This window comes from Phocaeicola plebeius (assembly GCF_003437535.1).
Classification (GTDB): Bacteria; Bacteroidota; Bacteroidia; order Bacteroidales; family Bacteroidaceae; genus Phocaeicola; species Phocaeicola plebeius_A.
On the sequence record NZ_QSQT01000013.1, the window covers coordinates 1 to 57,671 of the forward strand.

General features: G+C 44.3%; 48 protein-coding genes and 1 tRNA gene (1 of these 49 running past the window's edge). 18 read left to right on the forward strand and 31 right to left on the reverse strand.

Translation table 11 applies throughout. The annotated features are described in order from the left end of the window. Positions 1-40 precede the first annotated feature (40 nt). The 11 genes from DXD04_RS08075 to DXD04_RS08125 form a co-directional block, all read right to left on the reverse strand. A complete protein-coding gene (locus tag DXD04_RS08075) occupies positions 41-1,390 on the reverse strand; it encodes an MATE family efflux transporter (protein WP_117672469.1) in 1,350 nt (449 codons plus the stop codon). A 48-nt stretch (positions 1,391-1,438) separates the two neighbouring features. After that, positions 1,439-2,344 carry a restriction endonuclease gene (locus DXD04_RS08080; protein ID WP_117672470.1) on the reverse strand — a complete coding sequence of 302 codons (906 nt, stop codon included), beginning with the start codon at positions 2,342-2,344 and terminating at the stop codon, positions 1,439-1,441. A 287-nt stretch (positions 2,345-2,631) separates the two neighbouring features. Continuing rightward, positions 2,632-2,713 (reverse strand) — tRNA-Leu (locus DXD04_RS08085). A gap of 73 nt (positions 2,714-2,786) precedes the next feature. Beyond that, complete coding sequence (locus DXD04_RS08090; RefSeq protein WP_117672472.1) at positions 2,787-3,812, reverse strand: S41 family peptidase; 1,026 nt, start codon at positions 3,810-3,812, stop codon at positions 2,787-2,789. 1 nt (position 3,813) lies between these two features. Then, positions 3,814-4,662, reverse strand: coding sequence for a DUF3316 domain-containing protein (locus tag DXD04_RS08095; RefSeq protein ID WP_117672474.1), 849 nt, complete (start codon positions 4,660-4,662; stop codon positions 3,814-3,816). 6 nt (positions 4,663-4,668) lie between these two features. Beyond that, on the reverse strand, positions 4,669-7,314 hold the full coding sequence (locus DXD04_RS08100; RefSeq protein ID WP_117672476.1) for a DNA gyrase/topoisomerase IV subunit A: 2,646 nt from the start codon (positions 7,312-7,314) through the stop codon (positions 4,669-4,671). A 238-nt stretch (positions 7,315-7,552) separates the two neighbouring features. Next, a complete protein-coding gene (locus tag DXD04_RS08105) occupies positions 7,553-8,611 on the reverse strand; it encodes an ABC transporter permease (RefSeq protein ID WP_181977138.1) in 1,059 nt (352 codons plus the stop codon). 15 nt (positions 8,612-8,626) lie between these two features. Further along, positions 8,627-9,748, reverse strand: a complete 1,122-nt coding sequence (locus DXD04_RS08110; RefSeq protein ID WP_117672480.1) for an ABC transporter permease — start codon at positions 9,746-9,748, stop codon at positions 8,627-8,629. Further along, positions 9,745-11,235, reverse strand: a complete 1,491-nt coding sequence (locus DXD04_RS08115) for an ATP-binding cassette domain-containing protein (RefSeq protein WP_117672482.1) — start codon at positions 11,233-11,235, stop codon at positions 9,745-9,747. The genes DXD04_RS08110 and DXD04_RS08115 overlap by 4 nt, the downstream gene beginning before the upstream one ends. Before the next feature lie 14 nt (positions 11,236-11,249). Continuing rightward, entirely contained in the window at positions 11,250-12,140 is an 891-nt protein-coding gene (locus DXD04_RS08120) for an HlyD family secretion protein (RefSeq protein ID WP_117672484.1), read from the reverse strand. Between the two features lie 28 nt (positions 12,141-12,168). Continuing rightward, positions 12,169-13,419 (reverse strand): TolC family protein, encoded by a 1,251-nt coding sequence (locus tag DXD04_RS08125; RefSeq protein ID WP_181977137.1) that lies wholly within the window; start codon positions 13,417-13,419, stop codon positions 12,169-12,171. A gap of 163 nt (positions 13,420-13,582) precedes the next feature. On the opposite strand from DXD04_RS08125, the gene DXD04_RS08130 reads away from it, so the two are divergent. After that, positions 13,583-14,491: a helix-turn-helix domain-containing protein gene (locus DXD04_RS08130; RefSeq protein ID WP_117672488.1), complete on the forward strand. Its 909-nt coding sequence runs from the start codon at positions 13,583-13,585 to the stop codon at positions 14,489-14,491. A 15-nt stretch (positions 14,492-14,506) separates the two neighbouring features. Here the strand turns inward: DXD04_RS08130 and DXD04_RS08135 are convergent, their stop codons facing one another. Further along, the gene (locus DXD04_RS08135; RefSeq protein ID WP_229035304.1) at positions 14,507-15,871 is read right to left on the reverse strand and encodes an MATE family efflux transporter; all 1,365 of its coding nucleotides are present in this window, start codon (positions 15,869-15,871) and stop codon (positions 14,507-14,509) included. 120 nt (positions 15,872-15,991) lie between these two features. After that, positions 15,992-18,610 carry an alanine--tRNA ligase gene (gene alaS, locus DXD04_RS08140; protein WP_117672490.1) on the reverse strand — a complete coding sequence of 873 codons (2,619 nt, stop codon included), beginning with the start codon at positions 18,608-18,610 and terminating at the stop codon, positions 15,992-15,994. Positions 18,611-18,743: 133 nt separating this feature from the next. Between alaS and DXD04_RS08145 the strand changes: the two genes are divergently transcribed. Next, positions 18,744-19,709, forward strand: a complete 966-nt coding sequence (locus DXD04_RS08145; protein WP_022052635.1) for a M23 family metallopeptidase — start codon at positions 18,744-18,746, stop codon at positions 19,707-19,709. A gap of 15 nt (positions 19,710-19,724) precedes the next feature. After that, positions 19,725-20,072 carry a MerR family transcriptional regulator gene (locus tag DXD04_RS08150; RefSeq protein WP_007563336.1) on the forward strand — a complete coding sequence of 116 codons (348 nt, stop codon included), beginning with the start codon at positions 19,725-19,727 and terminating at the stop codon, positions 20,070-20,072. 210 nt (positions 20,073-20,282) lie between these two features. Here the strand turns inward: DXD04_RS08150 and nth are convergent, their stop codons facing one another. From nth to DXD04_RS08170, 4 genes are read right to left on the reverse strand one after another with little or no spacing between them, the layout of a single operon-like run. Next, complete coding sequence (nth, locus tag DXD04_RS08155) at positions 20,283-20,930, reverse strand: endonuclease III (RefSeq protein ID WP_117672492.1); 648 nt, start codon at positions 20,928-20,930, stop codon at positions 20,283-20,285. Positions 20,931-20,964: 34 nt separating this feature from the next. Continuing rightward, positions 20,965-22,005, reverse strand: a complete 1,041-nt coding sequence (corA, locus tag DXD04_RS08160; protein ID WP_117672494.1) for a magnesium/cobalt transporter CorA — start codon at positions 22,003-22,005, stop codon at positions 20,965-20,967. A 12-nt stretch (positions 22,006-22,017) separates the two neighbouring features. After that, positions 22,018-22,875, reverse strand: a complete 858-nt coding sequence (locus DXD04_RS08165) for a nitroreductase family protein (protein ID WP_117672496.1) — start codon at positions 22,873-22,875, stop codon at positions 22,018-22,020. Between the two features lie 31 nt (positions 22,876-22,906). Continuing rightward, entirely contained in the window at positions 22,907-23,554 is a 648-nt protein-coding gene (locus DXD04_RS08170) for a hypothetical protein (protein ID WP_147330755.1), read from the reverse strand. Between the two features lie 708 nt (positions 23,555-24,262). Between DXD04_RS08170 and DXD04_RS08175 the strand changes: the two genes are divergently transcribed. The 4 genes from DXD04_RS08175 (at position 24,263) to queF (ending at position 27,572) form a co-directional block, all read left to right on the forward strand. Then, on the forward strand, positions 24,263-25,624 hold the full coding sequence (locus tag DXD04_RS08175) for a hypothetical protein (protein ID WP_147330756.1): 1,362 nt from the start codon (positions 24,263-24,265) through the stop codon (positions 25,622-25,624). A gap of 129 nt (positions 25,625-25,753) precedes the next feature. Beyond that, positions 25,754-26,440: a queuosine precursor transporter gene (locus DXD04_RS08180; RefSeq protein ID WP_117672502.1), complete on the forward strand. Its 687-nt coding sequence runs from the start codon at positions 25,754-25,756 to the stop codon at positions 26,438-26,440. A 5-nt stretch (positions 26,441-26,445) separates the two neighbouring features. Next, positions 26,446-27,111 (forward strand): 7-cyano-7-deazaguanine synthase QueC, encoded by a 666-nt coding sequence (gene queC, locus DXD04_RS08185; RefSeq protein ID WP_007563321.1) that lies wholly within the window; start codon positions 26,446-26,448, stop codon positions 27,109-27,111. A gap of 2 nt (positions 27,112-27,113) precedes the next feature. Beyond that, positions 27,114-27,572: a preQ(1) synthase gene (gene queF / locus DXD04_RS08190; protein WP_007563319.1), complete on the forward strand. Its 459-nt coding sequence runs from the start codon at positions 27,114-27,116 to the stop codon at positions 27,570-27,572. Positions 27,573-27,662: 90 nt separating this feature from the next. On the opposite strand, the gene DXD04_RS08195 is transcribed toward queF, so the two are convergent. Beyond that, entirely contained in the window at positions 27,663-29,501 is a 1,839-nt protein-coding gene (locus DXD04_RS08195) for a DNA polymerase III subunit gamma/tau (protein WP_117672591.1), read from the reverse strand. Between the two features lie 120 nt (positions 29,502-29,621). Between DXD04_RS08195 and DXD04_RS08200 the strand changes: the two genes are divergently transcribed. From DXD04_RS08200 to DXD04_RS08210, 3 genes are read left to right on the forward strand one after another with little or no spacing between them, the layout of a single operon-like run. After that, complete coding sequence (locus tag DXD04_RS08200) at positions 29,622-29,924, forward strand: FtsB family cell division protein (RefSeq protein ID WP_007563314.1); 303 nt, start codon at positions 29,622-29,624, stop codon at positions 29,922-29,924. Beyond that, positions 29,924-30,265 carry a hypothetical protein gene (locus DXD04_RS08205; RefSeq protein WP_022052643.1) on the forward strand — a complete coding sequence of 114 codons (342 nt, stop codon included), beginning with the start codon at positions 29,924-29,926 and terminating at the stop codon, positions 30,263-30,265. The genes DXD04_RS08200 and DXD04_RS08205 overlap by 1 nt, the downstream gene beginning before the upstream one ends. Before the next feature lie 24 nt (positions 30,266-30,289). Then, positions 30,290-31,306 carry an AI-2E family transporter gene (locus DXD04_RS08210; RefSeq protein ID WP_117672504.1) on the forward strand — a complete coding sequence of 339 codons (1,017 nt, stop codon included), beginning with the start codon at positions 30,290-30,292 and terminating at the stop codon, positions 31,304-31,306. Here the strand turns inward: DXD04_RS08210 and miaA are convergent. The 10 genes from miaA to DXD04_RS08260 form a co-directional block, all read right to left on the reverse strand. Beyond that, on the reverse strand, positions 31,293-32,204 hold the full coding sequence (gene miaA / locus DXD04_RS08215; protein ID WP_117672506.1) for a tRNA (adenosine(37)-N6)-dimethylallyltransferase MiaA: 912 nt from the start codon (positions 32,202-32,204) through the stop codon (positions 31,293-31,295). The genes DXD04_RS08210 and miaA overlap by 14 nt on opposite strands. A gap of 111 nt (positions 32,205-32,315) precedes the next feature. After that, on the reverse strand, positions 32,316-32,873 hold the full coding sequence (locus DXD04_RS08220) for an IS1096 element passenger TnpR family protein (protein ID WP_007563307.1): 558 nt from the start codon (positions 32,871-32,873) through the stop codon (positions 32,316-32,318). Positions 32,874-32,919: 46 nt separating this feature from the next. Next, on the reverse strand, positions 32,920-33,687 hold the full coding sequence (gene lpxA, locus DXD04_RS08225) for an acyl-ACP--UDP-N-acetylglucosamine O-acyltransferase (protein ID WP_117672508.1): 768 nt from the start codon (positions 33,685-33,687) through the stop codon (positions 32,920-32,922). 1 nt (position 33,688) lies between these two features. Next, positions 33,689-35,074 (reverse strand): bifunctional UDP-3-O-[3-hydroxymyristoyl] N-acetylglucosamine deacetylase/3-hydroxyacyl-ACP dehydratase, encoded by a 1,386-nt coding sequence (locus tag DXD04_RS08230; protein WP_022052647.1) that lies wholly within the window; start codon positions 35,072-35,074, stop codon positions 33,689-33,691. Between the two features lie 4 nt (positions 35,075-35,078). After that, positions 35,079-36,119, reverse strand: coding sequence for a UDP-3-O-(3-hydroxymyristoyl)glucosamine N-acyltransferase (gene lpxD, locus DXD04_RS08235; RefSeq protein WP_117672510.1), 1,041 nt, complete (start codon positions 36,117-36,119; stop codon positions 35,079-35,081). Positions 36,120-36,390: 271 nt separating this feature from the next. Further along, the gene (pyrF, locus tag DXD04_RS08240; protein WP_117672513.1) at positions 36,391-37,215 is read right to left on the reverse strand and encodes an orotidine-5'-phosphate decarboxylase; all 825 of its coding nucleotides are present in this window, start codon (positions 37,213-37,215) and stop codon (positions 36,391-36,393) included. A gap of 71 nt (positions 37,216-37,286) precedes the next feature. Continuing rightward, positions 37,287-38,396 carry a peptide chain release factor 1 gene (gene prfA, locus DXD04_RS08245; RefSeq protein ID WP_117672515.1) on the reverse strand — a complete coding sequence of 370 codons (1,110 nt, stop codon included), beginning with the start codon at positions 38,394-38,396 and terminating at the stop codon, positions 37,287-37,289. Between the two features lie 244 nt (positions 38,397-38,640). Next, positions 38,641-39,144: a hypothetical protein gene (locus DXD04_RS08250; protein WP_117672517.1), complete on the reverse strand. Its 504-nt coding sequence runs from the start codon at positions 39,142-39,144 to the stop codon at positions 38,641-38,643. A 74-nt stretch (positions 39,145-39,218) separates the two neighbouring features. Further along, a complete protein-coding gene (locus DXD04_RS08255; protein WP_117672519.1) occupies positions 39,219-40,388 on the reverse strand; it encodes an AIR synthase-related protein in 1,170 nt (389 codons plus the stop codon). An 82-nt stretch (positions 40,389-40,470) separates the two neighbouring features. Next, positions 40,471-42,129: a glycoside hydrolase family 10-like protein gene (locus DXD04_RS08260; RefSeq protein ID WP_117672521.1), complete on the reverse strand. Its 1,659-nt coding sequence runs from the start codon at positions 42,127-42,129 to the stop codon at positions 40,471-40,473. A 178-nt stretch (positions 42,130-42,307) separates the two neighbouring features. Here DXD04_RS08260 and DXD04_RS08265 point away from each other — a divergent pair, with 178 nt between their 5' ends. After that, entirely contained in the window at positions 42,308-43,738 is a 1,431-nt protein-coding gene (locus DXD04_RS08265) for a carbon starvation CstA family protein (protein WP_117672523.1), read from the forward strand. 67 nt (positions 43,739-43,805) lie between these two features. Further along, the gene (locus DXD04_RS08270) at positions 43,806-45,047 is read left to right on the forward strand and encodes a hypothetical protein (RefSeq protein WP_117672526.1); all 1,242 of its coding nucleotides are present in this window, start codon (positions 43,806-43,808) and stop codon (positions 45,045-45,047) included. A 68-nt stretch (positions 45,048-45,115) separates the two neighbouring features. Here DXD04_RS08270 and DXD04_RS08275 read toward each other — a convergent pair whose 3' ends face one another. Beyond that, positions 45,116-46,501, reverse strand: a complete 1,386-nt coding sequence (locus DXD04_RS08275; protein ID WP_117672593.1) for an alpha-d-galacturonidase — start codon at positions 46,499-46,501, stop codon at positions 45,116-45,118. A gap of 231 nt (positions 46,502-46,732) precedes the next feature. Between DXD04_RS08275 and DXD04_RS08280 the strand changes: the two genes are divergently transcribed. The 5 genes from DXD04_RS08280 to DXD04_RS08300 all read left to right on the forward strand — a co-directional run bounded on the left by DXD04_RS08280 (position 46,733) and on the right by DXD04_RS08300 (position 55,275). Continuing rightward, positions 46,733-48,010 carry a rhamnogalacturonan acetylesterase gene (locus DXD04_RS08280; protein ID WP_117672595.1) on the forward strand — a complete coding sequence of 426 codons (1,278 nt, stop codon included), beginning with the start codon at positions 46,733-46,735 and terminating at the stop codon, positions 48,008-48,010. 212 nt (positions 48,011-48,222) lie between these two features. After that, complete coding sequence (locus DXD04_RS08285) at positions 48,223-49,869, forward strand: rhamnogalacturonan acetylesterase (protein ID WP_181977468.1); 1,647 nt, start codon at positions 48,223-48,225, stop codon at positions 49,867-49,869. 11 nt (positions 49,870-49,880) lie between these two features. Then, positions 49,881-50,195, forward strand: a complete 315-nt coding sequence (rhaM, locus tag DXD04_RS08290) for an L-rhamnose mutarotase (RefSeq protein WP_040313315.1) — start codon at positions 49,881-49,883, stop codon at positions 50,193-50,195. 98 nt (positions 50,196-50,293) lie between these two features. After that, on the forward strand, positions 50,294-54,604 hold the full coding sequence (locus tag DXD04_RS08295) for a hybrid sensor histidine kinase/response regulator transcription factor (RefSeq protein WP_117672528.1): 4,311 nt from the start codon (positions 50,294-50,296) through the stop codon (positions 54,602-54,604). A gap of 191 nt (positions 54,605-54,795) precedes the next feature. Next, positions 54,796-55,275 carry an Lrp/AsnC family transcriptional regulator gene (locus DXD04_RS08300; RefSeq protein WP_007563271.1) on the forward strand — a complete coding sequence of 160 codons (480 nt, stop codon included), beginning with the start codon at positions 54,796-54,798 and terminating at the stop codon, positions 55,273-55,275. 11 nt (positions 55,276-55,286) lie between these two features. On the opposite strand, the gene DXD04_RS08305 is transcribed toward DXD04_RS08300, so the two are convergent. Beyond that, positions 55,287-55,781, reverse strand: a complete 495-nt coding sequence (locus tag DXD04_RS08305) for a dihydrofolate reductase (RefSeq protein ID WP_117672530.1) — start codon at positions 55,779-55,781, stop codon at positions 55,287-55,289. Between the two features lie 18 nt (positions 55,782-55,799). Next, the gene (locus tag DXD04_RS08310; RefSeq protein WP_007563267.1) at positions 55,800-56,594 is read right to left on the reverse strand and encodes a thymidylate synthase; all 795 of its coding nucleotides are present in this window, start codon (positions 56,592-56,594) and stop codon (positions 55,800-55,802) included. A 74-nt stretch (positions 56,595-56,668) separates the two neighbouring features. On the opposite strand from DXD04_RS08310, the gene DXD04_RS08315 reads away from it, so the two are divergent. Then, a protein-coding gene (locus DXD04_RS08315) for a methyltransferase RsmF C-terminal domain-like protein (protein WP_117672532.1) crosses the window boundary here: on the forward strand, positions 56,669-57,671 show its 5' portion. The gene runs 410 nt beyond the window's last position; 1,003 of the gene's 1,413 nt are visible here — the first part of the coding sequence; it begins with the start codon at positions 56,669-56,671; its stop codon lies beyond the right edge, outside the window.

Sequence of the window (57,671 nt, forward strand, 5' to 3'; positions counted from 1 at the left end):
CGGCAAAGATATAAATTTATCGGATTTACCCCTCAGATTATTACGTTGACCCAATTTCTTTATTCTTTCTCCAGTAATATATCCAGCCATATATATCGGCTAATGCCCATCCGATAGGGATTGACCACCAGATGCCGTGTACACCAATGGAAGGGATGGCGGCCAGTGTATAGGCTAATACTACTCGGGTTCCTAAAGAGAGAATCGTTAAAATAATGGACATTTCTGGTTTGCAGACGGCTCTGTAGAATCCGTACCATAAAAATAAATATCCAATACCGAGGTAAAAACTGCCTTCTATCCGCAAGTATTCAGTACCTATACGGATAATTTCCGTTTCTTCTGGAGAAATGAAGATTTGCATCAGTTGTGGTGCAAACAGGAAGATGGCCAGTGAGAGAAGCAGGCAGAAGAGAGTGGTTATTCCAAATGCACTTTTTATACCTTTCAGAATGCGGGCATTTTTGCCGGCTCCGTAGTTTTGTGCAGTGAAAGTAGAGAAGGCGTTCCCGAAATCTTGTACAGGCATATAGGCGAACGAATCAATCTTTACGGCAGCTGTAAAAGCGGCCATGACGGCTGTACCGAAGCTGTTGACCAGACCTTGAACCATGAGGATTCCAAAATTCATGACAGATTGCTGTACGCAAGTCAGTGAGGCGTATGAGAAGACTTGTTTCATGAGCTGCCTGCTGACCTTGAAATCCTTTCTGGAGAGTCTGGTTTCTGGAACCTTTTTCCAGCAATAGAAGCATAAGCCAATGGCCGAAACTGCTTGGGAAATGATGGTCGCAGCCGCAGCTCCTTCTATTCCGTAATGAAGTTTTACAATAAACCATATATCCAGCATAATGTTTAATACCACGGAAATGGCTAAATAAATAAGAGGAGTCAGTGAATTACCCAATGCACGTAAGAGATACGCGTAGTAATTATAAAGATAAACAAACCAGATTCCCATAAAAATGATTTTCAGGTAGTCGTAGGTCATATCCTGCAACTCCTGTGGAGTTTGCATGAGGGTGATAATATCTTGTATATAGTAGCAGGAGAAGGCGAATATAATCAGTGTGGAACTTCCTGTAATCAGCAGGGAAGCAGCTTGTGTACGTCGCAGGCTTTCGTAATCTTTTGCTCCGTAACGCATGGAGAACAATGCGCTGCATCCCATGCATAATCCGATGAAGATGGAGGTGATAAAGACCATGAGTGTGTATGAAGAACCCACAGCAGCTAAGGCTTTTGCGCCCAATGTCTTTCCGATGATGAATGTATCGGCAATATTGTATCCTTGCTGGAGCAAGTTTCCTAAAATAAGTGGATAGGCAAGGTTGAGCATGCTTTGTGTGATACTTCCTGAAGTAAGGTCCTGCGTGCGACTGGTCTGCATAATTTAAGCATACAATTTAAAAGTGTGTTTGTGTTGGCACCTAAATAGTTATTCTTCAAAATAATCCGTATCGATTTTTTTAAGTTCATATAGTACCTTAGTAGAAACTCCTAAATTATAGGTTATCATTAAATCTGCTAATTTTTTACCGTCAATTTTGGCTATTTTTACGTTAGATGGATTATATTCTAAAGCCTCACGAGTAAAAGAAGAGGTGGTTATAAAAACTCCTTTTCTTCCACTTTGACCAGCTAATGCTCCAACAAAACTTTGGAGTTCTCTTCTGCCAACATTATTGCCAATTTGCCATCTTTTTGCTTGAATGTGAATAACATCTAATCCCAATTTATCTTCGTCAATGATTCCGTCAATTCCACCGTCTCCAGTTCTTCCAGTGATTTTACCAGCTCCATATCCCATTTTTACAAGTAAATCTACAACCAGTCTTTCAAAAAATTGAGGGGATTGTTGAAGTACTTTCTCTAATATTTCTTCAGATAAATTTGATTGGAGTTGTTTATATGTCGAATCAAGGATTTCTTCAGGAGTTTGTTCTGTGAATGATGGCTGTAAGCTTTTTATATTGTTATTATCATTATTTCCTTTTGTGGAACCTTGTTTCATAAACTCAAGAAATTGATCATAACGATATAAAATATCATTATTAATAATCGTAGGATGTTCTGCTAGTAAATTAACTCCTTCTTGGGTAATTTGATACTTACCACGAGAGATAACTTTAACTAGTCCAGCTTTCTCTAGATAAAATCTTGCCCAAGATACCCTATTAGAAATAATTGTTTGTTTACCACTCGGTAATAATTCTGATTTTTCTTCTTCAGTTAGCTCTAATGTAACTGATAATTTTTCTACGCACTCTTTAGATGTGTGAACTTGATTATCGCTAAGTAACTGCAGAAGAGGCAGCATACATTCTTGATAGTTGGGTATCATTGTGTTATTTTATTGTTGTTTTAATTTAATTTCAGCTTCTAATAATAGAACTTTTCTTGTTCTTTTTTGATTATTCTATTATTAGGTGTATTGAATATTTTTATGGAAGGCTTTATTCAATGTTTTAGTACAAAATTAATTTGTTTGTTATAAATATCAAACAGATAACATCATGTTTTACCTTTCTGAAAATAGTATTTTGAGCAGGTTTTTAATAAATGAATTGTTGAAAAAAATAGAGGAATTAGCCTTAAACTTTAAATTAAATGGCTAATTCCTCTATTTTGTGCGCCTGATAGGACTCGAACCTACACGTCTCACGACACCAGATCCTAAGTCTGGCGCGGCTACCAATTACGCCACAGGCGCATGCAGAAATATGTATTTCTGTTTTGCGAGGGCAAAGATAGGAAGAATTTTCATATTCTCCAAATACTGCACCTTAATTCTTTAACTTTTTGATGGCGGTTTCGATGATAGTATCTTTTCCTTGCTGCATGTCTTCGCTGGTCATATCTACTTTTACATCCGGTTCGATACCGAATTCCAGCTGGTTCATGTCGGGGTCGAACATCGGGCTGGCAGAGAAACGGATAGACCATCCGTTGGGAATTTCTGAGCTGAAGGGGAGACCTGAGCCTCCTCCGGTGGTATCTCCCATAGTCGTTACATTGGGGAATTGACGCATGGTGTTCACAAAGTCGTTTGTGGCACTGTAAGAACGGCGATTGGTTAATACCACTGCCTTCTTCTGCCAGCGGATACTGTTGGACGGTTCCTGATATACAGGTTCAGGGTCCGAGAAATCATTATGGCCTGGACCTGTTTTATGACGGATGTAGCCGACCAGTACTTTCTCATTTGTAAACCGTGCGGCCAGTTTCTGTGCTGTAGTCAGGTTGCCTCCTCCGTTATTGCGTACATCGATAATCAGTCCGTCGCAAATCTCCAGTTTCTTCAGCATCTGGTCCAGGTTTCCGTCGCCGATACCGTCGGAGAAACTTTCACAATAGATGTAACCGATGTTATTTTCCAGAATCTGGTAGGTCAGTCCGGAGGTAATGATGTAATCCTTTTTCAGGTAGTTGCTCTGGATGCTGTCGCTGAAATTCCGTGGATAAGCATCGAACCATTCCCGGTATTGCGATGTACCCAGTGAACTGCTCAGGTTGACGTGTCCGTCTCTTAATTCATTGATCATTTCCGACAAGACTTCGAAAAGTGACTCCCAGCTCATGGAGGAAGAAATACGTTTGGCATAGCGGGCATGCACTTCATCCCAGTCCAGTCCATACGTCTCGTGCTTATAGTCCAAAAAGCAATATTGCTCATCGATGATTTTCCAGAGCGATTCAAAGTTGGCTTCCGGAGAATTGCCCTGAATGTCTTCCCGTATGCAGGAAGAGAACATGCAGCAGAACAGTGTCAGCAGAAGGCTATATAAGTAGCAATGATAAATCCGTTTCATATCAATAAGGCGTAACGTTTGAAGGCATGGAAATACGGTTCTTCCCTTTCAGCAGGTAGAAGTTTTTCACGATGCCAATCATGAAATCGTGTGAATAAGTATGGTATTTCAGGTGGTTGACTTTCGCTTGCTGGAGGTCGCAGATGTATCCTACGCGCATGGTGACTTTTCGGATAGGGAAATCAAGTGTCAGCATCTGTCGGAGCGACGGGTTGTTATGAAGCGAAGTGAACAGCACGTTCTTTCCTTTGTGTCCCAAGGAAAACATTTCGTAGTATGACTGTCCGAATTCCGGAGAGAACATGGCTCCCAACAGCGGAAGATTGGCCTGATAGCGTGCTACCAGCGGATAGTTTCCGATACGGAACTTGTAGATGGCCATTCCGGATATACCTACACTTCCGTATGCCTTTGCCTGTGCCGGGTTGTTGGAATTGCGTGTGTTGTACACGAATCCCCCGTTCAGGTCAATCATCGGGCCTACCAGCAGTTTCAGTTGTTCGTTCAGGCGAAACTGATAGTGCAGTGCATAGGTCCAGTTTACAAGTCCGGCATACATATTGGCGGTCTGGCTTGGATTATGTGTATACGATACATTGGCCTGCAACAGATTCTGGGCCGAAACGTTTCCGTTCATTAACCGGGTCATACGCATGTTTTCGCGCAGGATACGAATCTCCGGTCCTTTGTATTCCAAGGGGGAAAGGTATGTATCGAGCACGTTGCTCATTCCCGCTCCATAGAGTACGGAGCGCATTACGTAACGTGTGGCACGCAGGCTGTCTTCTTGTGCGTGAAGCGAAAAAGCAGCCCAGCATGCGCAAAGTATAAGGTAAATTCGTAGTTTCATACGGCTTTAAAAGAGTTTCATTTGTCCGTCGTCTTCCTGGCTTTCATCTTCCTCCATGCCGTCTTCTTCCTTTTCTGGCTCTTCCGGCTCCGATTCCGGCATGCGGGTTGGTTCCAGTTCCGTAATTTGGCCGACGGTATAAGTTGTCAGTCGCTTACCCTTTGCCTTGAAGCTCTTCACGCCTACAAAGTCACTTGCCTCCAGGATAAGTGCCTCGCGGAAGCTGTCGTGTCCGCCAAAGTCCACCTGGATACGCGGGTATACCTGACAGGTCAGCAGGATAAGTTGCGTATGCTTGTTGTCTCCCAGGAAATTCTGCTTTTTGGTTGTCGCTTCGAAGGTGAAGCGTTTCAGGTACGGATAATTCTGCTGGTCGGCATCATAGAGCACAGCTGTCCATACCTTGTCAGGATTGAACTTCTCGATGCAGAGAATTTCCGGATCGTAATGGTTGCTCAAATCGAAGTTGGTAGTATAGAATTCTCCGTTCTTGTGTACCACTAAGATGCTGTCCTCGCTTTGGAATTCTCCCAGGTATTGTCCTCTTCCATCGTAATTGAGTCGGAGCACATCGTGGTCGAACCACACCTTTCTGCCTCCGAGCGTAGAGCCGCCTCGCTGTTTCAAAGAAATCTTGTGTACCTCAGCTTTGGTCAGCAAGTTACCCATGGATTGTTTCCCCTTGATGTTGATGGTACTGAAATCTCTTTCAAACGTAGGCTTCTTGATGCGGGGCGTAGGACGCAGCACTACACGGATGACTTCAGCCTCTCCATTCGGATTGGCGGTGAAGTACACGATTTTAGAACCCGGAGTACCTTGCGTTACGTCGTATTCCCTGTCACGAATGATGGAAGTGACATTGAAACGTTTGATATAATAATAACCTTCCTTTCCGTCACGGTAGATGACGTTATAGATGGTACGCTTGTCGTTTTTCTTGAATACGTTGACGTACAAGATGTTCTTTCCGACGAACAATTTGTCGGACACGCGAACAATCTTGTATTTACCGTCTTTGTAGAAGATGATTACATCGTCGATGTCGGAACAGTTGCATACATATTCGTCTTTCTTCAGTCCGGTACCGATGAAACCTTCTTCACGGTTGATATACAGTTTTTCGTTGGCTTCGGCCACCTTGGTAGCTACGATAGTATCGAAGTTGCGTATTTCCGTGCGGCGCGGGAAGTTCTTACCATACTTCTCTTTCAGGCATTGATACCAATCGATGGTATATTCCGTGATGTGCGCCAGGTGATTGTCTATCTCTTCCAGTTCCGCTTTCAGGCGTGCGATGAACTCATCCGCCTTGTCTTTGTTGAACTTCAGGATACGCGCCATCTTGATTTCCATCAGGCGGAGAATGTCTTCCTTGGTCACTTCGCGTACGAACTGCGGATAGTAAGGCGTCAGGCGTTCGTCGATGTGCTCGCAAGCCGCATCCATGGAGTCAGCCCGTTCGAACTGCTTGTCTTTATAGATACCTTCCTCGATGAAGATTTTTTCCAGCGAAGCAAAGTGCAAGGTTTCCAGTGTTTCGTCCCGTTGTATCTCCAGTTCCTTGCGTAACAGTGCCAGCGTATTGTCGACCGACTTCTTCAGCACCTTGCTCACTGAAAGGAAATGAGGCTTCTTGTTGTCGATGACGCAGCAGTTGGGTGAGATGTTCACCTCGCAGTCTGTAAAGGCATACAAGGCATCCAGTGTCTTGTCGGACGATACACCAGGAGTAAGGTGTACTAAGATTTCTACCTTTCCGGCCGTGTTGTCGTCCACCTTTCTTACCTTGATTTTTCCCTTCTCGATGGCTTTCAGGATGGAGTCAATCAACGAAGACGTAGTCTTTCCGTAGGGGATTTCACTGATACAAAGTGTCTTGTTGTCAATCTTGGAGATTTTGGCACGTACGCGTACTACGCCCCCTCGCTCGCCGTCGTTGTAGCGTGACACATCAATCGAACCACCCGTCTGAAAATCCGGATAAAGCTGGAACTCTTCTCCGTGCAGGTAGGCGATGGCTGCATCGCACAGTTCATTGAAGTTATGTGGAAGAATCTTGGAGGAAAGTCCCACGGCAATACCTTCTACCCCCTGGGCCAGCAGCAGCGGGAATTTGACCGGCAGTGTGACCGGCTCTCGGTTTCTGCCGTCATAGGAAGCCTGCCATTCAGTCGTTTTCGGGTTGAACACCACATCCAGCGCAAACTTGGAAAGCCGGGCTTCGATGTAACGGGGAGCAGCTGCACTGTCGCCCGTCAGGATGTTACCCCAGTTTCCCTGGCAGTCAATGAGTAAGTCCTTTTGTCCCAATTGTACAAGGGCATCCCCGATAGAAGCATCTCCGTGAGGGTGGAACTGCATGGTGTGTCCCACAATGTTGGCCACCTTGTTGTAGCGTCCGTCGTCCAGCCGTTTCATGGAGTGGAGAATACGTCGCTGCACCGGTTTCAATCCGTCGTTGATATGGGGTACGGCACGTTCCAGGATAACGTACGAAGCATAGTCCAGAAACCAGTTCTGGTACATGCCACTCAACTGGTGCTTTACTGCCTCGTCAGTGGTCGATACCGGTTTGTAGTCAGAGTGTTCTTCTTTCTCGGGCAAGTTTGCCATTTCCTTTTCGTCCTTGTCAAAAGTATCTTCGCTCATATTAAAATGGTTCCTATGTAAAGAGATTCGGGCAAAGTTACTGAATAATTCTGTGTGGCGGAAATAATTGACTTACAATTCTTACCTATGAAAAGGGCATTTTTGAAGAAATTTCTTGGTGTAAATACCTCGACACGTACGTGACGAGATGTTGACACGAAGGTGACGAGACCTTGACACGAACGTGATGAGGGCTTCGCACGTACGTGTCGAGGTAAGATGGCAAGCACGTTTGGGCTTATTGCTGCTTGCGGTAGCTGCGTATGGCCCATGCATAGAGCAGAAGGGCAAAGGACGAAAGTACGGAAAGCTGGAAACCGATGTCACAGATGCCGCTTCCCTTCAGGTAGACCATGCGCATGATTTCCATAAAGTAGCGCAACGGATTGAAGTAGGTGATGCCTTGTGCCCACTCCGGCATGCTGCTGATGGGGGTAAACAGTCCGCTCATCAGGATGAAAATCAGCATGCAGAACCACATGACGAACATGGCCTGCTGCATGGTGGAAGAGTAATTGGATATGACCAGCCCCAGTCCCGACATGACCAGTGCGAAAATCAGGGTGGCCAGGTAAATGGTCAGTACGTTTCCTGCCGGAGTTAATCCGTACACCAGCCAGGCCAACAGCATGCACAGGTTCAGTACCACAAACCCGATGGCCCAATAAGGCAACAGTTTGGCAAGGGTGAAGGTAAAGCGGCTGACCGGACTCACGTTGATTTGTTCGATGGTACCCGCTTCCTTTTCACTTACTACGTTCAGGGCAGGCAGAAAGCCACAGAGCAGGACCAGTATCATGGTCATCAGTGCAGGAACCATGAATACTTTATAGTTCAGGTAAGGATTGAAACGGTAGCGGACAGAATCTTGCGAAGAAGACGGATTGAGTATCTGTTGCAGGTAAGCGCTGCCCAGTCCGCCCTTTGTACCGTTGACGGTATTGACTGCAATGAGTGCCGCTGGACTTTGTCCGTTGGCTTGCGCTTTCTCAAAGCCGCGTGGAATTTCCAGCAGCATGTCGGCCTGGTCTTTCTCGATGGCTTGCAGGCCTTGTGCGTAGGACGGAGGAAGTGCCGTCAGTTGAAAATAACGGGAAGCTTCGATACGGTGTACTAGCCTTTCGGAAGAAGGACTGCGGTCGTTATCGATGACGGCAATGCGCAGGTTCTCTATTTCCAGTGTGGCGGCCCAGGGCATAACCAGCATCATCATGCAGGGGAAAAGCAGGATGAGGCGGGGCAGGAAACTGTTGCGTTTCAACTGCTTGAATTCTTTTTCTATCAGGTAACGTAACATCATAGGCTTGGCGGTTTATTCCAGTCGGTTCTTAAACTTGCGGGCAGTAGCCGTAATCAGTACCACTGCCATGAGACACATCACTACCACTTCTTTCCATACATATACCAGTGGTACACCCTCAATCATCAGCCGGCGGACGGTTTCTACGTACCAGCGTGCGGGAATAAGGCAGGAGAGGACCTGCAGAATGCCTGGCATACTTTCTATCGGGAAGATAATGCCCGACAGGATAATGGTGGGTATCATCAGTACCATGGCCGACACTAACAGGGCAGCTACTTGCGTATGAGTGATGCAGGAGATAAGCAGTCCCAATGCCAGGGATACGAAAATGAACAATAGGGATACTCCCAACAGGGCAGGCAGGCTTCCGGCTATCGGTACGTCGAGCACAAAGACGGAGAGCAGCAGGATGGTCGTCAGGTTCAGCAGGGAAAGCACGAAATAGGGAACTGCCTTCGACAGAATGATGAACAGCGGGTTGACGGGAGAGACCAGCAGGACTTCCATCGTGCCTGTTTCCTTTTCGCGTACGATGGAGATGGAGGTCATCATGGCACAAATCAGCATCAGAATCAATCCCATGACTCCCGGTACAAAGTTATAGGCGCTCTTCATCTGCGGGTTATAGAGCAGTTTATTGTACACCATGACAGGCTGCTTATCCGGTTGTGAATAGGCTGGGGTGGTTGTAGCTTGCCGGATGGTTTGTAGGGCTTGTCTCAGAATTGTCTGGGCATACGTACTCCGTGTGACGGCCAGGTTCGGGTCGGTGGCATCGGCTAAAATCTGTATCTCTTCCGAATCGAAACGCAGGCGATGCAGGTCGGAGGGAAAGACTACAGCCAGTTCTATGAGGTTGCGTCGGAACAGCCGTTCGATTTCGTCGGGAGACTGGACGACATATTTCACCGTGAAATACTCGCTGGCATCCAGTTGTTCCATCACTTTCCGTACATCCGTCTGGAGGGAAGGTGTAAGGATGGCAGTCTGTACATTGCGCACTTCGGTCGAGATGGCAAAGCCGAAAAGGATAATCTGTACAATCGGCATGCCTATCAGTATCAGCATGGTACGCCGGTCGCGCAGGATATGGTGAAATTCTTTTCTGACAAAAGCGATAAACTGTTTCATGGCTGTTCTGTTTGCGTGTGAGTAAAGGCATGTTCTCCTCGTTGGGCTTCACGTGCTAATTTTTGGAAGACTTCGTCCATGTCTCGGGCATTAAAACGGTATTTCAGTCCGTCGGGAGTATCCAGTGCCCGAATATGTCCGTCCACCATCATGGAGATACGGTCGCAATATTCAGCTTCGTCCATGTAGTGCGTCGTGACAAAAATGGTAATCCCCTGGTCGGCGGCCTGATAAATCAGCTCCCAGAACTGACGGCGGGTAGCCGGGTCGACTCCTCCGGTCGGTTCGTCCAGAAAAACCAGTTCTGGACGGTGGAAGATGGCTACCGAAAAGGCCAGTCGTTGCTTCCATCCTAAAGGCAGCGAACGGACCAGGGTATGCTGCTCTTCGTAAAGCCCGATGCGCTGTAAGGTTTCTTCCGTACGCTTGCTGATTTCCTTGGCATTGACGCCATAGATACCTCCGAACAGACGAAGATTTTCGCGTACGGTCAGGTCTTCATAAAGTGAAAATTTCTGGCTCATGTAGCCGATTCGTTTTTTGATTTCCTCACTTTGTGTCCGTACGTCAAACCCCATCACTTCCGCCTTTCCTTCGGAGGGGAGACTGAGCCCGCACAAGATGCGCATGGCGGTAGTCTTTCCGGCCCCGTTGGCCCCTAGGAAGCCGAAGATTTCTCCCCGTTGTACAGAAAATGAAATGTGGTCGACAGCCGTGAACGAGCCGAACCGTTTGACGAGGTTGTCCACCTGGATAATGGGCGGAGTATGTTTATCGACGGCTTTTCGTTGCAGGCCGGGAGGGCATAGAATCTCGCTGAACTGCTTCAGTATGGCTTCCGGACGGTCGATGCCTTTAATTTCTCCCTCGTAAAGAAACGCCACCCGGTCGCATCGCAAGGCTTCGTCCATGAAAGGAGTGGATACGACAAGGGTAATGCCTTCCTGCCGGAGGTAGGCTAACATCTCCCAGAACTCCCGGCGTGAAACGGGGTCTACGCCGGTGGTCGGTTCGTCCAGAAAGAGGACTTTCGGAGCGTGAACCAGTGCACAACACAAAGCCAGCTTCTGCTTCATTCCTCCCGACAATGCACCTGCCCGACGCTGCTTGAAGGGGGCAATCTGTTCATAAATGACGCGTATCCGTTCGTAGTTTTCTTCAACGGTCGTATGAAATACGGTGGCAAAGAAACGCAGGTTTTCTTCTACCGTGAGGTCCTGATACAGAGAGAAGCGCCCCGGCATGTAACCTACGCTCTGCCGTATCGTACGGAAGTCGACCCGTACATCCGCATCCAGTACCCGGGCACTTCCCTGGTCCGGTAGCAGCAAGGTGGTTAGGATGCGGAACAGGGTACTTTTCCCTGCTCCGTCCGGACCGATGAGGCCGAACAGTTCTCCTTGCTTTACGCTGAAGGATACATCGCGCAGGGCTTGTACCTTTCCGTAGCTTTTGCTTACATGACTGACTTCTATGAGGTTTTTCATGTCACTCTCGGTTTTCAGAATTTGACTTTCCCGTACATGCCTAGTTTGATGTGTCCGTCGTTTTCGACGGCTATTTTGACGGCATATACCTGGTTGGCCCGTTCATCGTTGGTCAGGATGGTTTTGGGCGTAAATTCCGCTTCCTCGGAAATCCAGACTATCTTGCCGGGATAATTCCTGAGTTGCGCATTGCCGAAATCGGCAAAAACGGTGACTTCGTTACCTAATTTCACCAACTCCAACTGTGAAGAGGTGAGGTATGCCCGCAGGAAGATGTGCTCCATATCGGCTATCTTGAACAGCGATTTTCCTACTGTAGCCAGTTCACTGGGTTCGGCATACTTTGCTAAGATGGTTCCGTTGATGGGAACGGTGATATGGCATTTTTTTAATTGGTCTTCCACTTGTGCCACCTGGATGGCGACAGATGAACTTTGTTCCGTCAGGCTGGCAGTGGTATTGCCCAACGAAGAAAGTTGCGCTTCCAGTTGCCGGTTGAGTACCGCCAACTGTGAATCCCAGTCATCCAGTTGTTTGCGGTTGGCAGCCTGTGCTTTAAGCAGATTCTCCACCCGGTCGCGTTCCCGCTGTGCTGTAGCAATTTGTGCTTTTGTGGCAGCTATTTGCCGGTGGATGTCGGGGCGCTGGCTCTCCACCGATTTCATCTGTGCCTCCAGTTGTCGTTTCTTCAAATAAAGCTGCACCGTATCAATCAGTCCTACTTCGGTTCCTTGCGTAAAGTGCATACCTTCTTCCGCATTCAGGTAAAAAAGTTTCCCGGTAGCTTCGGAAGATACCACGATTTCTGTTGCTTCGAAGGTGCCGGTAGCATCAAATTCGTCTTTGGAACCGCAGGCAGTCAGGCATATCAGTAGCAGAGCTTGAAATACATATCTTTTTTTCATACGCTTGAGTATTTTAGGGTGAAACGGGTTAGTTGGTCAGGTGTTTTCTTTGGTGTAGATGCATGAGCAATTGCACTTCATGTACGGCTTTGGCTTGACGTGCCAGATTCTCGGCTGTAATTTCTTTCAGCATGTCACTGACGCTCATCGTGCCGTTGGCTACTTTGGCTTGGGCAGACCGTCGGATGTTTTCCCGTAATCGGATAATCTCCTCGTCTTCTTTCATTTGCTGGCGAAGACTTTGGATGGTGCCGTCTTCTTCTGCCAGTTGTAAGTGTGTGTTGAATAAGAATAAGTCGCGTTCGTTTCTAATTTGCTGGATGCGGTTGTCTAGGTTTTTCCGGTCGTTCTTCAGGGTGTACAGGCTTCCGAAATTCCAGGTAAACCGTGCCCCGACTAAGTAGTAGGTTCTGAACTTGTCTTTCAATATATCCAGTCCCGGATTGCCGTAGGCTCCTTGTGCAAAAAGACTAAAAGCAGGAAGGTAACCCGTCTGTAACCCCTTTCGTTGTACAGCGACAGTCTGTTCTTGTGCCTCATACCACCGGAGTTCAGGACGGTTGAATTCAGATGCATTCGTTGCCACAGGATCTGGACGTACTAACAGGGTTTGTGCCGGAAGTTCCTTTCCTGTAAGTAAGGACAGCATGCGCAGATAGGCCATACGGTTGTTTTCTAACTGGATACGCTGCTGCTTGGTTTGAAGAATCTCTACCTTTACCGCGTCTACGTCTGCATCATTGGCTGTGCCGTTTATCCGGTAAGCCTCTACCGTTTTCTGGTTGCGTGCGAGTTCTTCTTCCAGTAATACATTTTGTGCCAGCTGCTCGTCCAGTAACAGGATACCGAAGAACACCTGATTCACCCTTTCTTCCAGTGTATACAGGCTCGTATCAAGCTGTCGCTCGTGTTCTTCGGCTTCGGCTTTGATCTGAGCTTTCTGGTTGCGGATTTTCCCTCCGTCCCATATATTCTGTTTGATTTCAATCAATGCCTGATACTGGTCTTTGGGTAGTCCTTTCATACCCAATCCCGGAATCTCGAAAGGGAAGGTAGTGGCTTCACTTTGATAAGATATTTTTCCACTTATGCTGATTTGGGGCAGATTGCCTTTCGCTACATTTGAGAGCGTATATTGTTCGGACAGTTGGATCAAGTCGTATTGTCGTACCAGCGGATAGTTTTCACGGGCCTGCTGCTTGCAACTTTCCAAGGTGATTTGTGCCTGACTTATCGCATTCAGGCTCCATGCACACAAAAGGAGAAATATTCGTATCATAGGCATTGGGTCTTTATTAAAAGGTTGTATGACAAAGATAGAGGGTTTTGTGTAATCTTTCGGTCCTATATGTGTGACGGAATGTTCTTTTTGTTCGATAAATGTTTGTTTATGTCGTAAAAAAGGCCTGAAATATTATCTTTGTAGGAAAACAGGGTATCAAATGAAATCGAATCATCTGTTGTTGCTGGCATTGAAGAAAGTGCGTGAACATGTGGGGGAAGGGACGAACACTTTCCGCTTTCTTACTTCCGAATTGGGATTGCTTCGTTCCATTCAGGGAATAGCCGACGTAATTCATTTTATCCCGATGGAAGGGCAGCCCTATCGGTTGACCGAGGGGCGAGTGGTGTTTTTTCGTGCGGGGACGCTTCGGCTGCGTATCAATCTTTGTGAAGTAGAATTTAAGGCCGGTGATTTGCTGGCGGTGTCTCCCGGCACGGTGTTTGAGTTTCTTTATGTATCTCCCGATTTAGATTTGGCTATGCTGGCCTTTTCAAACAGTTTGATGGAGAATTGGCAGAAAGAGGATTTGTTGCAGACCTATTTGCAGGGTCGATTGTTTTTGCATCTGTCTTTAACTGCGAAGGAAGTGCAGCGCATGGAGCAGTTGTTTGCCTTACTGTGGGAAGTCGTACACGATCGGCCTTTTCCGAGAGCTTCCGTGCAGAGTCTGATTTCTCTGTGCTTTCATCAACTGGATTTTGTCAGGAAAAGCAGTCAATCTACTGAAAGGCAGCAACACACGCGGCAGGAGGAAGTTTTCAATCGTTTCTTAGAGTTGGTCAATAAATATGCGGCTCGTGAGCGGAGCATTACGTTTTATGCCGACCGGCTTTTTCTGACACCGCGTTATTTGAGTACACTGGTTCGTCAGGCCAGCGGACGCACGGTGATGGATTGGGTAAATGAGGCGGTAATGCAGGAGGCCAAGCTGATGTTGCGCCACACGGATAAGCTGGTGTATCAGATTGCCGATGAATTGAACTTTCCCAATGCGTCATTTTTCAGCAAGTATTTTCGGCGAATGGCTGGAATGACTCCTAATGATTATCGAAGAAAAGACGAATAAGGAGTTTCGTGTTTATCAGGCATTTTCTTCTTTCATGGGAGTTCTGTCTATGCGCAGTGACTTCAATACTGGAATAGTAAGAGGAAGCGCTAACAGGAAAGAACATAAATCGGCTGCGGCCTGACACATTTCCACACCCTGTAACTGCAGAAAGTACGGCAGAATCAGTATCAAAGGGATGAAGAACAAACCTTGGCGGGAGGAGGAAAGAATGACGGCCCGGCGAGGCTGGCGGATAGTTTGTAGCAACATGTTACATAGTATCACCCAGGCTCCTAATGGGAGTGTAATGAGCTGCCAGCGCAAGGCTTCGGCTCCTACGGCGATAACTTGCGGGTCTTCTTTTCGGAACCAGGAGACTACTTCCGGGGCATAAATGTAGCCGATGAGGGAGCAGATGGCTAAGAAGATAACGCCTACTTTCACACAGTACCAGAATCCCTGTCGGACACGGCGGTTTAATCCTGCTCCGTAGTTGAATCCGCATACCGGCTGAAATCCCTGTCCGAAACCGATGACAAAGGAATTGATGAACATACAGATGCGGGTTACAATGGACATTCCGGCAATGGCAGCATCTCCAAAGTTTCCGGCTGCTACATTCAATAGGATAGTCGAGACACTGGCCAGTCCCTGACGGCAGAGAGAAGGACTTCCTCCGTATACGATTTCTTTCAGATAGGCTGGAGTGGGAGTAAAATGCCGGTAATGAATGCGGATGTTTTCTCCTTTTCGGTCCATGAAAAGCAGGATGGTGAAGCTGCATACCTGACTGATGAAGGTCGACCAGGCGGCTCCTGCAATTCCCATGTCAAATACGAATATCAATAGCGGATCAAGTCCGATGTTGAGTACGGCCCCCACAATGATACCAATCATGGCATAAACGGCGTTCCCTTGGAATCGCATCTGGTTATTGAGCACCAGAGAGGAGGCCATAAAAGGGGCTCCCAACAGGATAATTCCTAAATAGGTCTTGGCGTATGGAAGAATGGTGGGGGTAGAACCCAATGCCCGGCAGATAGGGTCCAGGAAAAGCAGACCGACAAGCGCGATGGCACAACCGATGAGGAATGCACTAAAGAAGCCCGTAGCCGCCATCTTTTCCGCACTGCGGTAGTCGCGTGCACCTAATCTTCTGGAAATAAAATTGCCCGAACCGTGTCCGCAGAAAAAACCGAATGCTTGAATGATGGCCATGATGGAAAAAGAAATACCTACAGCCGCAGTAGACTGGGTATTGATTTTTCCGACAAAATAGGTGTCGGCCATGACATAGAAAGAAGTGACCAGCATACTGATGATGGTCGGAACGGCCAGTCCTCGGATAAGGCGAGGTACCGGTGCCGTGGTCATAAGCGTATATTTATCTTGGGGCATAGGTTGTCTGCTTGTAGAATGTGGGCAAAAGTACGAAAAAAATCCCCCTTATTTTCCTAAAAATGGGCAAATAAGGGGGATGAAATGTAAAAAATAAGTACTGATATAGTCTGCTGAAAATTAGAATCCAGCCAGTTCAACCACTTTGTCAACTGCGGCATTCAATCCGTCAGGGTTCTTACCACCGGCAGTAGCGAAATGAGGCTGACCACCGCCACCGCCCTGAATCAGCTTAGCAGCTTCACGTACCAGCTGACCAGCATTCAGTCCAGCTTTCACCTGGTCTTCGCTCATGGTTACAGTCAGCAACGGTTTGTTTTCGAATACACTACCGATAACTACAAACAGATTTTCTGTGAACTGTCCCTTCAACTGGAAAGCAATGTTCTTCACTGCATCTGCCGGCATCGGAAGTACAGCTTTGATAACTTTCACGCCATTGATTTCTTTAGCACCTTCAATCAGCTTGTTCTTAACAGCGGCTTCTTTTTCCTTCATGAATTCTTCCATCTGTTTCTTCAAGCCGGCGTTTTCTTCGATGTACTTGGAGATAGCAGCCTTCAGGTCGGGTGCATTGTTGAATAATGCTTTCAAGTCGTTGATGGTATCTTGTACGGTATCGAACATTTCTTCTACTTTCGCACCGGTAACTGCTTCAATACGGCGTACACCTGCAGCTACAGAGCTTTCAGAAATGATTTTTACCATACCGATTTTTCCGGTAGCCGATACATGTGTACCTCCACAGAATTCGATAGATGAACCGAACTGTACGACACGCACTTCGTCACCGTATTTTTCGCCGAACAGGGCGATAGCACCCAGTTCCTTAGCCTTTTCAATCGGCAGGTTGCGGTATTCAGTCAAAGGTACGTTTTCACGAATCTTGGCATTTACCAGGTGTTCTACTTCACGAATCTGTTCCGGAGTCACTTTTTGGAAGTGAGAGAAGTCGAAACGCAGTGAATCAGGGGTTACCAAAGAACCCTTCTGTTCCACATGAGTACCTAATACCTGACGCAAAGCTTCGTCCAGCAAGTGCGTACAAGAGTGGTTGGCAGCACAAGCAGCACGCTTGTCTGTATCTACACATGCCATCATCGGCGCTTCCAGGTGTTCCGGAAGTTTTTTGGCAATGTGAATCGGAAGGTTGTTTTCCTTCTTTGTATCAATGATGTCGATAGTTTCAAATTCGCTTACCAATACGCCGGTATCACCTACCTGACCACCACTTTCTGCATAGAACGGAGTCTCGCTCAATACAATCTGGTAGAGAGTCTGGTTCTTTTGTTTGATCTGGCGGTAGCGCAGGATGCTGGTTTCATATTCTGTATAATCGTAACCAACGAAAGTTGTTTCACCTTCTTTCAGTGTAACCCAGTCGCCGGTTTCTACTGCAGCGGCATTGCGGGCACGTTCTTTCTGTTTCTGCATTTCAGCTTCGAAGCCTTTCACGTCGGCAGTCAAACCGTTTTCACGCAAAATCAGTTCAGTCAAGTCGAATGGGAATCCGAATGTATCATACAATGTAAATGCATCCACTCCACTGATTTCTGTCTTGCCGGCAGCTTTGGTTTCGTTCATGGTCTTTTCGAGCAGACGGATACCTGTTTCCAGTGTACGGAGGAATGATTCTTCTTCTTCCTTCATCACTTTTTCAATCAAAGCCTGCTGAGCTTTCAGTTCAGGGTAAGCACCACCCATGTTTTCAATCAGCACCGGAACCAGCTTGTACATGAATGCCTGTTTCTGTCCGAGGAATGTATAAGCGTAACGAACAGCACGACGCAGGATACGGCGGATGACATAACCAGCCTTTGCATTTGAAGGCAACTGACCGTCAGTGATAGAGAAAGCGATGGTACGGATGTGGTCAGCAACTACACGCATAGCCACGTCTGTCTTTTCATCGTCTCCGTATTTCTTACCGGACAAATCACCAATCACTTTGATGATAGGCTGGAATACGTCAGTATCATAGTTGGATGTTTTTCCTTGCAGTGTACGTACCAGACGTTCAAATCCCATACCGGTATCAATTACTTTCGCAGGAAGCGGTTCCAGAGTTCCGTCTGCCTTGCGGTTGTATTGCATGAACACCAGGTTCCAGATTTCGATAACCTGCGGATGATCCTTGTTTACCAGTTCGCGTCCCGGAATAGCTGCTTTTTCTTCTGCAGAACGAGAGTCGATGTGGATTTCAGAGCACGGACCACAAGGACCTGTATCGCCCATTTCCCAGAAATTGTCATGCTTGTTTCCGTTGATGATGTGGTCTTCAGGGAAGAACTGTCCCCAGTAGCCGGCAGCTTCATCGTCACGGGCAAGACCTTCTTCAGGACTTCCTTCAAATACGGTGACATACAAGTCTTTCGGGTCCAGTTTCAATACTTCTACCAAGTATTCGTATGCCCAGCCAATCACTTCTTTCTTGAAGTAGTCGCCGAATGACCAGTTACCCAACATTTCGAACATGGTGTGGTGATAGGTATCGTGGCCTACTTCTTCCAAGTCATTATGTTTTCCGCTCACACGAAGACATTTCTGTGAGTCGGTTACGCGTTTGTATTTAGCAGGGTGGTTTCCAAGTATGATATCCTTGAACTGGTTCATACCGGCATTAGTGAACATCAGGGTAGGGTCATCTTTGATAACCATTGGTGCAGAAGGCACAATCTGATGTCCTTTTGACTCAAAGAATTTGACGAATGAGTCGCGGATTTCATTTGCTGTCAACATAATCGTTATATTGTCTTGTAGTTAATATTCTCAAAATTGATTTGCAAAGATAATTGGTTTTATTATTTTTGTCTGTATGTTTGGTGCAAAAACTTGATGTTTTGTTGCTTAAAAATTTCCAAAATCGAACCACATGCGTAAAGTCTATTATATCTACAATCCGAAAACTCGTACTTACGACCGTATTTATCCCACCGTACGCCAGCGGGCTTTGAGTTACCTGCGTCAACTCTTTGTCGGTATGGGACTGGGGGCAGGCAGTTTTATCCTGCTGTTGTGGATTTTCGGTTCTCCTTCGGAAAAAGACCTTCGTACGGAAAACTCCCGACTTTTGTCACAATATGCCATTCTTTCCTCTCGTCTGGATGAGGCGGAAGGAGTGATGCAACGTCTGCAGCAACGTGACGACAACATCTACCGCGTAATGATGCAGGCCGACCCGTTACCGGATGAGCAGCGTTCGGCTACTGCAAATAATGCACGTTATAATGAACTGATGGACATGGCCAACAGCCGTCTGGTTATCCATACACTACAGAAAATGGATGATTTGGAGAAGAAGATTTATGCCCAGTCCAAATCTTTCGACGAAGTGGTGGGGCTCTGTAAACAGCATGACAAGATGCTGGCCTGCATTCCCGCCATCCAGCCGGTTTCAAACAAGAATCTGAAACAGACTGCCTCGGGGTACGGCATGCGTGTTGACCCGATATATAAAACCGTGAAGTTTCATGCAGGGATGGACTTCTCTGCCAATATCGGTACGCCGGTATATGCTACAGGAAACGGTAGGGTAAAGCAAGCCGGATGGGATGGACTGTATGGGAATTGTATCATCATTGACCATGGGTTTGGTTATGTGACCCGTTACGCTCATTTGAATAAGATTGAAGTGAAAGTGGGTCAGAATGTGGCACGTGGAGAAGTGATTGGTCAGGTAGGCTCTACCGGAAAGAGTACTGGTCCGCATTTACATTATGAAGTGCGTGTAAAGGGAAAGATTGTCAATCCGGTGAACTATTATTTCATGGACTTGAATGCTGATGATTACGAAAAGATGATTGAATTGGCTGCCAACCACGGTCGTGTATTTGATTAAAAAGAATTGCTTGTTATGGCTTTGAAAACAGATAAAGAATTGAAACTCTATTATTCCATCAGCGAAGTGGCAAAAATGTTTGATGTGAATGAATCATTGCTGCGCTATTGGGAAAAAGAGTTTCCGATGATTTCTCCTAAGAAAACAGGGGGGAATGTGCGTCAGTACCGAAAAGAAGACATAGAGAACATTCGTCTGGTATATCATCTGGTGAAAGAAAAAGGGATGACGCTGGCCGGTGCCAAGCAACGGTTACGGCAGAACAGGGAAGGAACCATGCAAACGGCTAATGTGGTGGAACGCTTGAAGCGTATTCGCGAGGAGCTGGTGAGCATGCGGAATGAGCTGGATTACTTGACGTGAGTCTTTAATATTATAGTATGAAAAAGAGGCTGTCTCAAAATAGAAAAATTGGACAGATATACTTATAATTTATAAGTTATAGTATAAAAATCTCCTGCTTTTAGCCATATCATTAGAGTAAACTAAGGCTGAAACAGGAGATTTTTTATTTCTAAGTTTCAATCTGTAATATTTTTACTTTTGCAATTCTATTTTGAGACAGCCTCTTCTTTATTTTTGAAAACTTTTCAAAGACTCTTTACAAATTCCGTTCAGTCCACAACTCTCACATTTAGGAGCACGTGCCGTACAAACGTAACGTCCGTGGAGAATCAGCCAGTGGTGTGCGGTCGGGATAAGTGCTTCAGGGATGTATTTTACCAGTTGTTTTTCAGTAGCCAGCGGAGTGGTACACGTGCGGGGAACCAGTCCGATGCGATGACTTACGCGGAACACGTGTGTATCGACTGCCATGGCAGCCTTATTGAATACCACGCTCTGGATGACATTCGCCGTTTTGCGTCCTACACCGGGTAATTTAATCAGCTCCTCCAGCGTGTCGGGCACGGTACTTTGGAAATCGCGTACCAGCATCTGCGCCATTCCTACCAGATGCTTGGCTTTGTTGTTGGGATAGCTCACGCTGCGGATGTATTCGAACACTACTTCCGGAGTGGTGGCAGCCAAAGCTTCGGGAGTAGGAAAATCCCTGAATAGGGGAGGAGTAATCATGTTGACCCGCTTGTCGGTACATTGTGCGCTGAGGATGACAGCTATCAGCAGTTCAAACGGGTTGCTATAGTGCAGTTCCGTTTCGGCTACGGGCATGGCCGTCTGAAAATATTCAATGACTTTCTGATAAAGTTCTTTTTTTCGCATGTTGTGTAGAATAATTTAGGTGAATAGTTTGTGATTAATACCATTTCTTACGTTTGAAAAACAGGTATACTCCGATGCCGGTAACCAGCATCAGTCCCCAAGCCATCAGGTAACCGTATTTCCATCCCAATTCGGGCATCCATTCGAAATTCATTCCCCAGATACCTGCCAGGAATGTCAGCGGAATGAAGATAGTCGATACGATGGTGAGCTGCTTCATGATGTTGTTCATCCGCTGGTCATTGTTCGACAAGTAAAGGTCTACCAGGGCCGAAATCATGTCGCGGCAGCCGTCGAGAGTCTGTAGTACGAATTGCAGATGGTCGTTTACGTCGTTAAAGAACGGACGGTTGGCTTTATGAAGTAGTACGTTGTCGGCATGAAACAACTTGCTCATCTGCTCTTTAAGCGGAAGGATACATTTCTTGATGAGGCGGGCGTCCTTTCGATAGGGTTGTATATCCTCTAATGTCAGTCCGCTTCTGGTTTCCGGTGACAGCAATGATTCCTCCATGTCTTCCAGTTGGTCTTCCATTCGGGATATGATAGACATAAAGCTGGCCATGACACTGTTTAGCATGACGCTCAGCAGAAAATCTGACTGGCGGTTCCGGATTTTCAGGGTATTGTTTTTCAGTGCCGTGTGAATCTCATTGAAGAAATCGCTGTCGTGTTCCATGAAGGTAAGTACGAAATTACTTCCCTGCACAATGCAAAGCTGTTGGGGAGTGTACGTGTTTTCTTCGTCTACCGACAACTGTTTCAGAATGACCACATTGTAGGTGTCATGCTCTTCAATTTTTGTCAGATGCTCCGCATTGAGAATATCTTGTGTGGTAAGAAAATCGATGTGGAAAAAATCGCAGACTTCCTGCACGATTTCTGTATTCTGCAATCCGTGAATCTGTACCCAGTTGATGGCATCCGGCCGGATGAAAGGAGAAAACTCTTTGATGGAAGCTCCCTGATGGTATTCCAGAATTTCTGTGTTGTATGTACAGAAATGCAGGTGAGTCGGCGTATGGCTGGCTCCCGTATAATTCAGCTTTTCGCTTAGCAGGTTGTTTCTTGTCATGGCACTTTCGGTTTAATCAATACGTTTCAATACCACCTCTTTTTTGTCGATGTATTTATCGAAGCGGAAAGACGGCATGCCTAATGCAATACCGGCATGAACGGTTCCTTCAATACCTAATAGCTTTTGCAACTTTCTTTTCCGGTCCATTCCTGCTGCACTGCATACGAATCCGGTGTAGAACTGTGAGACCCCTGCTGCTTCTGCCATGAGTGAAGCATTCTGGTAGGCAAGGTTGCAGTCCTGACATCCGAAACGTTCTTTTTTGTCGGTATAGAAAAAGATGGCAGCTGTGGCCCCTCTTAAAATACCGTCGTTACCTCGTTCAAATTCCTCATGCAGTCTTTTGAACACCGGCACGTAGCGATAGCCCGAAGGCATAAGCGGCTTCAGTATCAATTTCAACAACGGATTTTCCACCAGATTTACTATCGACATAAAAGTGCCGATGGTGATACGGCTGACCTCCTTCAAGGTTTCCGGACGGGTGACCAATACCATTTTGACTTCTTGTGCATTGGTTGCCGTCGGGGCCCGATGGGCAGCCTCTATGATGCGCTGTAGCAACTCTTCCGAGACTTTTTCTTTGGAGAACGCACGGTTCGAGCGGCGGGAACGGATGAGCAGTTCCATTTGGTCGGCAGTGGGAAGTTGGCTGCGGTCGATGGTATGAACCTTCTCGGGTGGAAAATCAGCATGCTCAATGGAGTTGGTCGGGCAAACGGCCACGCAGTGTCCGCAACTGATGCAGTCGTCGGCATTCACTTCAATACCTTTATCTTCCTGAAGGGTAAACAGAGCGGAGGGGCATATTCTGACGCATTTCTTACAGCGTATGCATGTATTCTGATTGATATGTATTTGAGCCATGATATGGAATGAAATTAATTAAACATTATATTTACTTAAAATACATTCTTCCGTTTTCCATCGTTAATGTTTTTAAAATTGGCTGATTGACGGGGGTAGAAGAATTGACATATTCGAGAGTGTTTTTTCGTAAAATAAAATCAATCTTATTACCTTGTTTTTTGATTTCATTGATGTAACAACGCTTGTTGAACACCAACGTTGTTTTACCTGATTTTAAAACAATCATACTGATATATGGAGGCAAACTTTGAATGTAGATTCCTACAAAAATCAAGACTTTCGTATTTTTATCCAGGTCAATACTATAATAGAATTTGGTCTTGGTTATTCCTCCATCCGGCTCTTCGTTTATATACTTCCATCCTTCGTCATTATTTAATTTAAAAACCTCTTTCCCTTGGTGTAAAACTTGAATTACATGTATATCTCCTGGATCATTCCCCCAATTTCGATATTTGAGACAGTTTATTGTATAGGAATCACCATTCTGTAAAGATTCATTTGTAGTTTGTTTTAAAATATAAGGTGTTATATTAGTATAAACATCATTCTGGAATTGGTCTATGAATTTGCTTTTGGTCACAATTTCTCCTGCTGTTGTTTCAAAAATAAATTCTTGCGCTTTTGTCGTTTGAGCCAAAAACATCATCAATAAAATAGTTACAATTGTTCTCATGTTTATTTTATATTTATAGAATTCAACATTGGTTTATTTTATCATCTCCATCACAAGGAGTATGAAATATTGTATATAATACTTCTGTTCTTTGTCTTATTTACTGGAGCGAGATGCTTTTGCAGACATATTTTTTTCAAAGATTTCTTTGGTTTCGTTTACAGGAAGCTCTTTACCTCTCCTTTAATAATATCTTCATTTCTTGAATATAGTGTAAAGATAATTTATATTTTCCATATTCTTATGATGCAAAGTTGATTTTGTGTGTCAACGAATCCTTTTCTTTTCATTGTTTTTTGAAAATCATATTCCTGTTTTCTGTGTCTGATTCTAATTTTTGTAACGCTTTCATTCTTTAGTTTTTCATTTTGTGAATTGGCCTTGTGAAGTTTTTCAGATATTGTTATTCTTTTTATGTTTCCTTGACGTAAAACTTACGGTTCCCGGTGCGGAAATGTAGGTTTTGCGTAAGGAGAACGTAGGTTTTTGCACCGAGAGACATAAACTTTGAGGAAGGATTTGTTTTTGTTTCCTTCATGTTTTAGAAAAACAATTGCCTATGTAAAAAAGGTAAATCTATTTGGTTGTCTATAAATTGTTTTATATATTTGTTTCGTTAACTATTGCTTTGATTTTGTGGATGTTCTGATTGTAAAGAATCCTTAGATCGGAAGTCTGCCGTTCGTATCTATATTAAAATTTTATCGTATGAATAGAGTCCTCAAAATTTGCTGTCTTTTGTATGTATGTGTACTGTCTTTCAGTACTGGGGTGGCTCAGGTGGTAGATACTGCAAGATGGGATTTGAATCGTATCTCGTCTTGGATGTTGACGCAGATTCAGTATCCGGAAGATGCTTATAAATATCATACGGCGGGAATAGAGCAATTGTGTCTTAGCGTGGCATGGGATGGAAGAGTGTTTGTTTCCAGCCGTTTCAGTACGTTGAATCCGGCATTTGAAAGGGAGATTGAAAGGGTCGTTAGGAGGGCTCCACGGTGTAATACTCCGTTGTTGGATATAGAAGACGCCAATAAATACATGTGGATTGACTTTTATGAATTTCTTCCGGAGGAAAAGCGTCGGGAGGTGGAACGGATTTCTTTATATATGCCACCTCGTTTTGCTTCAGAAGGGCAGGTGTTGCGTCCTTTTAATGGAAGGGAGAATTTTATGGAATGGATATGTGCTCGGATGTCTGCATCGGGAGTTGTGACGGAAGATACGCTTTCCATTGAGTATACGGTGAATGAAAAAGGATGTGTGTGTGATGTGGAAGTCGCAGGCGGAGATGCTGTAATGGTTGGTAAGGTAAAGCAAATTATGGAAGAATCTCCTCGTTGGAGACCCGCCAAAACGGTAGATAAGCGTGATATTGCAGTTACATGGCATGATTGTCTGATTGCAAGGAGTAGAGGAGCGAAAGGAGAGAAAAGTGTTTATATACCCTATTTGAAGGATGTGTATGCCAACACTCATACCTCTCCGTCTGATGTTGAAAAGGTAATTTTAAATCCGGAGATACCACCTGTTTATCAGGGGGAGAGATCTTTCCTGGGAGATTTAGCCACTCCTTTCAAGGATTTGTTGCAGCAGAAGAAAATCAATGAGGATTATAGTGTGGCAGGTTCGTTTGTGATAGAAAAGAACGGAAAGGCAAGCAATATTCATTTTGATTCGTTGCCTGATTTCGAAGGTCTCAATGCGGACAGTATTTTGAGAACCTCTATCGGTTGTATGGATTGGGTTGCCGCACATCAGGGAGGGAGCCCGGTACGCACGAAATATTCTTTTGCTTTTGTGGGACACAAGAAGTCTGTTCGTGTGCTAGTGGAGCCGGATTATAAAGTCTATGGTAAACATTTTATTCATCTTCAGGCTAATCCGGCTAAAATGCCGTATGGTTATATATTAAATAATGGGGATATATATGCTTATCCGTTTACAACATCTGGTATGTTTGATTATCGGAGCTATTATAAAGGCTTGTTTTATTATCATCAGATGCAAGGGAAGGGAAATCTGTCGGATAAGTATCTGCAACAGGTTTATCGCAGGTATGTAAGATAATTAGATTAGAAAGATGCTTAGTCCCGAAAATTCTTTGTATCTTTGCGCCCGATTAAAAAGAGAACATTTACATGCGATGCCGTGAATAGCGGTCGTGTATTCTAGAACACCACGTAAAAAACAGGAGCGATGAAAAAAGAAAATCTCGTATCAGTGCCTTTTATGGTTTTGGGCATTGTGTTTTGTGTCTGCCTGGTGGCAGCCAATCTGTTAGAAACCAAAGTCGTACAGCTGGGTCCGATTTCTGTAACTGCCGGACTCATTGTTTTCCCGATTTCTTACATTATTAATGACTGTATTGCCGAAGTATGGGGCTTCCGTAAGGCGCGTCTGATTATTTGGATGGGCTTCCTCATGAATTTCATGGTAGTGGCCATGGGACAGTTGGCAGTGGCTCTTCCCGCTGCTCCATTCTGGGAGGGAGAAGAAAGCTTCAATTTCGTATTCGGCATGGCACCTCGTATTGCGGTAGCTAGTCTGACAGCCTTTCTGGTAGGTTCGTTTATCAATGCGTATGTGATGAGCCGCATGAAAGTGGCTTCACACGGAAAGAATTTCTCTGCCCGTGCCGTATTGTCGACCATAGCCGGAGAGGGAGCCGACTCGCTGATTTTCTTCCCGCTGGCTTTTGGCGGACTGATGCCGGTGAGTGAGCTGGGCAAGATGATGCTGGTGCAGGTGGTACTCAAGACTTTGTATGAAGTAATTGTACTGCCGGTAACCGTTCGTGTGGTGAAGTACATCAAGCGAGTGGATGATACAGATGTATATGACGAGCATATCTCATATAATATATTAAGAATCAAGGAAATCTAAGAAATATGGTAAATAATAAGGAGGCCCTCGTCGTTTTTAGTGGCGGGCAGGATTCTACGACCTGTCTTTTCTGGGCAAAAAAGCATTTTGAGAAAGTATATGCACTGAGCTTTCTGTACGGACAGAAGCATGAAAAGGAAGTGGAACTGGCGCGTGAAATTGCACGGAAAGCCGGGGTGGAGTTTGAAGTCATGGATGTGTCGTTTATCGGACATCTGGGAAAAAACTCTCTGACGGATACGTCTATTCACATGGATGAGGAAAAACCGAAAGATTCATTTCCGAATACGTTCGTTCCGGGAAGAAACTTGTTTTTCCTGAGCATTGCAGCGGTTTATGCGCGTGAGAAAGGTATCCATCACATGGTGACGGGAGTATCGCAGACGGATTTCAGCGGGTATCCCGATTGTCGGGACTCGTTTATCAAGTCGCTGAACGTGACACTGAATCTGGCCATGGAAGAACAGTTTGTGATTCATACACCGCTGATGTGGATTGACAAGGCACAGACTTGGGCGCTGGCCGATGAACTGGGAGTGCTTGACTTGGTTCGAAATGAGACACTGACTTGTTATAATGGAATCCCGGGCGACGGGTGCGGGCATTGTCCGGCTTGTAAATTGCGCCGTGAGGGATTGGAAAAATATTTGGCTTCAAAACAAAATAAGTAAGAATGGAAAGAAAAGACGAACTCACTTTGTTGGGGAATAAGAAAACAGTATATAAGCAGGATTATGCACCTGAGGTGCTGGAATCGTTTGTAAACAAACATCCGGAGAATGATTACTGGGTACGTTTCAACTGTCCGGAGTTTACCAGTCTTTGCCCGATTACGGGGCAGCCGGATTTTGCGGAAATTCGTATCAGTTACCTGCCGGATGTGAAGATGGTGGAAAGCAAGAGCTTGAAGCTGTATTTGTTCAGTTTCCGTAATCACGGCGATTTTCATGAAGACTGTGTGAACATCATCATGAAAGACTTGATTAAACTGATGGATCCGAAATACATTGAGGTGACGGGTATCTTTACTCCACGTGGCGGTATTTCCATTTATCCGTATTGCAATTACGGTCGTCCGGGAACAAAGTACGAGGAACTGGCTGAATATCGGATGAAGAATCATGATTTGTAAGCCGGGAGTTTATCGAAATATAAAAGAATACGGGCGAAGAAACATTCACATGCTGTTTCTCCGCCCGTATTCTTTATGGATACTTCGGCATCAGGAAAGTTCTAGGCCGAGGGCTTCCTTGAGTTTCAGCAGACTGGGGTTTTTCTTACTCATCATCTGAAAACGCTCTACGTGACTATAGGGACGCACGTTTTCGTTGGCCTCGCTTACCCGTGTAGTCATTCTGATTTTGCGGTTATGTAGTTTTTCCTGCAGATGGGCTTCTATCTTCGGTGCCAGTTGCTGCATGTATTTCTGAACCATGTCATTGTCCACCGCTACTTCAAATGTCTGCTGGTCGGCCAGCAGGTGAGGGTGCATGTTCATCATGCGTCCGGCATTGGCGGCCTCTTCTTTAGGTAGCAGACTGGCGAACTCACGCCAGTAATAGCCTAAGTCTTTTTCATTGAACATGTAATCTTCCCATGTCTCTGCCACGGGCTGTTGCACGGGCGCATTGGATGCTGTTCGTGCAGTTGGCTCTGCGGAGGCTGTCTGTGTCTTGCGGATAGACATGCCTAAACTGCCGGCTTTGATGACCGGTGCCTTTCTTTCCGTACTTACTTTGGGCAGTGGACTGCTTTTAGTGTAGGGTACTTCCGATTGCTGCAAGGTGCTTGTATAAGGTTGTGCACTTGCTGCCGCCGGTTGAGGCTGAGGAGTCGGCTGAGAGACCGGAGCTGTAGCTGCCGGAGTCGCTTGTGCGGGTGGAGCTACAGGCTGACTGGCTTGTGCCGTATGGAAGACGGGGGATAACTGTTTCTTAGGGCCATGCCCACTTCCGGCATCTTCCGGTTCGGCTGTGAGTTGTGCCACCTGAATAAGGGTGAGCTCTACCAGCAGGCGTTTGTTCTTACTTTGCCGGTAGTTCAGGTCGCAGTCGTTGCACAGCTTCATGGCTTTGTACAGGAATTGTGGCGTACATTTCTGCGCTTGAGCCTGGTATCGATCTCGGATAGAAGCACCGGCTTCCAGCAGTTGCAGGGTAGACGGGTCACGGCTTACCAGCAGGTTTCGGAAATGCGAAGTCAGCCCCGTGATGAAATGGTTGCCGTCAAATCCTTTTCGAAGAATATCATTGAAAGTGAGCAGGCATTCGGCTACTTTATTTTCCAGGAAGAAATCGGTCAGTTTGAAATAATATTCGTAGTCCAGTACGTTCAGGTTCTCAATCACACTTTGGTAGGTGATGTGTCCGTTGGTGAAGCTCACTACCTGGTCGAAGATGGAGAGGGCATCACGCATACCCCCGTCGGCTTTCTGTGCGATGACGTTCAGGGCTTCCGGTTCGGCCTCGATGTGCTCCTTGCGGGCTACGTTCTCCAGATGCTCTACCGTATCGTTGACCGTGATGCGGCTGAAGTCGTAAATCTGGCATCGGCTCAGGATGGTAGGAAGAATTTTATGCTTTTCAGTGGTGGCCAGAATAAAAATGGCATGCTGAGGCGGTTCTTCCAGTGTCTTCAGAAAGGCATTGAATGCGGCGGTAGACAGCATGTGTACCTCGTCAATGATATACACCTTGTACTTGCCGATTTGGGGCGGGATGCGTACTTGCTCAATCAAGGAACGGATGTCTTCGACTGAGTTGTTGGAGGCCGCATCCAACTCATGGATATTATAGGAACGCTGTTCGTTGAAAGCCTTGCATGACTCACATTCATTGCATGCCTCTCCTTCACTAGTCGGATGAAGACAGTTGATGGTCTTGGCAAAGATACGTGCGCAGGTGGTTTTTCCTACTCCTCGCGGACCGCAGAACAGGTAGGCATGCGCCAGTTTATGATTGGCAATGGCATTTTTCAGGGTCGTGGTCAATGCACGTTGCCCCACTACGGTATCGAAAGTAGAGGGACGGTATTTGCGTGCCGATACGATATAATTTTCCATGTGTCGCTTCTTTTGTTTGATTCCTTGATATTTCTGCAAATGTACATAAAATCTCTTTCTTGTCATGGGCTTGCTATGAAATAATTTCTATCTTTGCAAGGGTAATAAAGTGTGTATTTTATGGGTAAACTGGCTAATATATGGGCTTTTATCGGAAGGCATAAGTATTGGGTAACCATCGGTGCTTTTCTGTTGATTATCGGAGTGTTGGATGAAAATAGTCTGATACGCCGCATAGCACATAAGCGTGAAATTCATCAGTTGAATACGGAAATTGAGCGTTACCGTAAGCAGTATGAGGAGGACAGCAAGTTGCTGAAGGAGATTACTTCAAATAAGGAAGCATTAGAGAAGGTGGCTCGTGAAAAGTATCTGATGAAGAAAGAGAATGAGGATATTTTTATTTTTGAAGAAGACAAGTGATGGAATCAAAGATGAAGGATAAACTGGCTGTTGTGGGAGCCATTGTGTTGTTTATTGGTCTGGCATTGCAGTTCGTAAAACTGGCATGGGCTCCGTATGTGTATCTGGTAGGAGCTTGTTTGTTTGCCTACGTACAGCTGGTTTCCGATTATAAGGGAAAGAATATCATTATCCGTCGTTTGCGCCGTCAGCAGCTTTTAGGAGCCATGTTGCTGGTGTTGACCGGAGTAATCATGTTGCTGTGGAAACGGAACGAATGGATTGTTTGCCTGACGGTAGCGGCAGTACTGGAACTTTACACGGCTTTCCGTATTCCGCAGGAAGAAGCAAAGGAGAATTAGTGTGACAGTATAAATTAAAGAACCATGAAAGAAAGGTATTGGAAATATTCACTGATTGTTTTTATCATTGGATTGGGATATTTGCTGTTCCGCCAGGCACAGCCGTTTATGAACGGTATTCTGGGAGGATTTACGCTTTATTTGCTGTTGCGTAACTTCACTTTCTGGCTTCAGACCAAAATGAAGCCGGCATTGGCTGTATGGCTGGTGACAATTGGAGTGACACTTTTTATTCTGATACCACTTTCTCTGTTTAGCTGGGCTTTGGTGAGCCAGGTTTCGAAGATGCATTTTGATACGGAGGCCATCATTCGTCCGGCATGGCATGTGATTGATTTTATCAAAGACCGTACGGGCTTCGATATTTTGTCGGAGAAGAGTCTTTCGTTCTTTGTGTCACAGGCTTCCTCCATTGGTCAGTCGGTAATGACGGGGGTGAGCGACCTGCTGGTTAATCTGTGCGTGGCCATCATGCTGTTGTTCTTTATGCTTTACGAAGGAAAACCCATGGAGCACTATATATCTACATTGTTGCCTTTTAAAGCCGAGAATAAGATTGAAGTGTTGAAGAAGGTACAGTTGATGGTGCGTTCCAACGCCATCGGAATTCCTTTGCTGGCCATTATCCAAGGATTTATATCGTTAGGAGGCTATTTGATTTGTGATGCTCCCAACCCATTTCTAAGTGCCATGCTGACAGCTTTTGCTTCGGTAATTCCTTTGGTGGGTACCGCTTTGGTATGGGTACCGATTACCATCTACTTCCTGATTGTAGGAAGTTGGGTAAATGCTTTGATGATGCTGGGATATGGAGCTATCATCGTATCACAGTGCGATAATCTGATACGTTTCCTGCTTCAGAAGAAAATGGCGGATGTGCATCCGTTGATTACGATTTTCGGTGTAGTGGCTGGACTCCCTTTATTTGGTTTTATGGGAGTGATATTTGGTCCGTTGCTCGTATCGCTGTTCCTTTTGTTTGTGGATATGTTCCGGAAAGAATTCTTGCTGGAAGACAACCAATCGGCTACGCCTGATTGATTCGTTCTTCCAGGAATTTCATAATTTCTTCTGCTTGTGTAGGATGGAACCACGTGATTTCCGGGTCTCTCTTGAACCAAGTCATTTGTTTTCGGGAATAAATGCGTGAGTTTTGCTTGATTTTTTCTATTGCAAAGGGGAGCTCCCATTCTCCATTCAGGTAGTTGAATATCTCCTTGTAGCCTACGGTATTGAGTGAATTGAGGTGCTTGTAGGCGTATACGCTTTTGACTTCCTCCAGCAATCCTTCTTTCATCATTTCATCCACGCGCTGATTAATGCGCTGGTAAAGCTCTTCACGGTCGCGTGTGAGGCCAATTTTGATGATTTGAAACGGACGTTCTTTGGTGTTGCGGGTGCGGAATGAAGTGTAGGTTTTTCCCGTCATATAACAGATTTCCAGTGCGTGAATCACCCGCTTGGGGTTTTTCAGGTCTACAATGCGGTAATACTCCGGATCGAGTACCCGCAGTTCTGCACAAAGTTGCTCCAGACCTTCACTTTCGTAGCGGCGCAACATCAGTTCGCGTGTTTCCTTGTCCACCGTAGGAATATCGTCTATTCCTTTGCAGACTGCGTCAACGTACATCATGGAACCTCCGGTCATCACCACTACCGGATGAGTCCTGAATAACTCTTCCAGCTTCTTTAGTACTTCCGCCTCGAATTGGGCTGCGCTGTAGTAATCAGTCAGTTCAAGGGTACCTACAAAATAGTGAGGTACTCGCTTTAACTGGTCGGGAGTGGGGGCTGCGGTACCAATTTTCAAGTCTTTATACAGCTGACGGGAGTCTGAAGAGATGATAGAGGTATGATACTTTTCGGCAATGGAAAGACTCAATTCAGTTTTTCCTACACCGGTAGGACCAATAAGTACAATAAGGACGGGCTTTTTCATTTGTATGTGGGGATAGGTCGGTAGGGAAAAAAGAAAATGTCATTCTGAGTCAGACCCAGGATGACATTTCTTATATTGTTTCAAACTGATGTAACTACGTGTCAGCTCTTTTTAATATTTATCTTCATCATAAGGATTTCCGCTTCCTTCGTTGATGTCAAAACCTTCCGGGTCAAAGTCTTCCATGTCGTAGTCTTGATCGCCATAGAAGTTTTCGTCAAGGTCGAGTGCAGCGTTTGTATTCATCTGTTCATCAAAATCGATGGTCTGTTGAGGAGCTTCTCCATTTTTACGAGTGCATACTGCCTTGTCCAAATCTTTTCCGGTGATGATTTCTGAAAGTTCAATGAAGAATACACGTTCAGCAAGTGGGTCAAACACATATATCATCTTTTGTTTTTCATCTTCCAGCAATTCGCTTAGAGGAGTTTCTCTCATGATGTATGTATCTTCTTCCGAGCTTCCGCTTCCCATGTCTTCCAGCGTTATTTCTGTTTCTTTTTCCCAGTCATCGTCACAGATGAAGAAAGAAGTCATCTGGTCATCTTTGTATCCAGTTGATTTCAGAATAGCTTCGTGAAGGTCGTAGAAAGAAGCTTCAGAGTCGATTTGGATTTCTCTTAAGAAATCATCGACTTCGTCAGATATGATTCTAAATTTGTATACCATTTTCTTTTTGTCTTTTGTTGATGGGGGTAAATATACAAAATCTTTTTTATCGGATGATACCGCGCTGTGAGTTTTCCACAAATGAAATGATGTATTCAATTTCGGGTGTCATCGGCATTTCAGCTTTTATCTGTGCAATGGCTTCCGTAACATTTTTCCCACTATTGTAAATAATGCGGTAGGCATTGTGGATTATTTCAATCTGCTCGTTTGTAAATCCTCGACGACGAAGACCTACAATATTGATGCCACAATAAGCAATTGGATCTCTTCCGGCAATGATATAAGGTGGTATGTCTTTGCTGAAACGGCAACCGCCCTGAATCATAACGTAGCTTCCTACATGGCAGAATTGATGCATTAGTACAACACCACTTACGATAGCATTGTCATCGATAATCACTTCTCCAGCCATTTTGGTTTGGTTGCCAATAATACATCCGTTTCCCACAATCGTATCATGAGCTACGTGTACTCCTTCCATCAGCAGGTTATTATTACCTACTACAGTTTTACCTTTGGCTGCTGTACCACGATTGATAGTTACATTCTCACGGATGGTATTGTTGTCTCCGACTTCTGCAGTGGTTTCTTCTCCGTGAAATTTCAGGTCTTGTGGGATAGCTCCAATTACTGCTCCGGGGAATATACGGTTTCCATTTCCAATACGGGAACCATACAGAATGTTGGCATTCGGCATAATGACATTATTGTCACCAATGACTACATTCTTGTCAATGAAGACAAAAGGACCTATTTCTACGTTCTCCCCGATTTTGGCTTCCGGGTCTATATATGCTAAAGGACTGATCATGTTACTTGTTTTTTACAATTTGTGCCATAAATTCAGCTTCGCAGACAATCTTTTCACCTACGAAAACATATCCTTTCATGGTAGATATTCCTCGGCGAATAGGTGCCATCAATTCGACCCTGAAAATTAAAGTATCACCTGGAACCACTTTCTGACGGAACTTTACATTGTCTATCTTCAAGAAATAGGTGGAATATTTTTCCGGTTCGTCTACTGAATTCAAAACCAGCAAACCTCCTACTTGAGCCATTGCTTCAATTTGTAATACACCAGGCATTACAGGTTCTTGCGGGAAATGGCCTTGGAAGAATGGTTCGTTGGATGTCACATTTTTAACACCCACAATATAGTTGGCTCCAATAGCAATTACTTTATCTACCAACTGGAATGGATAACGATGAGGTAATAATTCACGAATACGGTTTACGTCCATCAAAGGCTCTTCGTTACAGTTGTAAACCGGAGCTTGTATTTCGTGCATGCGGATTTCCTTCCGGAGCTGGCGGGCAAATTTGTTGTTGATGGTATGTCCCGGACGGGTAGCAATGATGCGGCCTTTAATAGGTTTGCCTACTAACGCCAAATCACCAATAATGTCCAGCAGTTTATGGCGTGCAGGTTCGTTTGGCCATACCAATGGAATGTGGTTGATGTATCCTAAATGGCTCGCATCCATGTGAGGTACTCCCATCACGTCGGCTAACTTATCGAAGTTCTCCTGTGTCATCTGCTTTTCGTAGATAACGATAGCGTTATCCAGGTCGCCTCCCTTGATGAGTCCGGCATTCAGCAGCGGCTCAATTTCACGGACAAATACGAATGTACGTGCAGAAGCAATTTCTGTAGGGAAGCATTCCATATTTTCCAACGTAGCATATTGGTTGGTCAATATTTTGGAGTCGTATGAAATCAGTGTGTTGACGCTGAACTTGTCATCAGGAAGTACAATGATGGAAGAACCTGTTTCTTCATCACGGAACTCAATCTTTGACTTGATGATGTAATAATCTTTCGGAGCAGCTTGTTCTTCGATGCCTACGCGCTTGATACATTCTACGTATGCTTTGGCACTTCCGTCCAAAATAGGAAATTCCGGTCCGTCGACTTGAATCAAGCAGTTATCTATACCTGCTGCGTATAATGCAGCCAACGCATGTTCTACGGTACTAACTTTTACCCCGTTTTTTGCTAAAACTGTTCCACGGGTTGTGTCTACCACATTTTCTGCTACAGCATCTAATATGGGCTGATCGTCCAAATCGATTCGCTGTATCTTATACCCGTAGTGCTCTGGGGCAGGATTGAACGTAACGGTCAGTTTAACTCCCGTATGGAGTCCCTTTCCATTGAGTGAAAAGCTGCCTTTTAAGGTTTGTTGTTTCAACATGGGTTTATTTATTTAGTTGTTTTTTTAATTCTTCAATTTCCTTTTGCAGGCGTCCGAGTTCCACATACATATCCGGTAGTTTCTTATAGATAGCTGCAGAACGTGCGAACTGTTTCGGGTCTATTGCTGGATAGCCCATTAATGTAGTGTTTGATTTTGTATTTCCTGGAATACCAGACTGTGCTCCTACATTGACGTGGTCTCCCACCTTGATGTGTCCGGCAACTCCTACCTGACCTCCGAACATACACCATTCGCCAATTTTGGCAGAACCGGCAATTCCTACTTGTGATGCCATCACAGTGTGTTTCCCAATTTCCACATTGTGGGCAACCTGAATCAAATTATCCAGTTTCACTCCCTGTTTGATAAGTGTATGTCCCATTGTGGCACGGTCAATACAAGTGTTGGCACCAACTTCTACATTGTCTTCCAGCTCCACAATTCCTATTTGTGGAATCTTTTCATAGCCATCTGCTCCCGGAGCAAAACCAAATCCGTCGGCACCGATTACGGCTCCGGCGTGAAGAATACAATTGTTCCCAATTCTGCAATCCTGATAGATGGTTACATGAGGATAAATAATGGTGTTCATGCCTATTTTCACATTGCTTCCGATGGTAGCCTGCGGATGTATACATACATTGTCTCCAATTTCAGCCCCGTCTTCGATGCACGCAAATGGACCGATGTACACATTCTTTCCAATTTTGGCACTTTCTGCAATGGATGCTAACGGACTTACACCTTGTTTCTTGGGGATACTCATTTCATATAACGCCATGAGTTTGGCCAGACTCTCGTATGCATTATCCACTTTGATAAGTGTGGTCTGAAGTTCATGTTCAGGTTCGAAATCTTTATTTACCAGTACAATGGAAGATTTCGTATCGTAGATATAATGAGTGTACTTAGGATTGGATAGAAAGGATAATGCTCCCGGTACACCCTCTTCAATTTTGGCAAAGGTGTGTACTGTGGCATTTTCATCACCAACTATAATTCCCTGGATGTATTCCGCAATTTGCTTAGCTGAGAACTCCATATTAGTTATCTTTAATTCCTTGGTTTTCCTTGGTTGTTCTTCAATATTTAGTTGCCTGAAAAAGCATACTTACTACTTAATTATGCAAATTACGTATTTTTTTTTTACATATCCGTGAAAAAAAGCAATTATTTGCCTGAAACGACCATTAATTTTCATTGGTATCGTATAACAAATGCTTCGGAAGGTTGTTTTTATATGATAAAAAAGAAGTACAAAAATTCCTGTTGAGAATCTTTGTACTTCTTTGTATGTGGAAACTAATTGTTGCTTAGAGGATAGCAGCGAGTTCTTTTTCCATTTGCTGCTGTACCTTTTGGGCTTCTTCCGCAGCTACATTGGCAAAGTTTTCTGTTTTGTCTGCGTAGATAATGGCGCGACTTGAATTGACAATCAATCCACATTCTTTAGTCATACCATATTTGCAAACTTCTTCCAGTGAACCGCCCTGAGCACCGATACCTGGTACCAGCAAGAAGTGATTGGGAACGATTTTGCGGATGTCTTCGAACATACGTCCCTGAGTAGCACCTACCACATACATCATGTTCTGGTCGTTAGCCCATTCCTGTGATTTGCGTAATACTTTTTCGAACAGACGTTCGCCTTCTGTATCGGTAGTCAATTGAAAATCGTGTGAGCCTTTGTTGGAAGTCAGTGCCAGTAGGATAACCCATTTACCTTCGTAAGTAAGGAATGGAGTTACGCTGTCTTCTCCCATGTAAGGAGCTACAGTGACAGAATCAATATTCAGTTCTTCAAAGAAAGTGCGGGCATACATGGCAGAAGTATTACCGATGTCTCCACGTTTTGCATCAGCGATGATGAACTGGTCTGGATAGTTTTTCTTAATGTATTCTACTGTCTTTTCGAATGCAATCCAACCTTTCACGCCCATGCTTTCATAAAAAGCCAGGTTGGGTTTATAAGCGATACAGTAGGGAGCTGTTGCGTCGATGATAGCTTTATTGAATGCGAAAATCGGGTCTTCTTCTTTCAGAAGGTGTTCCGGAATTTTCTTTATATCAGTATCAAGTCCTACACACAAAAAAGATTTTTTCTTTTTGATGTTTTCAAATAATTCTTGTTTGTTCATGACACGTTTATTTTAATGATAATTATATACTCCTTTTGTACGCGGGTAGGGATAAAATTGTACACGCGTAATTATAATTCACTCTCTTTCAATCGCTCTGCATTTTCAGCCACAATCAGGTGGTCGATGCAGTCCTGTATGTCACCGTCCATGAAAGCCGCCAGGTTATAGATGGTGTAGTTGATGCGGTGGTCGGTGATACGTCCTTGTGGATAGTTGTAAGTACGTATCTTAGCCGAGCGGTCACCGGTACTTACCATTGTCTTACGTTTGGAAGCGATGTCGTCAATGTACTTTTGGTGTTCCTTGTCGTAGATAAAGGTACGCAAACGGCTGAGGGCACGTTCCTTGTTTTTCGGCTGGTCACGAGTTTCCGTACATTCTATGAGGATTTCTTCTACGATACCGGTGTTCGGATTTTTCCAGTTGTAACGCAAGCGTACGCCAGATTCTACCTTGTTGACGTTCTGACCTCCGGCACCGCCACTTCGGAATGTATCCCATTTGATTTCACCTTCGTTGATTTCCACGTCGAAAGGTTCCGCTTCGGGAAGTACGGCTACCGATGCGGCCGAGGTATGTACACGACCTTGTGTCTCGGTAGCAGGAACTCGCTGTACGCGGTGTACACCTGATTCATATTTCAGTGTACCGTACACTTTTTCACCTGTTACCGAACAGATGATTTCTTTAAAACCACCCGCAGCTCCTTCGTTGGCGCTGGAAACTTCCAGTCTCCATCCTTTTGATTCGCAGTATTTAGAATACATACGGAACAGATCGCCGGCAAAGATGGCAGCTTCATCACCTCCTGTACCGCCACGAATTTCCAGAATGGCATTTCGGTCATCTTGCGGGTCTGCCGGTACTAACAATAATTTTATTTCTTCTTCCAGTTCCGGAATGCGAGCTTCACAAGCGGCCGCTTCTTCACGAGCCATTTCTTTCATCTCCGGATCGTTCTCGCTCATCATCATTTTGGCTTCTTCCAATCCGTTTAGACATTGAAGATACTCCTTGCGGGCAGCCATCAGGTCGCCCAGCTCTTTGTATTCTTTGGTCAGTTTGACGTATCGTTTCTGGTCTGCTATCACGTTCGGGTCAGTAATCAGTGTAGACACTTCCTCAAAACGTGACACCAATCCTTCAAGTTTCTCTAATATGGTGTTATTTTCTGCCATTTAAATCTTTTTGTTTTTTACCACAATCAGCCATCGAACAGAAATGTTATAGGTATACCAATCAGAACTAGAACTATTGCAATTAAATTAGGAGAAGACTTTTTCCCAATTTGGGGAAATATTGTCAATATGGTCTTTCCGCCAATCTAATATCCGAAGAATATACCGCTAACCTCTCCAGCAGTTAGATCTTCTAATATTTAGACGAGAGGTATATCGCTTGAATATATAAATAGTATGACAATTACCAATATCTTTCTATAGCAATATATTGTTTGTAATCATCTATAAACTCTTTATTTTTGTAATATAAAGCCCCTTTTCTGTTAAATAGACTATATAATTCATCATTAATAACTATTTCCTCATTTTCAGAGTCGAGTGCAGCAGTGAAGCTGTCTCGTATTTTGGTTATTGAACCACTATTATTTTTAATTCCTATTGGTGCATGTGATATATGAATTAAGTTACCCTTACCCCAATAAATGGCATCTTCTAATGAAACGACTTTTCTAAAGAGTGGTACATTATTGATTGAAGGTATTTTTTGTGAAAACAGAGCTTCTTCTAATACACCTTCTTTATCATAAATATCATAAAAATCAATAGGTCTTGAATATTGACTGCATTTTGCTTCTTTATTATCACTTATAAGTATTCTAGCATATACATTGTTGCTATAATTTTTTCCAAAAGCGACAGCAATTATGTATAGATCTATATTGATTTTATCATAAACCTTTTTCATCTTAAGGTGTATTATTAATGCCTTTTTGTTATTGGAGTAAATTCAAATATGCCTATAAGTATGGCTTTATTATATTAATATTTGAATTCTCCAAATTCAGAACGGATAATCAGTTCCTTGTGGTCACTTTCTTCGATGCGTCCGATAATCTGTGCGTCGATGTTGAACGACTTGCTGATTTCAATTACTTGTTCCGCATGTTCCGGTGACAGGTAAACTTCCAGGCGGTGTCCCATGTTGAATACCTTGTACATTTCGTCCCATTCGGTGCCGCTTTGTTCTTTAATTGTACGGAACAAAGGAGGAACAGGGAAGAGGTTGTCTTTGATGACACGGCAATTGTCGCCTACGAAGTGCAGCACTTTTGTCTGTGCACCACCTGAGCAGTGAACCATACCGTGGATTTCCGGACGCAGGGCATCCAGCAATTTCTTAACCACCGGTGCATAAGTACGTGTCGGAGAAAGAACCAGCTTGCCGGCATCCAGTGGAGAGCCTTCTACGGCATCCGTCAGTTTCAGTTTACCGCTATAGACCAATTCTTCAGGTACAGCCTTGTCGTAGCTTTCCGGATATTTTTCAGCCAGGTATTTGCTGAACACATCATGACGGGCACTGGTCAGACCGTTGCTTCCCATACCACCGTTGTATTCTTTTTCATAAGTAGCCTGACCATAAGAAGCCAGACCGACGATTACGTCACCCGGACGGATATTGGCATTGTCGATGACATCGACACGTTTCATACGGCAAGTTACCGTACTGTCTACAATAATCGTACGAACCAGGTCGCCTACATCGGCGGTTTCTCCACCTGTGGCATATACGCCGACACCCATTTCGCGAAGTTCAGCCAGCAACTCATCTGTTCCGTTGATGATGGCAGAAATCACTTCTCCCGGTACAAGCAGCTTGTTACGGCCGATGGTAGAAGATACTAAGATGTTATCTACCGCTCCTACGCACAACAAGTCATCGATGTTCATAATCAATGCATCCTGTGCGATACCCTTCCATACAGACAAGTCGCCGGTTTCTTTCCAGTACAAATAAGCCAGTGAAGACTTTGTTCCGGCTCCGTCGGCATGCATGATGTTGCAGTACTCCGGGTCACCTCCTAAAATATCAGGAATGATTTTACAGAATGCTTTTGGGAAAATACCTTTGTCAATGTTCTTGATAGCGTTATGTACATCTTCTTTAGATGCAGATACGCCGCGCTGCATGTATCGTTGATTGCTCATGAGTATAGTAAGTTTGTTTGTTTCAATTGAATGTGCAAATTTAGTGATTATTCCTTTTATTACCATGCGTTTCGGGATAAAATCAGTACACCGTTACTCCTGCAGGGGTAATTGTGCCGTCAGGAGCTAACAGGCTGAATCGGAAAAAGCCTTTTCCCGTTTTCTGAGGAATGTCTTTCTCAGGCTGGACTGTACGTAGAATCTCCATGCCTGTGGCGTCACTCACAATGAGTATATATCCGCTTGGGATAGCCGGAAAGCTTCCGTAATAAATCACAGGATTGTCTTTAGCCGGTATGTTTAAAGCCAGTGGGGTGCTTTCATATCCAAAACGGTTTACGGCTGTAACTGCCCAGTAGATACCTCCCTTTGTGGATAAATCCGGCTCAAATGTGTATTGACAGCTGTCCGTACGTGTAATAATCAGGTTTTGAGTCTTCTCTGTATCTACCGGATAAGTGGCAGATGCATAAATCCGGTAATAGATTCCTCCCGGCAAAGATGGGGATGCCTTCCAGCTCATTTCGATATTGTTTCCTTTTAATACCAAAGAAGGAGAAGTCGGCTGAGAGGGAGGATTGCCTTTTGTCCATCGCATGGGAGGCACTACTGCCGGGTATACGTAAAAATGGTTCGTCAGTTCGTCCAGTATTCCTTTGGTATTCTCCAGCATGAATTTGTTACGGAAATAAGCCTGTCCATCCAATCCAATTCTTCGGGAGAAATAAATCTGGCGTATGATTTCATCTACTTTCCAGTTCTGCTCTTTAGGGTGAAGAAAATAGATTCCCAGTCCGGGTACTATCCAACGTTCATTCTTGTTTTCTTTCCAGTCGAGTGCAAAAGGGTAGAAGTGATTTCCCTGGAAATACATCATGGGGAAAAGCGCATCCTGAATACCATCATTCAGCCATTTTTGTGCATCCTGATATACTGTGCTGTATGCGTTCCAGCCAAAGGATGAATAACGCCGTGTGTCGTTGAACTTCCCGATGGGGGAACTGCTGACTTTCACCCACGGCTTCAGTTGCTTTACCTCCGCGTAAATTCGTGCGACAATGCGGGTAATGTTATCCCGTCTCCATTGCTTGAGCTCCTGCTTTTTCCCATATTTCCGATAGGTATCTTTGTCCGGGAACTTTTCGCCCTGCTCCGGATAGCGGATATAATCCAAGTGGATGCCGTCAATGTCATAGCGACTTGTAATTTCCTTGGCTATCCGGCTCAGGTAATCGGCTGTTCCTGGATTTCCAGGGTCAAGGTACCAGCTCCCGTTGAACTGCTTGCAAAGTGCCGGTTGTTTTTTTACTACACAGTTCTTTCCCAACAGCGTTACTTGGCGCTTGTTTCCGATAGGAATACACACCAGCCATGCATGAAGTTCCAGTCCTCGTTTGTGGCATTCTTCTATCGCAAATTGCAGTGGGTCATATCCGGGGTTCTTGCCGGTATGTCCTGTAAGACTTTCTGCAAAGGTCTCAATTGCAGAAGGGTAGATAACGTCTCCCCGAAGACGGGTTTGAAAAAGTACGGTATTGAAATTGGCTGCCTTTAAGGCATCAAGTTGCCGGATCAGCTCATTTTTCTGTGCTTCAATTCCCTTGGCCGAATTCGCCTTCCGTGTGGGCCAGTCCATTCCTCCAAGAGTGGTCAGCCAGGTGGCGCGTATTTCCTCTTTAGGCTGAGCTTGTAAGGAAAGCAAGCTGCTTATAAATAGAAGACCGATTAATAGTATGCGCATATCTTTTAAATGTTTGTGCAAATATACATATAAATTGCGGATATGTAGAGAAATAAGATAATAAGCCGGAAGAAGAGGAGAAAGAATGAGGGCTTGCGGAGTAAATTTTTCTTGAAAACAGTAACGGTTTGTTTCTTTTTATTACTTTTGCGCGATAATAAAAGATAAATTGATAGATATGATAACGTTTACTCTCGCATTGGTATTATTGGTGGTGGGATATTGGGTTTATGGAAAGTACGTCAATTCCTTGTTTGCTCCTGATTCTACACGTAAAACGCCGGCTTTGACAATGGCCGACGGGGTGGATTTTATTCCCCTTCCCACATGGAAAATTTTTATGATTCAGTTTTTGAACATAGCCGGACTCGGACCTATTTTCGGAGCGATAATGGGGGCGCAGTTTGGTACGGCTTCTTATTTGTGGATTGTGTTCGGTACGATTTTCGCCGGAGCCGTACACGATTTTTTGTCCGGTACCTTATCGTTGCGTAACAATGGAGAAAGTCTTCCGGAAATTATCGGTCGTTATTTAGGAAGCCGGACTAAAAAGGTGGCCTGCGTGTTTACTGTCTTGCTGATGATTCTGGTCGGTGCGGTATTTGTTTCAGGACCTGCAGAGCTGCTGGCTGGTATGACTCCTTCTGCGCTGGATGTGTATTTCTGGATGGTCGTGATTTTCTTGTATTACATTTTGGCGACCATGCTTCCTATTGATAAAATCATCGGACGCATTTATCCTTTATTTGCCTTTGCCTTGTTGTTTATGGCTGTAGGCATCCTTGTTATGCTGTATGTCAAAAGTCCGGCCTTGCCTGAAATGTGGGAGGGATTTGGTACGAAATACGAGAAGAACCCGATTTTCCCGATGATGTTTATCTCCATTGCATGTGGAGCCATCAGCGGTTTTCATGCTACCCAGTCGCCTTTGATGGCGCGTTGCATTACAAATGAAAAGCACTGCCGTCCGATTTTCTATGGAGCGATGGTAACGGAAGGAATTGTGGCACTTATCTGGGCTGCAGCGGCGACTTATTTCTTTCAGGAGAACGGTATTGTGGATAAAGTGACCGGAGTGGCTTATTCCGGAGCTAAGGTCGCTACAGATATCTCAAAAGACTGGTTAGGGGCATTCGGTGGCATTTTGGCCATATTGGGAATTGTGGCAGCTCCTATTACGAGTGGTGATACCGCCTTGCGTTCGGCACGTCTGATTGTGGCTGACTTTTTTCATGTAGAGCAGCGCTCTATCGCTAAACGTCTCTTCATTTGTATCCCCATATTCTTGGTTACCATCTTGTTGTTGGTGTACAGCTTTGGAGATGCGGAAGGATTCAAGATTATCTGGCGATATTTTGCCTGGTGTAATCAGACTTTGTCTGTCTTTACTTTGTGGGCCATTACGGTCTGGCTGGTTTGTGCACGGAAAAATTATTGGGTAACCTTGATACCGGCTCTGTTTATGACTTGTGTTTGTGCCACATATATTCTCATTGCTCCCGAAGGGCTGGCCTTGTCGGCCGAAGTGGCTTATCCTGTCGGATTGTGTTGTACACTGGTGGCTGCGGTCTGGTTTGTATGCTGGTTCCGCCGGATACGTTCCTTATAAAGAATTGTTTGGCTGTTCTATAGATTATGTATAATTTTGCGGGCTGTAAAGGTAAAAGTAATTTCAAATGAAAAAAAGATGCTTTTTAATGTGGGTCATGATGGCCGCTTCGGCAGGGGTAATGGCTCAGAAAGAAGGGTTTGGTTATAAATTTTATGGACAGGTGCGGACCGACTTATTCTATAACAGCCGTTCCAACTCAGAAACTGTCGACGGACTTTTTTACATGTATCCTAAGGATGTAGCTCCTGATGCGGACGGAAAGGATTTGAATGCCAAACCGGATGGTAACTTCTATACATTGTACACCAGATTGGGAGTGGATGTGACCGGACCTACCTTGGGAAAGGCAAAGACTTCGGCAAAGGTGGAAGTCGATTTCCGTGGTTCGGGTACCACTTATTCTTTGTTCCGTATTCGTCACGTGTATTTCAACCTTGATTGGGGAAAATCAGCCCTGCTGGTTGGACAAACATGGCATCCTCTGTATGGAGATGTAGCTCCTGAAATTCTGAACTTGAACATGGGAGCACCTTATCAGCCGTTCAGCCGTGCACCGCAGGTTCGCTATCGGTTTACAAACAAAAATTTCAAACTGACCGCTGCTGCTATATGGCAGTCACAGTATTTGTCGGTAGGTCCTTCTTCAAATGAGGCAGGAGCCGTTACTACAGTTAAAAGCCAGAGCTTTATGAAGAACGGTTGCTTGCCCGAGTTTTATTTGGGCATGGATTATAATCGTCCCGGATTGCTTGCCGGAGCGGGTGTGCATGTGTCTTCCATGTCTCCTCGTACAGAATCGAAATACAATGACAATATATACAAGGTAAGCGAACGCGTGACAGGAGTTTCAGCTGAGGCGCATGTGAAATATGTGCACCGCCGTTTCTTGCTGGCAGCCAAGAGCGTGTTAGGGTCAAACCTGACGCAAACCAGTACAATTGGCGGGTATGGCATTACGTGTACCGACTCTCGCACGGGTGAACAGGAGTACACTCCTTTGCGTGTATCGCATACTTGGGTAAATATGATGTATGGAAGCAAGTTCCGTGGCGGAGTGTTTGCCGGGTATCTCAAAAACTTGGGAGCATCGAAAAGTGTGACTGGAGTATTGGGTACAGGAACAAATATCGACCAGTTGAATACACTGGGAGCCGAACTGACTTACAATCGCCCGAACTGGAAGTTCGGAGCAGAATATACTTGGACCGGCGCGTGGTATGGCGATTATACCGACAAGGCACGGGTGACCAACACCCATCTGGTGAAAAATAACCGCATCGTACTGACTGCTTTGTTCCAGTTTTAATTTGTATCAATTATAATGAAATAGCGAGAAGATGCATCGGTGAGGGATGCCGCTTCTCGCTATTTTTATTATTCTGCTTTCTGTTTATATAGTTTATCTAAATCTATACTGGGTGCTTCTTTGTGAAGTAAGATAGTAGCGGATACCTCGTTAGCCTGAAAATTTTCCACATTTGATAACCGATTGATAAACTGACGTACTGTATCTACTTTTACATTTTCAACAAATACATTACGGATTGGTAATCGGGCATCTCCTTTTAGCTCGTAAATGGCATCAGCCGACTGGCAATGAATGTTCTTTACATGTATTCCATCTATACGGGTGATACGTGTTTCATAAGTTGGAACTAAATCTTTCCATTGGTATAATACTTCAGTGTCTACTTCAAAGGTACGAAGCATGTCTCCAGCTTCGATGTCTTCCAGGTAAATGTTTTCGATAAACCCTCCACGACGATGGTTTGTTTTTAAGAAAAACAGGCGGTGTACATTTTGTGGAGCTTTACAGCGGATCATGTAGATATTGCGTACTCCTCCGGAGATTTCACTTCCGATTCCGAGCAGGGTATGTCCATTGAGAATATCACAATCCCGGACGACGATATTTTCACTGGGTGTGTTGAGGCGCCATGCATCTTGGTTACGTCCGGATTTGATGACCACCGCATCGTCTCCCTGGTCGAACTTACAGTTCTCAATCAGAAAGTTCCGGCTCATTTCCAAATCGATTCCGTCATTGTTGTGCCCATGAGCCTGCACATCGAGGTGGCGTACTACGCCACTGTTACACAAATAGAGATGGATGGTCCAAAAAGGACTTTGGCGGATATGGAAATTTTCTAATAATATATTTTTGCAGCGGTTAAAATGAATGAGGTGTGGACGAAGATGATTTTCTCCTCTTGCCATTTGGCGTTGTTCTACAGGAACATCTGTTGACCCCATGGAATACAATTGTCTTAATGCGTTTAAGTGAGCTTCCGGACGTTTAAACCACGTACGCCAGGTGCCCATGACTGGAGCCAGTGTTCCTTTTCCGGAGATACCTACATTCTCACATTCAAATGCATAGATAAGTGGCGAGTAATTATAGCATTCCAGCCCCTCCCAGGAGGTCATTACAGCTGGAAGGTAATCATTGGGATTGTCAGAGAATCTGACTACAGCTCCTTCTTCCAAAAAAAGGTTGACATGGCTTTTGAGGTGAATAGGTCCGGTAAACCACTCACCGGCTGGGACTACCACTCGTCCGCCTCCCGCACGGTGGCATGCTTCAATGGCTTTGGCAAATGCCTGGGTGTTTAGATGATTGCTTCCCTTTTGGGCTCCATATTTTGTGATGGAGAATTCTTTATTGGGGAATGTGCACAAGTGTACGGAATCCATAGGGAAAGGAGCTTCCACATGTACAGGTTGTACGTTCACTTTTTGTGCTGAAGTTGTATACGCCATCAGGCTGGCAACAAAAATAGAAAATAATGTTTTGCTTCTCATGGTAATGTATTAGTTAGTATGCCTTTTGTGGCAAAGGAAAGCATTCTTTTGGAAATAAATCAGGTGTGAATGTCCTTATAAATGTATTTTTGTACGATATTCTATGATTCCGTACGTTTGTCTGCATCCTTTTTGGCCATAAGCGTTTAATTTTGCCTTTACAATAACCTAAGATGAAAATGTATGAAAATAAAGCGATTTCTGAATATTGGTCTTGCCGGTCTGTTTTTGGCAAATGTGGCTTATGCACAAAGTTATCAGTTTGATTTTAGTGAGAAGAAAAAAGTCGAGAAAGGAGTGATTCAAATCTCTTCAGATTCAATATATCCTTGTAAAGGTGGGTATGGATATGATTTCCTGCCTGCACCGGTGAAGAAAAGTAACGAACCTTTTTTCTTTTCGGTAGATGTTCCTGATGGAAATTATCTGGTGACAGTTACTTTAGGTAATGCCCGGAAAGCTGGTTCTACTACAGTGCGTGCAGAATCCAGACGTTTGTTCCTTGAAAATATATCTACTCGGAAAGGAGAGTTTCTAACTTATCGTTTTACGGTGAATAAGCGTAATACGATAATAAGTGATGGGGAAAAAGTACAGATTAAGGAGCGGGAAAAGAATAAATTGAACTGGGATGATAAGTTGACATTTGAGTTTAATGGAGATGCTCCTTGTCTGGCTAGTCTGAAAATTGAACCGGTAAATGATGTGGTGACCGTTTTTTTAGCAGGTAACTCTACTGTAGTAGACCAGGATAATGAGCCATGGGCTAGCTGGGGACAGATGATTCCGCGCTTTTTTGATGAACATGTATGTTTTGCAAACTATGCAGAAAGTGGTGAACGTGCCGATACCTTTATTAAGGCTGGTCGCCTGAAGAAGGCTTTAACTCAGATGAAAGAAGGGGATTATATGTTTATCGAGTTTGGGCATAATGACCAGAAATTAAAAGGACCGGGCAAGGGAGCCTATTATTCATTTGCCAGCAATTTGAAATATTTTGTAGATGTAGTACGTGCAAAAGGGGGGATTCCGGTTTTTGTGACTCCTACCCAACGTCGTTCATTTGACAATTCTGGTAAAATACAGGAAACACACGAAGACTATCCTGATGCGATGCGTTGGGTTGCCCAGCGTGAGGGAGTGCAGGTGATAGAATTGCATGACATGACCCGTGTGTTTTATGAAGCTATGGGAGTAGAACCTTCTAAAAAAGCTTTTGTGCATTATCCGGCAGGAACTTATCCCAATCAGACGAAGGCTTTGGCTGATAATACCCATTTCAATCCATACGGAGCGTATGAAATTGCTAAATGTGTGATTGAAGGTATTAAGCAGTTGAATCTTCCCTGGGTTAAATATTTGAGAGATGATTATCATCCTTTTAATCCTGCGAGTCCAGATAAAGTAGATACATTCAAGTGGAATGAAAGTCCTTTCACGGAGATTGAGAAACCTGATGGAAATTGATTTTTGTAAGTTATAGAGTCTTATAAGTTTTAATAGGTAGGATAAGCTATTTGAGGTAAAAGGGAGAAAGAGCGGACTAAATGATCAATAGTTCGTTCTTTTTTTATTTGTCAATAGATTTATGTACAAAAGCACATGATTGTGTACAATATTCCATGCGAGAGTAATCTCTTTCTGCTATCTTTGGAATTTGAAAATAAGTAAATATGTATATGAAAAAACACATAATGTGGGGAGTCTGGTTGCTAGGGGCAACCTGCTTTTCTTTTTCTGCTTATGCGCAAAACAAGGTGAAAGCGCCAATGGAAGATGTTAACCAGGTAGTCGATTTGACACTGGATAGCTTGAATAAAGCAAAAACAGCCAGACCGGTTGCGGGGTCTACCCGTAAGGGGAATAATCCTGTACTTTTCTTGGTAGGAAATTCAACGATGCGCACCGGAACGTTAGGCAATGGAAATAACGGACAGTGGGGATGGGGATATTTCTTCCATGAATATTTTGATGAAAATAAGATTACAGTAGAAAATCATGCGTTGGGAGGAACCAGTAGCCGTACATTCTATACCCATTTGTGGAAAGATGTCTTGAAAGGGGTAAAAAAAGGCGACTGGGTTATCATAGAACTAGGGCATAACGATAACGGACCGTATGACAGCGGACGTGCACGGGCTTCTATTCCGGGTATCGGTAAAGATAGTCTCGAAGTGACAATTAAGGAAACAGGGGTAAAGGAAACGGTATATACGTATGGTGAATACATGCGTCGTTACATTCGTGAAGTCAAAGCTAAAGGAGCTCATCCCATTCTTTTTTCTCTTACTCCGCGCAATGCTTGGGAAGATAAAGACAGCACTATAATTACTCGTGTAAATAAAACTTTTGGTTTGTGGGCTAAACAGGTAGCTAAAAAAGAGCATGTACCTTTTATTGACCTTAATGAGATAACGGCTCGTAAATTTGAGACTTTTGGCAAGGAAAAGGTAAAATATATGTTCTATTTGGATCGTATCCATACCAGTGTGTTTGGAGCACGGGTAAATGCTGAATCTGCCGCCGAAGGAATTCGTGAATATAAAAAACTGGAACTGGCTCGTTACCTGAAACCGGTCGAAAAAGATACAGTTACAGGATCAACCCGAAAGAAAGGTTGTCCGGTGCTATTTACTGTAGGTGACAGTACGGTACGTAACCAGGATAAAGACGAGAATGGTCAGTGGGGATGGGGAAGTGTGATTGCCGAACTGTTTGACTTAAATAGAATTTCTGTAGAGAATTGTGCTAAAGCAGGCCGTAGTGCCCGTACTTATTTGGAGGAAGGTCGTTGGGATAAGGTTTATAAAGCCTTGCAACCTGGTGATTTTGTATTGATTCAATTTGGGCATAACGACGCTGGAGCTATTAATACAGGAAAGGCGCGTGCTGAACTTCCAGGAGCTGGAGAAGAAAGTAAAGTCTTTTTAATGGAAGCCACTAAAACTTATGATGTGGTGTATACATTTGGCTGGTATTTGCGTAAATTTATCCGCGATGCTCAGGAAAAAGGGGCTATCCCTATTGTGTTGAGTCATACGCCACGTAATATGTGGGATAATAATGAGATACAACGTAATACCACATCTTTTGGTAAATGGACACGGGAAGCTGCTGAAGCAACAGGTGCGTATTTTATTGACTTGAATAAGTTGTCAGCAGATAAATTGCAACAGATTGGTTATGAGCAAGGTCTGAAATACGTAGCTCCTTATTTCTGTAAGGATCATACACATACATCATTGAAAGGAGCGCACTTGAATGCACAAAGCATTGCAGACGGTTTGAAAGAAACAGATTGTACATTGAAAAACTATTTAAAATAATTGGAGGTACTATGAAACGTGAAGCTTTTAAAATGTTCCTGAAACCAGGATTTGAAAAAGAGTATGAAAAACGCCATGCTGCTATTTGGCCGGAGCTGAAACAGATGTTGTCTGAAAATGGGGTGTATGATTATTCTATTTATTGGGATAAAGATACCAATATCTTGTTTGCTTGCCAGAAAACGAAAGGTGAAGAATCTTCACAGGATATGGGAAATAACCCGATTGTGCAGAAATGGTGGGATTATATGGCCGACATTATGGAAGTAAATCCTGACAATTCTCCGGTTACCATTCCTTTGCCAGAGGTTTTCCACATGGATTAAGCAGGTAATTCAATACAAAGAATGAAAAAAGTGCATGGCTTTTTTAGTGATGCACTTTTTTTATATTTTTGCAAATAATTTATACAAAATAAGGCGGAATGAACAGGTTATTCTTCTTCGTATTCTTTTTAATAGTATCGTGTGTAGAAGGTATTAAGGCTTCGGTGGATGTACGTTCCACTCGTTTTACAACTACATCTGGGCTAGGGAACAATTCAGTCAGATACATGTATCAGGACAGTAAGGGATTTATCTGGATGGGTACCCTTAATGGCCTTAGTCGTTTTGATGGAACTTCTTTTGTTACATTCCGTCCTCGAAAAGGAAATAAACCCTCCTTGCCGGATCATCGTGTACAGGAAATTGTAGAGGATCAGAATTGTTTCTTATGGATAAAAACAACTGGCGAGTTGGTAGGATGTTACGATTTGAAAAAAGACTGTTTTGTAGATTTTACGGGGAGTGGTGAATATTTACGTCATTATTGGAATGTCTATTTTGTCAATAATAATGAAGCTTGGGTAACGGGAGAAAGAGAAGGATGCCGGTTAATACGTTATCAGAAGGACCGTTCTTTTACCTCAATCGCCTTCGATACTCGTAATGGGCTTGCGTCGAATCTTATTCGCGATTTGAGGGTAGGTGCAGAAGGTTGGGTATGGATTGCCACAGGAAAAGGGCTTTATTATTGGGATGGAAAGAAACTCCATGCGGTGGATAAGCGTATGGAGTTTAGGAAAATAGCAGTTTATGGGCAGAAAACCTATTTTTTGGCAAATAAAGGAGGGGTTTATACTTTCCGGAATGGGTCATTAAAAAAGGAAGTTTCTATTGAAGGAGATTTTACTTATTATGATAACCTGATATTAGGTAAGAAATGGCTGATTTTTAGTGGTACCAGCACGTGGTGTTTTGACTTTGATACGAATGCTTTGACTTTGGCCGAAGAGGCACTTCAAATAAAAAGAGCGAAGGTTATTAAAGATAATAGAGGAGAATCGTGGGTTTATGGAAATAATGGAGTGCTGACTTGGATTGACTCACAGTCGGGGAAGGTGACACCTTTTTTATTGATGCCGGAAGAGAAACGCAATTATGTGGATCGGGAACGTTATTATGTGGTACACGATTCACGTGGAATTATTTGGATTGGAACTTATGGAAACGGTCTGTTTGTATATGATGTGGCAAACGGACAAATGAAACATATCGTGGCCGACTCAGACAATACGCAAAGTCAGATTGGCTCAGATTTTCTGCAATGTGTCATAGAAGACCATTCTGGCAATATATGGGTAAGTTCTGAATATACGGGTGTGTCCCGTTTGGAAGTCTTGAATGAAGGTACGCTTCGTATTTTCCCGGCTGGAGAAGGGAAGTTTAATCGTTCGAATACGGTGCGTACCTTACATCGTCGTTCTTCGGGAGATATTATTCTTGGAACCCGTGATGGAAAAATGTATGCATATGATTCACATTTGAATAACAAGAAGGAAGAAACTGCTTATGGGAGTAATATTTATGCAGTAGTGGAGGATATGGATGGAGTTCAATGGTATGCTTCGCGTACGAAAGGACTGATAGTAGGTAATCATGTGTACACACATAATCCTTCTGATTCGTCTTCTTTGGGGTCAAATCAAGTCTTTTGTTTGTTGAAAGACAGCAAAAACCGTATATGGGTTGGAACTTTTGAAGGAGGGCTTGATTTGGCCATTCCGGGTAAGACGGGTTATAGTTTCCGCCATTTTTTAACTTCCACTTACGGACAACGTCAGGTTCGGGTAATTTTTGAAGATAATAACCGTTGGATATGGGTTGGAACCAGTGAGGGTGTTTATGTGTTCCATCCAGATAAGCTGTTGAAAGATCCTTCTGCTTATTATAGCTATACCTTTGATAACGGAATGCTGAGAAGTAACGAAATCCGGAGTATTGCTTCTGACGGAAAAGGGCATATCCTGGTAGCAGAATCGGGAGCCGGATTTTCGGTTTGTTCTCTTCCGAAAAACGGGGATTATAGTCAACTGAAGTTTGAGCATTTTGGACCGGAAGATGGTTTGGTTAACGGAATGGTACAAACTTTTGTGCCGGATATGAATGGTAAAATATGGATTACCACAGAATTTGGTGTTTCTTGTTTTGATACACTTCGTAAGACGTTCGAGAATTATTTTTTCTCTACAAATATGCTGGGCAATGTGTATGCCGAGAATTGTGGACTAAGTTTGGATGACGGTCGTATTGCCTTTGGTACAAACTATGGATTGACGGTGATTGATCCGCGTAGAGTGAAACATCCGGAAAGTAAAACGAAAGTTACATTTACAGATTTGCGGTTGAATGGCATTTCTGTCAGTCCCGATGAACCGGATTCTCCCTTGGATATGTCCTTGGCTTATGCCTCAGAGGTGAATTTACAGTATTATCAAAGTTCTTTTGTGGTAGAGTTTTCTACGTTTGACTATTCGGGAGCTGGAGGTTCTAAATTCAGTTACAAGCTTGAAAACTATGATAAGGGGTGGAGTGTTCCTTCGTCCTTGAACTTTGCTGCTTACAAAAATCTTTCTCCCGGGACCTATTATCTTCATGTAAAAGCGTCTGATGCTTCCGGATTATGGGGAGCGGAGGAGTCTGTATTGAAGATTGTGGTGAATCCTCCTTTCTGGAAAACACCGTGGGCTTATATTTTGTATGTGATAGTGATAGCTGTATTGTTGTACATTGTATTCCGTATTATACGTAATATGAATACTTTGCGCAACAAGATTAAGGTAGAGGAACAGCTTACCGAGTACAAACTGGTGTTCTTTACCAATATTTCACATGAGTTCCGTACGCCGTTGACGCTGATACAAGGTGCGTTGGAGAAAATTCACCGTTTGAAAGTACCTAAGGAGATGGCATACTCTCTTAAGATTATGGACAAGAGTACGGAACGTATGTTGCGTTTGATTAATCAGTTGCTTGAATTCCGTAAGATGCAGAATAATAAACTGGCCTTGTCACTGGAAGAGACAGATGTGATAGCTTTCCTGTATGAAATTTATTTGAGCTTCAAGGATGCGGCAGAATCAAAAAACATGGAGTTCCGTTTTATTCCTTCTTGCCAGTCGTACCGGATGTTTATTGATAAGGGAAATGTAGATAAGGTAGTATATAATATTTTGTCTAATGCTTTTAAATACACTCCGTCAAAAGGAAAGATTGAGTTTGTGGTGAATGTAGACGAAGCGGCCGGTAAACTGAAAATGAGTGTGTCTGATACGGGGGTCGGCATTCCTAAAGAAAAACGGGGAGAATTGTTCAAGCGGTTCATGCAAAGTAATTTCTCTGGTGACAGTGTAGGAGTAGGTCTGCATCTGACACATGAACTGGTCAATGTGCATAAAGGAACAATTACGTATGAAGAGAATCCGGGAGGAGGCTCCATCTTTATTGTGACTTTGCCAACGGATAAATCTGTATATGAAGAAAAAGATTTTCTTGTGCCGAACAATGTACTTCTGCGTGAAGAAGAGAGGGCCGAAAAGCATTTGGCAGATGTGGTATTGAAAGATGAAGAAGGATTGGAGGAAGTTCTTCCGGTGAATCCGCTGAATAAATACAAAGTCTTGATTGTGGAGGATGATAATGATGTGCGTGAATTCCTGAAAGAGGAGCTGGGGGTATATTTTGAGGTTGTAGCAGAAGCCGACGGAGATGCAGGATTGGAACGTGCGCGTAATTATGATGCGGACTTGATTATCAGTGATGTGGTCATGCCGGGATGTTCAGGTTTTGAACTGACACGGAAATTGAAGACTGATTTTAATACCAGTCATATTCCGGTTATTCTGCTGACGGCCATGACTTCTGTAGACAATCATGTGAAAGGAGTGGAATGTGGAGCCGACGCTTACATCACGAAACCGTTTAGTCCGCGACTGTTGTTGACACGTGCGTTTAAGTTGATAGAACAGCGTGAAAAACTGAAGGAGAAATTCTCGCATGACCCGAATCAGGTGCGTCCGGCTCTTTGTTCCTCTGATAAGGATAAATTCTTTGTAGAGAAGATGGGGCGCATTATGGAAACGCAACTGGGAAATCCTCAGTTTACCGTAGATGAGTTTGCTTCCATGATGGGGGTAGGACGTTCTATCTTTTATCGTAAGGTGCGAGGTGTAACAGGTTATTCTCCAAATGAATACATACGTATTATGCGAATGAAAAAAGCGGCAGAACTGCTTTCTTCTCCAGAAAATCTGACGGTGGCCGAGGTTTCGTATCAGGTAGGTATTAATGATCCGTTTTATTTTAGTAAGTGCTTTAAACTTCAGTTTGGTGTGACTCCTTCCGTCTATCAAAAAGGAGGAAGAGGAGAAAAGGAAAAAGAAGAGGGTGCTGATTCTGAAGTAAAAGAAGAGTAAGTTGTATCTCTGATCTTTCTTTGCTATTTAGAAATTGCAAAATTAAAAAATGCATGGTCGATATCGTAAATATTTGATGAAAAATGCCGGTTCTTCTGCAAAGTTCATGGTTAAAGGCATGTAAAAGTAATAAATATTGAAATTATATAAAGAAAAAGTATTACCTTTGCATGAATACAAAAACATAGAAGATGGGACATCATCAATTAGACAGTTTAGACGAACAAATTCTGCGTATGATCGCAGGCAATGCACGTATTCCATTCTTGGAAGTGGCACGTGCTTGTAATGTATCGGGAGCCGCTATTCATCAGCGAATTCAGAAGTTGACGAACCTGGGAATTCTGAAGGGTTCAGAATTTATCATTGATCCGGAAAAGATAGGTTATGAAACCTGTGCTTACATCGGTTTGTATTTGAAGGATCCGGAACAGTTTGACACTGTAACAGAAGCTTTGAAGTTTATTCCGGAAGTCGTGGAATGTCATTTTACGACAGGGCAGTATGACATGTTCATCAAGATTTATGCAAAGAACAATCATCACTTGCTGGAAATTATCCACGATAAACTTCAACCGTTGGGCTTGTCGCGCTCGGAAACAATTATTTCTTTCCGTGAAGCTATCAAGCGCCAGATGCCGATAATGGATCTGGCGAATGATGAAGATTAAAATCGCGACGCTTATTTTTGCGTACGTTCGTAATCCACGAAACTATAGGAGTAGAGATGCTTTTCGTCTGTCGGATGGCATTCTCTACTTTTTTCTTTCCATAGCTCTGGACTTACTTCCGGGAAGAAGGCATCGGCGGGTGCCTGCTCATCGTCTACTTCCGTAAGGTACAGGCGGTCGGCCAATGGGAGTGCTTCCGTGTAAAGAGTAGCTCCCCCGATGATAAATACCTCTTCGTCTTCTTTGCAGGTATGCAGGGCATCGGCCAGTGTGTGAAAACATTCCGCACCTTCAAAGTGCAGTTCCTGACGGCTGAGTACCACGTTTCTCCGGTTGGGGAGAGCTCCTTTCGGAAGAGATTCAAACGTGTGGCGTCCCATAATGATGGTATGTCCGGTGGTCAGTGCCTTGAAGCGTTTTAAGTCGTTGGGCAGCCAGTAGAGCAACTTGTTCTGATAGCCTATTCCTCTTTTCTGGTTGATGGCTGCAATGATGGATAGTGTCATGTCTGAGGGTTTTAATGTTTATACAGATACTTTTCCGGCAATGTGAGGCCAGGGGTCATAATTCTCTAACTGAAAATCTTCATAGTGGAAGCTGAAAATATCTTTCACGTCCGGATTGATTTTCATGGTAGGCAGGGGGCGCGGGGTACGGGTAAGCTGCAGGTCTACCTGTTCCAGGTGATTCAGGTAAATATGGGCATCACCGAGGGTATGAATGAAGTCGCCCGCTTTCAAGCCGGTAACCTGTGCCATCATCTGCAGCAGCAGGGCATACGATGCGATATTAAAAGGTACTCCCAAAAAGGTATCGGCACTGCGTTGGTACATTTGCAGGCTGAGGCGGCCGTTGGCTACATAAAACTGAAAGAATGCATGACAGGGCGGAAGATTCATGTTGTTCAGGTCGCCCACGTTCCATGCACTGACAATGATGCGTCGTGAGTCGGGATTATGCTTGATGGTTTCCACGGCTTCCGAAATCTGGTCGATGAACTTGCCATCATAACCTGGCCATGAACGCCACTGGTAACCGTAGATGTGTCCTAAATCGCCGTTTTCATCTGCCCATTCGTTCCAGATTCTGACCCCGTTTTCTTGCAGATATTTCACGTTGGTATCTCCTTGTAAGAACCAGAGCAGTTCATGGATGATGGATTTCAAGTGAAGTTTCTTGGTCGTGACAAGCGGGAAGCCCTCTTCCAGGTTGAAGCGCATCTGATGTCCGAACACGCTGATGGTGCCCGTTCCGGTACGGTCTTCTTTTCGTACTCCTTCCGTACGGATGCGGTGCAACAAATCGAGATATTGTTTCATGATTGGATTTTTTTGTTTGTGCAAAGGTAGCTAATTTTTTTGTATTTTTGCCGCCGTAATCAATTGCTGGAAACATGAATTTACCTTCTGATTTTATCCTCCGTACGCGTGAGTTGCTGGGAGATGTGGAGTTTGCTGCTTTGACCGAAGCATTGGAAAAAGATACGCCTGTCAGTATTCGTATGAATACCGATAAATGTGGCCTTGTTCCGCTGGAAAGCACCTCTGTGCCCTGGTGTCGCGAAGGATATTACCTGTCCGGTCGTCCGTCGTTTACGTTCGACCCCTTGTTTCATGCGGGCTGTTATTATGTGCAGGAAGCTTCGTCCATGTTCCTGGAACAGGCGTTACGTCAGTATGTGCACGAGCCGGTCACGATGCTCGATTTGTGCGCGGCTCCGGGAGGGAAATCTACCTTGGCCCGTAGCGTACTTCCGGAAGGCAGCTTGCTGGTGGCCAATGAGGTGATGCGCAACCGTTCGCAGGTGCTGGCTGAGAATCTGATAAAATGGGGAAATCCGGGGGTGATTGTAACCAATAATGATCCGGCTGATTTTACAGAATTAGGCCCGCTGTTCGATGTGATTCTGACAGATGTACCCTGTTCGGGGGAAGGAATGTTCCGCAAGGATGAAGTGGCCGTGCAGGAATGGAGCATAGAGAATGTGGACACCTGCTGGCAACGGCAGCGCCGTATTTTGCGGGATATATGGCCTTGCCTGAAGACTGGAGGACTGCTGATTTATAGCACGTGCACATATAATCGGGAGGAAAATGAGGACAATGTGGCATGGATTGCTCAAGAACTTGGGGCAGAGGTACTTCCTTTGGAGACGCAGCCGGACTGGCGCATTACGGGAAATCTGACCGGTACGGAGTTTCCGGTTTACCGTTTCTTGCCTCATAAGACTACGGGTGAAGGTCTGTTTCTGGCAGTGCTGCGGAAAACAGCGGATGAGCCCGCGGTGAGTGTGCGGACAAAGACCGGTGGAAAGGCTTCCAAAAAAGGAAAAGGGGGTAAGGTGGTTGCGCTTCAAGTACCTAAGGAAATGAAAGCCTGGGTGCAGGGAGCCGGAG

Bases quoted from the DNA above. Each gene is read 5' to 3' on its own strand.
- DXD04_RS08095 (WP_117672474.1), bottom strand. From the start codon at position 4,662: ATGAAACTACGAATTTACCTTATACTTTGCGCATGCTGGGCTGCTTTT.
- DXD04_RS08295 (WP_117672528.1), top strand. From the start codon at position 50,294: ATGAACAGGTTATTCTTCTTCGTATTCTTTTTAATAGTATCGTGTGTA.
- DXD04_RS08135 (WP_229035304.1), bottom strand. From the start codon at position 15,871: ATGCCCCAAGATAAATATACGCTTATGACCACGGCACCGGTACCTCGC.
- DXD04_RS08100 (WP_117672476.1), bottom strand. From the start codon at position 7,314: ATGAGCGAAGATACTTTTGACAAGGACGAAAAGGAAATGGCAAACTTG.
- DXD04_RS08250 (WP_117672517.1), bottom strand. From the start codon at position 39,144: ATGAAAAAGGTTTATGATAAAATCAATATAGATCTATACATAATTGCT.
- nth (WP_117672492.1), bottom strand. From the start codon at position 20,930: ATGCGAAAAAAAGAACTTTATCAGAAAGTCATTGAATATTTTCAGACG.
- DXD04_RS08205 (WP_022052643.1), top strand. From the start codon at position 29,924: ATGGAATCAAAGATGAAGGATAAACTGGCTGTTGTGGGAGCCATTGTG.
- DXD04_RS08130 (WP_117672488.1), top strand. From the start codon at position 13,583: ATGAAATCGAATCATCTGTTGTTGCTGGCATTGAAGAAAGTGCGTGAA.
- lpxA (WP_117672508.1), bottom strand. From the start codon at position 33,687: ATGATCAGTCCTTTAGCATATATAGACCCGGAAGCCAAAATCGGGGAG.
- DXD04_RS08200 (WP_007563314.1), top strand. From the start codon at position 29,622: ATGGGTAAACTGGCTAATATATGGGCTTTTATCGGAAGGCATAAGTAT.
- rhaM (WP_040313315.1), top strand. From the start codon at position 49,881: ATGAAACGTGAAGCTTTTAAAATGTTCCTGAAACCAGGATTTGAAAAA.
- DXD04_RS08285 (WP_181977468.1), top strand. From the start codon at position 48,223: ATGAAAAAACACATAATGTGGGGAGTCTGGTTGCTAGGGGCAACCTGC.
- DXD04_RS08170 (WP_147330755.1), bottom strand. From the start codon at position 23,554: ATGAGAACAATTGTAACTATTTTATTGATGATGTTTTTGGCTCAAACG.
- DXD04_RS08105 (WP_181977138.1), bottom strand. From the start codon at position 8,611: ATGTTACGTTACCTGATAGAAAAAGAATTCAAGCAGTTGAAACGCAAC.
- miaA (WP_117672506.1), bottom strand. From the start codon at position 32,204: ATGAAAAAGCCCGTCCTTATTGTACTTATTGGTCCTACCGGTGTAGGA.
- DXD04_RS08265 (WP_117672523.1), top strand. From the start codon at position 42,308: ATGATAACGTTTACTCTCGCATTGGTATTATTGGTGGTGGGATATTGG.
- DXD04_RS08150 (WP_007563336.1), top strand. From the start codon at position 19,725: ATGGCTTTGAAAACAGATAAAGAATTGAAACTCTATTATTCCATCAGC.
- DXD04_RS08305 (WP_117672530.1), bottom strand. From the start codon at position 55,781: ATGACACTATCCATCATTGCAGCCATCAACCAGAAAAGAGGAATAGGC.
- DXD04_RS08125 (WP_181977137.1), bottom strand. From the start codon at position 13,419: ATGATACGAATATTTCTCCTTTTGTGTGCATGGAGCCTGAATGCGATA.
- DXD04_RS08165 (WP_117672496.1), bottom strand. From the start codon at position 22,875: ATGGCTCAAATACATATCAATCAGAATACATGCATACGCTGTAAGAAA.
- corA (WP_117672494.1), bottom strand. From the start codon at position 22,005: ATGACAAGAAACAACCTGCTAAGCGAAAAGCTGAATTATACGGGAGCC.
- DXD04_RS08195 (WP_117672591.1), bottom strand. From the start codon at position 29,501: ATGGAAAATTATATCGTATCGGCACGCAAATACCGTCCCTCTACTTTC.
- DXD04_RS08270 (WP_117672526.1), top strand. From the start codon at position 43,806: ATGAAAAAAAGATGCTTTTTAATGTGGGTCATGATGGCCGCTTCGGCA.
- DXD04_RS08260 (WP_117672521.1), bottom strand. From the start codon at position 42,129: ATGCGCATACTATTAATCGGTCTTCTATTTATAAGCAGCTTGCTTTCC.
- DXD04_RS08090 (WP_117672472.1), bottom strand. From the start codon at position 3,812: ATGAAACGGATTTATCATTGCTACTTATATAGCCTTCTGCTGACACTG.
- DXD04_RS08300 (WP_007563271.1), top strand. From the start codon at position 54,796: ATGGGACATCATCAATTAGACAGTTTAGACGAACAAATTCTGCGTATG.
- DXD04_RS08210 (WP_117672504.1), top strand. From the start codon at position 30,290: ATGAAAGAAAGGTATTGGAAATATTCACTGATTGTTTTTATCATTGGA.
- queF (WP_007563319.1), top strand. From the start codon at position 27,114: ATGGAAAGAAAAGACGAACTCACTTTGTTGGGGAATAAGAAAACAGTA.
- DXD04_RS08115 (WP_117672482.1), bottom strand. From the start codon at position 11,235: ATGAAAAACCTCATAGAAGTCAGTCATGTAAGCAAAAGCTACGGAAAG.
- prfA (WP_117672515.1), bottom strand. From the start codon at position 38,396: ATGGCAGAAAATAACACCATATTAGAGAAACTTGAAGGATTGGTGTCA.
- DXD04_RS08120 (WP_117672484.1), bottom strand. From the start codon at position 12,140: ATGAAAAAAAGATATGTATTTCAAGCTCTGCTACTGATATGCCTGACT.
- DXD04_RS08220 (WP_007563307.1), bottom strand. From the start codon at position 32,873: ATGGTATACAAATTTAGAATCATATCTGACGAAGTCGATGATTTCTTA.
- DXD04_RS08230 (WP_022052647.1), bottom strand. From the start codon at position 35,074: ATGTTGAAACAACAAACCTTAAAAGGCAGCTTTTCACTCAATGGAAAG.
- DXD04_RS08255 (WP_117672519.1), bottom strand. From the start codon at position 40,388: ATGAGCAATCAACGATACATGCAGCGCGGCGTATCTGCATCTAAAGAA.
- lpxD (WP_117672510.1), bottom strand. From the start codon at position 36,119: ATGGAGTTCTCAGCTAAGCAAATTGCGGAATACATCCAGGGAATTATA.
- DXD04_RS08310 (WP_007563267.1), bottom strand. From the start codon at position 56,594: ATGAAACAATATCTCGATTTGTTGCACCGCATCCGTACGGAAGGAGTA.
- queC (WP_007563321.1), top strand. From the start codon at position 26,446: ATGGTAAATAATAAGGAGGCCCTCGTCGTTTTTAGTGGCGGGCAGGAT.
- DXD04_RS08145 (WP_022052635.1), top strand. From the start codon at position 18,744: ATGCGTAAAGTCTATTATATCTACAATCCGAAAACTCGTACTTACGAC.
- DXD04_RS08175 (WP_147330756.1), top strand. From the start codon at position 24,263: ATGAATAGAGTCCTCAAAATTTGCTGTCTTTTGTATGTATGTGTACTG.
- DXD04_RS08180 (WP_117672502.1), top strand. From the start codon at position 25,754: ATGAAAAAAGAAAATCTCGTATCAGTGCCTTTTATGGTTTTGGGCATT.
- DXD04_RS08080 (WP_117672470.1), bottom strand. From the start codon at position 2,344: ATGATACCCAACTATCAAGAATGTATGCTGCCTCTTCTGCAGTTACTT.
- alaS (WP_117672490.1), bottom strand. From the start codon at position 18,610: ATGTTGACAGCAAATGAAATCCGCGACTCATTCGTCAAATTCTTTGAG.
- DXD04_RS08075 (WP_117672469.1), bottom strand. From the start codon at position 1,390: ATGCAGACCAGTCGCACGCAGGACCTTACTTCAGGAAGTATCACACAA.
- pyrF (WP_117672513.1), bottom strand. From the start codon at position 37,215: ATGAACAAACAAGAATTATTTGAAAACATCAAAAAGAAAAAATCTTTT.
- DXD04_RS08275 (WP_117672593.1), bottom strand. From the start codon at position 46,501: ATGGCGTATACAACTTCAGCACAAAAAGTGAACGTACAACCTGTACAT.
- DXD04_RS08110 (WP_117672480.1), bottom strand. From the start codon at position 9,748: ATGAAACAGTTTATCGCTTTTGTCAGAAAAGAATTTCACCATATCCTG.